58 protein-coding genes and 1 riboswitch (1 of these 59 running past the window's edge) are annotated in these 57,671 nt (G+C 34.2%); of the genes, 51 read left to right on the forward strand and 7 right to left on the reverse strand.

The window, feature by feature from the left end; all coding sequences use genetic code 11:
• On the forward strand, positions 1 to 1,106 hold a 1,106-nt coding region (locus ACTQ5K_RS08115), incomplete at its 5' end, for a transposase (protein WP_441993817.1).
• Between the two features lie 231 nt (positions 1,107 to 1,337).
• On the opposite strand, the gene ACTQ5K_RS08120 is transcribed toward ACTQ5K_RS08115, so the two are convergent.
• Complete coding sequence (locus ACTQ5K_RS08120) at positions 1,338 to 2,204, reverse strand: DUF1002 domain-containing protein (protein WP_235249782.1); 867 nt, start codon at positions 2,202 to 2,204, stop codon at positions 1,338 to 1,340.
• 617 nt (positions 2,205 to 2,821) lie between these two features.
• Here ACTQ5K_RS08120 and ACTQ5K_RS08125 point away from each other — a divergent pair.
• Complete coding sequence (locus ACTQ5K_RS08125) at positions 2,822 to 3,187, forward strand: GNAT family N-acetyltransferase (RefSeq protein WP_031537349.1); 366 nt, start codon at positions 2,822 to 2,824, stop codon at positions 3,185 to 3,187.
• Between the two features lie 86 nt (positions 3,188 to 3,273).
• On the opposite strand, the gene ACTQ5K_RS08130 is transcribed toward ACTQ5K_RS08125, so the two are convergent.
• Positions 3,274 to 3,789: a DUF309 domain-containing protein gene (locus ACTQ5K_RS08130; RefSeq protein ID WP_235249793.1), complete on the reverse strand. Its 516-nt coding sequence runs from the start codon at positions 3,787 to 3,789 to the stop codon at positions 3,274 to 3,276.
• 255 nt (positions 3,790 to 4,044) lie between these two features.
• On the opposite strand from ACTQ5K_RS08130, the gene ACTQ5K_RS08135 reads away from it, so the two are divergent.
• From ACTQ5K_RS08135 to ACTQ5K_RS08195, 13 genes are all read left to right on the forward strand, one after another.
• Positions 4,045 to 4,797: a segregation/condensation protein A gene (locus ACTQ5K_RS08135; protein ID WP_031537351.1), complete on the forward strand. Its 753-nt coding sequence runs from the start codon at positions 4,045 to 4,047 to the stop codon at positions 4,795 to 4,797.
• A gap of 4 nt (positions 4,798 to 4,801) precedes the next feature.
• The gene (scpB, locus tag ACTQ5K_RS08140; RefSeq protein WP_251628030.1) at positions 4,802 to 5,383 is read left to right on the forward strand and encodes an SMC-Scp complex subunit ScpB; all 582 of its coding nucleotides are present in this window, start codon (positions 4,802 to 4,804) and stop codon (positions 5,381 to 5,383) included.
• Between the two features lie 266 nt (positions 5,384 to 5,649).
• Complete coding sequence (locus tag ACTQ5K_RS08145) at positions 5,650 to 6,543, forward strand: superoxide dismutase (RefSeq protein ID WP_031537354.1); 894 nt, start codon at positions 5,650 to 5,652, stop codon at positions 6,541 to 6,543.
• Between the two features lie 180 nt (positions 6,544 to 6,723).
• A complete protein-coding gene (locus tag ACTQ5K_RS08150) occupies positions 6,724 to 7,875 on the forward strand; it encodes a D-alanyl-D-alanine carboxypeptidase family protein (RefSeq protein ID WP_251628016.1) in 1,152 nt (383 codons plus the stop codon).
• Entirely contained in the window at positions 7,868 to 8,455 is a 588-nt protein-coding gene (locus ACTQ5K_RS08155; protein ID WP_031537356.1) for a nucleoside recognition domain-containing protein, read from the forward strand. Before ACTQ5K_RS08150 ends, ACTQ5K_RS08155 begins: the two co-directional genes overlap by 8 nt.
• Positions 8,456 to 8,461: 6 nt before the next feature.
• Entirely contained in the window at positions 8,462 to 8,995 is a 534-nt protein-coding gene (locus ACTQ5K_RS08160) for a spore maturation protein (protein ID WP_031537357.1), read from the forward strand.
• A 339-nt stretch (positions 8,996 to 9,334) separates the two neighbouring features.
• Positions 9,335 to 10,063: a 23S rRNA pseudouridine(2605) synthase RluB gene (rluB, locus tag ACTQ5K_RS08165; RefSeq protein WP_235249822.1), complete on the forward strand. Its 729-nt coding sequence runs from the start codon at positions 9,335 to 9,337 to the stop codon at positions 10,061 to 10,063.
• A 366-nt stretch (positions 10,064 to 10,429) separates the two neighbouring features.
• Positions 10,430 to 11,146, forward strand: a complete 717-nt coding sequence (locus ACTQ5K_RS08170; RefSeq protein ID WP_235249831.1) for a response regulator transcription factor — start codon at positions 10,430 to 10,432, stop codon at positions 11,144 to 11,146.
• Positions 11,143 to 12,915 (forward strand): ATP-binding protein, encoded by a 1,773-nt coding sequence (locus ACTQ5K_RS08175; RefSeq protein ID WP_251628014.1) that lies wholly within the window; start codon positions 11,143 to 11,145, stop codon positions 12,913 to 12,915. Before ACTQ5K_RS08170 ends, ACTQ5K_RS08175 begins: the two co-directional genes overlap by 4 nt.
• A 398-nt stretch (positions 12,916 to 13,313) precedes the next feature.
• Positions 13,314 to 13,880 (forward strand): RNA polymerase sigma factor SigX, encoded by a 567-nt coding sequence (gene sigX / locus ACTQ5K_RS08180; RefSeq protein WP_268817824.1) that lies wholly within the window; start codon positions 13,314 to 13,316, stop codon positions 13,878 to 13,880.
• Positions 13,858 to 15,033, forward strand: a complete 1,176-nt coding sequence (locus tag ACTQ5K_RS08185; protein ID WP_031537365.1) for a GerMN domain-containing protein — start codon at positions 13,858 to 13,860, stop codon at positions 15,031 to 15,033. Before sigX ends, ACTQ5K_RS08185 begins: the two co-directional genes overlap by 23 nt.
• Before the next feature lie 787 nt (positions 15,034 to 15,820).
• The gene (locus tag ACTQ5K_RS08190; RefSeq protein ID WP_251628013.1) at positions 15,821 to 16,588 is read left to right on the forward strand and encodes a M23 family metallopeptidase; all 768 of its coding nucleotides are present in this window, start codon (positions 15,821 to 15,823) and stop codon (positions 16,586 to 16,588) included.
• 267 nt (positions 16,589 to 16,855) lie between these two features.
• A riboswitch (FMN riboswitch) is annotated at positions 16,856 to 16,991 on the forward strand.
• A 170-nt stretch (positions 16,992 to 17,161) separates the two neighbouring features.
• Positions 17,162 to 17,743 (forward strand): ECF transporter S component, encoded by a 582-nt coding sequence (locus ACTQ5K_RS08195; protein ID WP_031537367.1) that lies wholly within the window; start codon positions 17,162 to 17,164, stop codon positions 17,741 to 17,743.
• A 417-nt stretch (positions 17,744 to 18,160) separates the two neighbouring features.
• On the opposite strand, the gene ACTQ5K_RS08200 is transcribed toward ACTQ5K_RS08195, so the two are convergent.
• Entirely contained in the window at positions 18,161 to 18,409 is a 249-nt protein-coding gene (locus ACTQ5K_RS08200; RefSeq protein WP_031537368.1) for a ferredoxin, read from the reverse strand.
• A gap of 313 nt (positions 18,410 to 18,722) precedes the next feature.
• On the opposite strand from ACTQ5K_RS08200, the gene ACTQ5K_RS08205 reads away from it, so the two are divergent.
• The 5 genes from ACTQ5K_RS08205 (at position 18,723) to ACTQ5K_RS08225 (ending at position 23,233) form a co-directional block, all read left to right on the forward strand.
• Positions 18,723 to 19,769: a helix-turn-helix domain-containing protein gene (locus tag ACTQ5K_RS08205; protein ID WP_441993818.1), complete on the forward strand. Its 1,047-nt coding sequence runs from the start codon at positions 18,723 to 18,725 to the stop codon at positions 19,767 to 19,769.
• A complete protein-coding gene (locus ACTQ5K_RS08210) occupies positions 19,766 to 21,262 on the forward strand; it encodes a RecQ family ATP-dependent DNA helicase (RefSeq protein ID WP_231512550.1) in 1,497 nt (498 codons plus the stop codon). The genes ACTQ5K_RS08205 and ACTQ5K_RS08210 overlap by 4 nt, the downstream gene beginning before the upstream one ends.
• Before the next feature lie 9 nt (positions 21,263 to 21,271).
• Entirely contained in the window at positions 21,272 to 21,871 is a 600-nt protein-coding gene (locus ACTQ5K_RS08215) for a CPBP family intramembrane glutamic endopeptidase (protein WP_251628009.1), read from the forward strand.
• A 54-nt stretch (positions 21,872 to 21,925) separates the two neighbouring features.
• Positions 21,926 to 22,642, forward strand: coding sequence for a LysM peptidoglycan-binding domain-containing protein (locus tag ACTQ5K_RS08220; RefSeq protein ID WP_251628007.1), 717 nt, complete (start codon positions 21,926 to 21,928; stop codon positions 22,640 to 22,642).
• A gap of 132 nt (positions 22,643 to 22,774) precedes the next feature.
• Positions 22,775 to 23,233 carry a DUF2663 family protein gene (locus ACTQ5K_RS08225; RefSeq protein ID WP_031537375.1) on the forward strand — a complete coding sequence of 153 codons (459 nt, stop codon included), beginning with the start codon at positions 22,775 to 22,777 and terminating at the stop codon, positions 23,231 to 23,233.
• Between the two features lie 85 nt (positions 23,234 to 23,318).
• On the opposite strand, the gene ACTQ5K_RS08230 is transcribed toward ACTQ5K_RS08225, so the two are convergent.
• The 3 genes from ACTQ5K_RS08230 to ACTQ5K_RS08240 are packed head-to-tail and all read right to left on the reverse strand — an operon-like array spanning position 23,319 to position 24,424.
• Positions 23,319 to 23,888: a manganese catalase family protein gene (locus ACTQ5K_RS08230; RefSeq protein WP_031537377.1), complete on the reverse strand. Its 570-nt coding sequence runs from the start codon at positions 23,886 to 23,888 to the stop codon at positions 23,319 to 23,321.
• A gap of 46 nt (positions 23,889 to 23,934) precedes the next feature.
• Entirely contained in the window at positions 23,935 to 24,195 is a 261-nt protein-coding gene (locus tag ACTQ5K_RS08235; RefSeq protein ID WP_235249931.1) for a spore coat protein CotJB, read from the reverse strand.
• Between the two features lie 7 nt (positions 24,196 to 24,202).
• Positions 24,203 to 24,424 carry a spore coat associated protein CotJA gene (locus ACTQ5K_RS08240; protein ID WP_031537380.1) on the reverse strand — a complete coding sequence of 74 codons (222 nt, stop codon included), beginning with the start codon at positions 24,422 to 24,424 and terminating at the stop codon, positions 24,203 to 24,205.
• A gap of 251 nt (positions 24,425 to 24,675) precedes the next feature.
• Between ACTQ5K_RS08240 and ACTQ5K_RS08245 the strand changes: the two genes are divergently transcribed.
• From ACTQ5K_RS08245 to rpsA, 11 genes are all read left to right on the forward strand, one after another.
• Positions 24,676 to 25,470, forward strand: a complete 795-nt coding sequence (locus tag ACTQ5K_RS08245) for a metallophosphoesterase (RefSeq protein WP_235249944.1) — start codon at positions 24,676 to 24,678, stop codon at positions 25,468 to 25,470.
• Positions 25,471 to 25,602: 132 nt separating this feature from the next.
• On the forward strand, positions 25,603 to 26,184 hold the full coding sequence (locus ACTQ5K_RS08250; protein ID WP_031538283.1) for an adaptor protein MecA: 582 nt from the start codon (positions 25,603 to 25,605) through the stop codon (positions 26,182 to 26,184).
• Positions 26,185 to 26,927: 743 nt separating this feature from the next.
• On the forward strand, positions 26,928 to 28,205 hold the full coding sequence (locus tag ACTQ5K_RS08255) for a Glu/Leu/Phe/Val family dehydrogenase (RefSeq protein WP_235249946.1): 1,278 nt from the start codon (positions 26,928 to 26,930) through the stop codon (positions 28,203 to 28,205).
• A gap of 176 nt (positions 28,206 to 28,381) precedes the next feature.
• Positions 28,382 to 29,350, forward strand: a complete 969-nt coding sequence (locus ACTQ5K_RS08260; protein WP_031538285.1) for a YpdA family putative bacillithiol disulfide reductase — start codon at positions 28,382 to 28,384, stop codon at positions 29,348 to 29,350.
• A gap of 39 nt (positions 29,351 to 29,389) precedes the next feature.
• Complete coding sequence (prsW, locus tag ACTQ5K_RS08265) at positions 29,390 to 30,058, forward strand: glutamic-type intramembrane protease PrsW (protein WP_235249986.1); 669 nt, start codon at positions 29,390 to 29,392, stop codon at positions 30,056 to 30,058.
• 200 nt (positions 30,059 to 30,258) lie between these two features.
• Positions 30,259 to 31,317 carry a spore cortex-lytic enzyme gene (gene sleB / locus ACTQ5K_RS08270; RefSeq protein WP_251628005.1) on the forward strand — a complete coding sequence of 353 codons (1,059 nt, stop codon included), beginning with the start codon at positions 30,259 to 30,261 and terminating at the stop codon, positions 31,315 to 31,317.
• Between the two features lie 13 nt (positions 31,318 to 31,330).
• Positions 31,331 to 32,677: a germination protein YpeB gene (gene ypeB / locus ACTQ5K_RS08275; RefSeq protein WP_031538289.1), complete on the forward strand. Its 1,347-nt coding sequence runs from the start codon at positions 31,331 to 31,333 to the stop codon at positions 32,675 to 32,677.
• A 275-nt stretch (positions 32,678 to 32,952) separates the two neighbouring features.
• Positions 32,953 to 33,624 (forward strand): flagellar brake protein, encoded by a 672-nt coding sequence (locus ACTQ5K_RS08280; RefSeq protein ID WP_031538290.1) that lies wholly within the window; start codon positions 32,953 to 32,955, stop codon positions 33,622 to 33,624.
• 120 nt (positions 33,625 to 33,744) lie between these two features.
• Complete coding sequence (locus ACTQ5K_RS08285) at positions 33,745 to 33,921, forward strand: DUF5359 family protein (RefSeq protein ID WP_031538291.1); 177 nt, start codon at positions 33,745 to 33,747, stop codon at positions 33,919 to 33,921.
• A 258-nt stretch (positions 33,922 to 34,179) separates the two neighbouring features.
• Positions 34,180 to 34,857, forward strand: coding sequence for a (d)CMP kinase (gene cmk, locus ACTQ5K_RS08290; protein ID WP_031538292.1), 678 nt, complete (start codon positions 34,180 to 34,182; stop codon positions 34,855 to 34,857).
• Between the two features lie 187 nt (positions 34,858 to 35,044).
• Positions 35,045 to 36,184 carry a 30S ribosomal protein S1 gene (gene rpsA, locus ACTQ5K_RS08295; RefSeq protein WP_031538293.1) on the forward strand — a complete coding sequence of 380 codons (1,140 nt, stop codon included), beginning with the start codon at positions 35,045 to 35,047 and terminating at the stop codon, positions 36,182 to 36,184.
• 73 nt (positions 36,185 to 36,257) lie between these two features.
• On the opposite strand, the gene ACTQ5K_RS08300 is transcribed toward rpsA, so the two are convergent.
• Positions 36,258 to 36,395 carry a YpzI family protein gene (locus tag ACTQ5K_RS08300; RefSeq protein WP_065429089.1) on the reverse strand — a complete coding sequence of 46 codons (138 nt, stop codon included), beginning with the start codon at positions 36,393 to 36,395 and terminating at the stop codon, positions 36,258 to 36,260.
• 217 nt (positions 36,396 to 36,612) lie between these two features.
• Here ACTQ5K_RS08300 and ACTQ5K_RS08305 point away from each other — a divergent pair, with 217 nt between their 5' ends.
• The 20 genes from ACTQ5K_RS08305 to ACTQ5K_RS08400 form a co-directional block, all read left to right on the forward strand.
• Positions 36,613 to 37,221, forward strand: a complete 609-nt coding sequence (locus tag ACTQ5K_RS08305) for a YphA family membrane protein (protein ID WP_031538294.1) — start codon at positions 36,613 to 36,615, stop codon at positions 37,219 to 37,221.
• A complete protein-coding gene (locus ACTQ5K_RS08310; RefSeq protein ID WP_031538295.1) occupies positions 37,218 to 38,108 on the forward strand; it encodes a YIEGIA family protein in 891 nt (296 codons plus the stop codon). Before ACTQ5K_RS08305 ends, ACTQ5K_RS08310 begins: the two co-directional genes overlap by 4 nt.
• Entirely contained in the window at positions 38,105 to 38,290 is a 186-nt protein-coding gene (locus ACTQ5K_RS08315; RefSeq protein ID WP_031538296.1) for a capping complex subunit for YIEGIA, read from the forward strand. The genes ACTQ5K_RS08310 and ACTQ5K_RS08315 overlap by 4 nt, the downstream gene beginning before the upstream one ends.
• 579 nt (positions 38,291 to 38,869) lie before the next feature.
• Entirely contained in the window at positions 38,870 to 40,180 is a 1,311-nt protein-coding gene (gene der / locus ACTQ5K_RS08320) for a ribosome biogenesis GTPase Der (protein WP_031538297.1), read from the forward strand.
• A gap of 16 nt (positions 40,181 to 40,196) precedes the next feature.
• Positions 40,197 to 41,246, forward strand: a complete 1,050-nt coding sequence (locus ACTQ5K_RS08325; protein ID WP_031538298.1) for an NAD(P)H-dependent glycerol-3-phosphate dehydrogenase — start codon at positions 40,197 to 40,199, stop codon at positions 41,244 to 41,246.
• A gap of 800 nt (positions 41,247 to 42,046) precedes the next feature.
• A complete protein-coding gene (gene spoIVA / locus ACTQ5K_RS08330) occupies positions 42,047 to 43,525 on the forward strand; it encodes a stage IV sporulation protein A (protein ID WP_031538299.1) in 1,479 nt (492 codons plus the stop codon).
• A gap of 477 nt (positions 43,526 to 44,002) precedes the next feature.
• The gene (locus ACTQ5K_RS08335; RefSeq protein WP_016203034.1) at positions 44,003 to 44,275 is read left to right on the forward strand and encodes an HU family DNA-binding protein; all 273 of its coding nucleotides are present in this window, start codon (positions 44,003 to 44,005) and stop codon (positions 44,273 to 44,275) included.
• A gap of 431 nt (positions 44,276 to 44,706) precedes the next feature.
• On the forward strand, positions 44,707 to 45,525 hold the full coding sequence (locus ACTQ5K_RS08340) for a heptaprenyl diphosphate synthase component 1 (RefSeq protein WP_048717802.1): 819 nt from the start codon (positions 44,707 to 44,709) through the stop codon (positions 45,523 to 45,525).
• A gap of 6 nt (positions 45,526 to 45,531) precedes the next feature.
• Positions 45,532 to 46,233, forward strand: a complete 702-nt coding sequence (locus ACTQ5K_RS08345) for a demethylmenaquinone methyltransferase (RefSeq protein WP_031538301.1) — start codon at positions 45,532 to 45,534, stop codon at positions 46,231 to 46,233.
• Positions 46,234 to 46,480: 247 nt separating this feature from the next.
• The gene (gene hepT, locus ACTQ5K_RS08350) at positions 46,481 to 47,443 is read left to right on the forward strand and encodes a heptaprenyl diphosphate synthase component II (protein ID WP_031538302.1); all 963 of its coding nucleotides are present in this window, start codon (positions 46,481 to 46,483) and stop codon (positions 47,441 to 47,443) included.
• A 129-nt stretch (positions 47,444 to 47,572) separates the two neighbouring features.
• A complete protein-coding gene (ndk, locus tag ACTQ5K_RS08355; protein ID WP_031538303.1) occupies positions 47,573 to 48,019 on the forward strand; it encodes a nucleoside-diphosphate kinase in 447 nt (148 codons plus the stop codon).
• 247 nt (positions 48,020 to 48,266) lie between these two features.
• Positions 48,267 to 49,040, forward strand: coding sequence for a CheR family methyltransferase (locus tag ACTQ5K_RS08360; protein WP_031538304.1), 774 nt, complete (start codon positions 48,267 to 48,269; stop codon positions 49,038 to 49,040).
• A 198-nt stretch (positions 49,041 to 49,238) separates the two neighbouring features.
• Positions 49,239 to 50,411, forward strand: coding sequence for a chorismate synthase (gene aroC, locus ACTQ5K_RS08365; protein WP_251628003.1), 1,173 nt, complete (start codon positions 49,239 to 49,241; stop codon positions 50,409 to 50,411).
• The gene (gene aroB, locus ACTQ5K_RS08370) at positions 50,411 to 51,493 is read left to right on the forward strand and encodes a 3-dehydroquinate synthase (protein WP_251628001.1); all 1,083 of its coding nucleotides are present in this window, start codon (positions 50,411 to 50,413) and stop codon (positions 51,491 to 51,493) included. Before aroC ends, aroB begins: the two co-directional genes overlap by 1 nt.
• Positions 51,494 to 51,859, forward strand: a complete 366-nt coding sequence (gene aroH, locus ACTQ5K_RS08375; RefSeq protein ID WP_251627999.1) for a chorismate mutase — start codon at positions 51,494 to 51,496, stop codon at positions 51,857 to 51,859.
• Between the two features lie 22 nt (positions 51,860 to 51,881).
• The gene (gene hisC, locus ACTQ5K_RS08380) at positions 51,882 to 52,985 is read left to right on the forward strand and encodes a histidinol-phosphate transaminase (protein WP_251627997.1); all 1,104 of its coding nucleotides are present in this window, start codon (positions 51,882 to 51,884) and stop codon (positions 52,983 to 52,985) included.
• A 26-nt stretch (positions 52,986 to 53,011) separates the two neighbouring features.
• Positions 53,012 to 54,115: a prephenate dehydrogenase gene (locus ACTQ5K_RS08385; protein ID WP_251628029.1), complete on the forward strand. Its 1,104-nt coding sequence runs from the start codon at positions 53,012 to 53,014 to the stop codon at positions 54,113 to 54,115.
• 16 nt (positions 54,116 to 54,131) lie between these two features.
• On the forward strand, positions 54,132 to 55,421 hold the full coding sequence (aroA, locus tag ACTQ5K_RS08390) for a 3-phosphoshikimate 1-carboxyvinyltransferase (protein ID WP_441993819.1): 1,290 nt from the start codon (positions 54,132 to 54,134) through the stop codon (positions 55,419 to 55,421).
• Between the two features lie 137 nt (positions 55,422 to 55,558).
• On the forward strand, positions 55,559 to 56,458 hold the full coding sequence (locus ACTQ5K_RS08395) for a hypothetical protein (RefSeq protein WP_251627993.1): 900 nt from the start codon (positions 55,559 to 55,561) through the stop codon (positions 56,456 to 56,458).
• A gap of 24 nt (positions 56,459 to 56,482) precedes the next feature.
• Positions 56,483 to 57,671 carry the 5' portion of a tetratricopeptide repeat protein gene (locus tag ACTQ5K_RS08400; RefSeq protein WP_031538312.1) on the forward strand. The gene runs 74 nt beyond the window's last position, so 1,189 of the gene's 1,263 nt are visible here — the first part of the coding sequence; it begins with the start codon at positions 56,483 to 56,485; the stop codon falls past the right edge of the window.

Genomic DNA, 57,671 nt, shown 5'->3' on the forward strand with positions numbered 1-57,671 from the left:
TCTTCCGCCTCGACTGTGGGTTTTTAGTTTCCGACTCTATCCCTTCAGAAGCAGCTTATTCTAGAATGATTACTATTCTTTGTGAATCCGATGTTCTTGAAAATGTGCAAGGAACACTGCTCCATCAAGCCATTTCAGAAGGCTTTGTCGAGGATGACACGGTTGCCATTGATGCCACTCATGTTCTAGCCAAAGATGCAGCACCTCCAAAGGAAGAACAGCTGAAACAAGAACCGAAAAAACGTGGACGTAAATCAAAAGAAGAGCGTGAACAATGGCTTATGGAAAAAGCGGAACAAGAAGCTAATCTTCCACTTTATGACAAGAAAATAGAAGAACAACTAGATATTCCTCTGGATGAACTTCGAGCTAAAATTCCTCAAGATCCTCAGTGGGGAATCAAGAAAAACAGCCAAGGAAAAAATGTTTTTTGGTATGGCTACAAAGCTCATTTAGCTGTAGGGACAAAGAGCCAGTATATCTTTCAATCTCTTCTATCCTCCGCTAATTTAAATGATGGAAAAGCTGCGATTCCTTTATTAAAAGGACTTCACGAACACGTTTTGTTTCCTTCATTACGTTATCAAACAATGGATGCAGGCTATGATTTTGAGGCGATTTATACCCAAATTTATCGAATGGGCCATCAATCTGTGATTGCTTATAATAAGCGGAATGAACCCGAACCTATTGGATTTGATAAGCACTTCGCCCCTACATGTGTTCGAGAGCATTCTTACCGTTACGATAGCTTTGATCATAAGTATGAAACATTAAAATATATACGTCCAAAAGAGTGTAAAGACTGTCCGTTAGCGAATGATGGTCTTTGCCAGAAAGTATACAAAGTAAAAATCACAACCGATCTTAGAAGATATACCGCACCAGCCCGTGGATCAAAAACTTGGAAAACCATCTTTAAACAACGTACAGCGGTTGAGCGAATAAATGCCTATCTTAAAGGTTATTTCCAGCTCAACAATGTTCGTTATCGTACTGGGAAAAGAGCGAAAGTCCATTTTGATCTCGTAACGCTTGTTTACAATGCTTCCAAGTTAGGAGCAGATAGAATTAACCGTAAGTTAAGTAAGCAACAAGCAGCTTAAAAATTTTATAGGAGATAAAATTCTGTAAGTCTGTGTTTCTTTAAAAGATTGAATTATGAAATTAACTCGGTTATCTAAGTTTTTTAAAATAGTCAGGCAGAAAAATGAAGTCGCTCCATTGGCTACCGGTGTGTAATGGAACAATACCGAAGCAGCCTTTTATCAAGCAAATAAAAGATCCGGACAACTATACAGAAATTTCGTATGGTTGTCCGGATTTTTTGTGGCTCATTAAGAAAAGAAAGACTTAATTGCATCCACTATGCTTGCAAAGACTTCTTTAATCTTTGATAAGAAGCTTTTTCCTTCTTCGCTTTCTAAATATCCAGTGAGTTTATCTTTCGCTTCACTTAGTTGATTTCCTACTTGATTCCAGTCTATGTTAAGCTCTTTTAGTTTATTAAAGAAAGAAATAAGGCTCTGTAACTGCTCATCTGTTAAAGTGATATTTAATTCTTTCGCAGAATCTTGTATGATTGTTTGTACCTCTTCAACCGTTTGTGGTTTTTCCTCCGCTATCTGTTCTTTAATTTTTGCCATTAGAGCAGTAGCTTCTTCTTGTCCAATATCTTCTCCTAAATTAGCTGTTTCTACCATTTCTTCATTTGCTGCCTGTTTTACGTCTTCGGGGATTACGGTATCGGTTGACACTTCATATGCTTTAATAATACCTGTTAAGGCAGCAGTACCTGAAACCTCAATAGGAGCGGTAATATAAATTTTTGCATCTTTTACACCTGCAGTTATTAATGCATTAATATACATCTCATCAGTAACCCAGTTTATATTTTTCGTTGTTACTTGAATACCAGTATCTTTGTCCCCAATTGTAATCGCAGAAGAGGAAATCGCTCTAGTACCAATTAACGATTTTGAGATATAATTTCCTAAATATTGATGTTCTTCTTGATTGGAAACTGTTATGATTTCGGCATCTTCAGGAGCATTCATTTCGGTTAATAAAAGCTGCTTCTGCTCTGTTGTTAAATTCTCACCTAGTGTAACAATCATATCGCCTACTGCAACATCTGCGTAAGCTGGTATTGGTAACACTAGTAAGAATGCAAGTATCAATAGTAGTATTTTATTTTTTTTCATTTAATTCCCTCCTGTATTTCCTTCTGATGTACTAGTTTTAAGTAGACTATATGCCCATCTCTTAGAAATAGCATATAGTTACTTAATATCAAGTGACTATATCTAATAGACGTATATAAATAGTAATAAGTTTCCTATTTATAGTCATATTGTTTTTTCTTTCCCTTTATTATTCTCCATAATGCTTGAAAAAATAAAGTTTTTTGTAGCTTTTTTGTAGATGCGTGCATATTTTATATAGTATTAACTAGAGTTTTAACATCGAGTTTTTACGTTTACATTACTTGTTAAAAAGGAAGCTTATTGGTGTAAGAATTAGAAAGAATGTTAAAAGAAATTAGGTAATTGGGCATATGTGGTAATGAATCCTAATGCTTATAAGATTTTCATTGAAGAATATCACTAATTTATGTATGATAGAACCAATAACATATATAATTTTTTTTGGCCGGTCCTAGATAATTCTTGCAAAAGAGGGAAGAAGATGATAATAAATTCGTGGCAACTTCGGTGCAGATGAATATTTTTTTGATTTTAGATCAGGAAAGATTGATTGAATCTTATTCTTGATGGGAAAACTGTTAATGACTATGTTTTAAAAATAATGAGGGATATTAATGATTATTCGATATAAAAAGGCATTTGAAAAGATTGCAATGGGATTATTATCTTTTATGCCTACAGAAAAAGATTTAAAAGTATTACAACAAACAATTAAACAATATGAGACGGATGAAAACTGGCAATTATTTCTGTGGAAAGATGAAGAAGATATTATTGGTTTAATCGGTGTTATTTTTGAAGACGAAGCTTCTATTACGATTCATCATATATCTGTAAATCCATCTCATAGACACCAAGGTGTTGGGAAATCCATGGTACAGGCTGTTAAAGGGCTTTATCCTAATCGTACAATGAAATCAAATGAATTAATTGTGAATTTTTTATCTAAGTGTAGCGATGGTGTTCAAGTAGATAAATAGTAGAAGAGACTGTTTCAGTTGTGGAAAAAACATCTAACGTTTTTCCTGTCTGAAATAGTCTCTTTTTAATTGGCTAAAAATAGTGCCTATTCTCTTTGACGCTTCTGAATAGCCTCTTCGCGCTCCTGGATAACGAGGCTTCTATCACGTTTTAAATGGCGATGTATAATTTCTATGGGGATATCTTTTTGGTTATTCCAGCTGATTTCCATGGAGTGTGCCAACTTTCTACATTGTTTTTCTAGGTGGGAATCAGAAATAGGTAACGGATAAGGACGAAATAAAAGGGTTTGCGCGATATTTTTTTCTTGTTGCCTTAATAAATAGAGTAAGCCTTCCCCATCAAGTCCTAACGCATGTAAGCCTTCTTTGTGTTTTTCTAAAAGCTTCCTGCTTTTCATGATTGTTTTATGTGCCCCTTTGAAATTTTCCCTTCGATGATGATAGGCAGAGACGGCCATGAGGATGAATCCTACCCAAATGGATTCCTTATTCCGACAATCGACCTTTTTCCAGTATTCTTCTAATATTTCATGACACTCAAAAAAATCTTGATCCCCATGAAAATGAACAAGAAATTGCAGATATTCTTTTGGATACATAATCGTCTCCTTTATTATTAGCTGGGCTTAAAGATAAAAGCCAACTTTGTACATAACTTTCATTATATTAATAACTAAGCTTAGAAAATGCTATCTTTCTGGTTGTTATTATATCGATAAATGAAAAAAAATGTAATGATAAGCTATAAAATAGTGAATTGGATGATTTTTCTGTTGGATAACTATTGTGTTTCCTCTATACTAATACTATCATTATTAAGTTAAGGGTATTCTATTAGGATTTTGGTGAGAATGATGCAGTATAATGTGAAAATTGATAGTTTTGAAGGACCGCTAGATTTGCTTCTTCATTTAATCAATAAATTGGAAATTGATATTTATGATATTAACGTAGCAGAAATTACCGAACAATATTTAGATTATGTTCATGCTATGCAGGTTTTACAATTAGATGTAGCAAGTGAATTCTTGGTGATGGCAGCAACGCTTCTAGCAATTAAAAGCAAAATGCTCTTGCCAAAGCACGAGGAAGATTTACTTGATGACGATATGATCTATGAACCGGAAGAGGATTCACGAGAAGACTTAATTGAAAGGTTAGTAGAATATCGGAAATTTAAAGAGGCAGCCGACGATTTAAAAGAGATGGAATTAGAAAGAGGGCTTATATTTACAAAACCTCCGAGTGATTTATCAGATTTCAGCTTAAAGACCGAGGAAATGGCAAAGCAAGAATTAGATGTTTCTTTATATGATATGCTAGCTGCCTTTCAAAAATTGCTTAAACGAAAAAAGTTGCAGGCGCCACTTGCAACAAAAATCACGAGGCAAGAAATACCGATTGAAAGTCGAATGGATGAAATTGTTGGTTTCTTACGTAATAGAAAAGGGAGAACATCTTTTGATGAACTTTTTCCAGTTGCGACAAAATCACATATTGTAGTGACTTTTTTGGCTATACTAGAACTTTTAAAGCGAAGACAAATATTTGTGGAACAAGAAGGAAACTTCGCAGATATTTTTGTAATGGGAAAGGAAGTTGAATAAAAGGTTGAAAGTGAATGACTGGAAAGCGATTGTTGAGAGTCTTTTATTTGCTGCCGGAGATGAAGGATTAACGATCAAGCAATTAATGCATGTCCTAGATTTGGAGCAATTAGAGGTCGAACAATTAGTAGATGAGTTAATTAAAAATTATCGTAAAGATAAATCCAGAGGAATTTCCATTATTGAAATAGCTGGTACTTATCAATTCGCCACAAAGAAGGAGCATTCGGATTATTTAAAGAAGTTAGTGGAATCTCCCCATGCTTCCACTTTATCGCAGGCTGCATTAGAAACGTTAGCAATCGTAGCCTATAAACAGCCAATTACAAGGGCGGAAATTGAGGATATACGAGGGGTTAAAACAGAAAGACCACTTCATACACTGGCTGCTAAAGCGCTAATTAAAGAAGTTGGTAGGGCAGATGGGGCAGGAAGAGCAATCCTTTATGGAACAACAAAGGAATTTTTAGATCATTTTGGCTTGAAGAATTTAGGAGAACTTCCTCCATTAACAGAAAAAGAAGAAGAGTTTAATCAAGAAGAAGCAGATTTGTTTTTTGAATCTTTTCAGCAAATAGAAGATTAAAAAACGCTGGTACTTAAGTATTCCGACCAAATATAAACCCAAACAATTATACGAGATGTTAACAAAAATTTCGTATAATTGTTTGGGTTTTTTATTTTTTCGAATAGACGCTTTTGGTTATCACCCGCAGAAAGCGTGTATTATGTTTTTTAATAGAATTACTGTCCTAGAAGATATGCGCTGACTGCATTTTAAAGACATGATGCCACCTTTATTGTCATACCTTTTATAAGAACGATTTTCGAAGGAATGGAGTTGACATATAGATGAGTAGTTATAATGAATATGTAAGAAATGTGTTGATTTGGAACCAGCAATTAAAAAGCTTATTAGAGGCAGAAGAAGTACAAAAGGAAGAAAGTATATGGAAAAGGCTTGATAAGTTTTCGTATTTAATGGAAGGGGTTCAAAGAAGACCCATTGAAACAGAAGAATTAATTAAAATACAACACGAGGCAGAGGAGCTCCATGATCAGATGGAAAGCTATTTTGCACAAAGACAACAGCTTGGAACAATATTTATGAAGGAGCCAAACATAGCCGTTGGGAAACATCAATTGCCAAGACTACCTTATGCTTATGATGCACTAGAGCCTTATATTTCAAAAGAAATAATGGAGTTGCATCATCAGAAACATCATCAATCCTATGTGGATGGGCTAAACAAGGCAGAGGAAAAGTTGAAAGAAGCAAGAAAGGATAATGATTTTACACTTGTGAAACATTGGTCTAGAGAGCTTGCTTTTCATGGTTCAGGACATTATCTCCATACGATTTTTTGGAGTAATATGAGTCCCAATGGCGGTGGGGAGCCAAAAGGGGCGTTATTGGAAGAGATAAAGGATTATTTCGGTAGTTACAAAGCATTTAAGCTGCACTTTACAGAAGCAGCGAAAGCGGTAGAGGGTGTTGGCTGGGCGCTTTTAGTATGGTCTCCAAGAGCAAGGCATTTAGAAGTTCTTCAATCTGAGCGTCATATGCTTTTAACACAATGGGATACCATTCCATTATTAGTAATAGATGTTTGGGAACACGCTTACTATTTACAGTATAAAAATAATAGAGGAAAGTATGTAGAAAATTGGTGGAATATCGTTAATTGGAAAGATGTTGAAAACAGATTTTTAAAAGCAAGTGAATTAAAGTGGAGACCTTATTAACTGGAAAGCCTAGTAAATTTGCAAAAAGATGTAAAAAAATATAAAGCTATCTTTGGTATGTAGCGCAGTATACTGGGCTGCATATTTTTTATTTCCTAGTAAAGCATGAATTATAGTCATATGCCTGTCTTTCTTTTCATAAACTTGTACAAATCATAAAAGGAGACGAGGTTGTGTTAAATGAAATCACGTAAAATTATTATTTTTACTATCATTACCTCCATTCTGTTCCTTGCTATTCCACAAAAAAGCAGTGCACAAATGTACGTGAGCGCTCAAAGTGCTATTTTAATGGAACAAGATTCTGGACGAGTTATTTTTGAAAAGGATGCATATACGCAAAGAAGAATTGCCAGTATAACAAAAATAATGACAGCCATTCTTGCAATTGAGTCTGGAAAATTGGATAAGACTGTGACTGTCAGTAGTACGGCCATAAAAACAGAAGGATCGTCTATCTATCTACAAGAAGGGGAAAAAATTAAATTAGAGGATTTAGTATATGGCTTAATGCTTCGTTCAGGAAATGATGCTGCAGTTGCAATTGCGGAAACTGTTGGTGGAAGTTTAGATGGATTTGTCTATTTAATGAACCAAAAGGCAGAAGAAATCGGAATGAAAAACACGCATTTTGCTAACCCTCATGGACTTGATGATCATGAAGACCACTATTCTTCAGCATATGATATGGCATTACTTACCCGCTATGCAATGAACAATGATACATATAAAAAAATTGCTGGAACAGAAAGCTATCGTTCTGAAAGCTCCAATGATAAATGGGATCGTGTCTGGAAAAATAAAAATAAACTATTAACAAGTCTTTATGAATATTCAACTGGAGGAAAAACTGGTTATACAAAGAGAGCAAAAAGAACGTTAGTTAGTACGGCTGAAAAGGATGGAGTGTCATATATTGCTGTCACTTTAAATGATCCTGATGACTGGGACGATCATATCAATCTGTTTGAAACGGCTTTTAAGCAATATAAAATGGTACAGGTATTAGAGGAAGGGGAAATAAAAGCAGTTAAAGATAAGTTCTATAAAAATAAAATTTATTTAAAATCAGCTGTTGAATTCCCTGTGACAAAGAAAGAGGAAGATTTATTTAAGGTAGAGTATAAACTAACAAAACTAAAGGAAGACTGGCAAAGAAATCAGGAGGATGTACCTGAAATAGTTGGTGAAGCAAAAATATATTTAGATGATAAGCTTGTTGATAGTGTCCCTATTCATTTTAAACATGATAAGAACAAAGAAACCAAAAGCTTTTTAGATTATTTCAAGAATATGTTTATGGCAATGACTGGGGTTGGCAAGGATGGTTAATTATATTTGGGCTGCCCTTGCTATAATTGGCATTGTTTTTGCAGCTATTAATGGGACAATGGATGAGGTTAATAAAGCAATTTTTTCTGGGGCAAAAGAAGCAGTGACAATATGTATTGGCCTGATTAGTGTACTTGTTTTCTGGCTTGGAATGATGAAAATAGCGGAGCAGGCAGGCTTGCTCCGAAAACTTACAAACCTATTTAGGCCAATTGTAGCAAAGCTATTTCCAGAGGTTCCAAAGAATCACCCTGCAATGGGGTATATATTATCGAATATGATTGCAAATATATTTGGATTAGGGAATGCGGCAACACCATTAGGAATTAAAGCAATGGAAGAGTTGAAAAGATTAAATGGTGGCAAGAATACAGCCAGTAACAGTATGATTACCTTTCTTGCCCTAAACACATCATGTATAACTTTAATTCCGACAACGGTTATTGCAATTAGAATGAACTATCATTCTGCGTCTCCAACAGATATAGTAGGACCAACCATTATCGCAACCATTTTCTCTTGTATTGGTGGGATTTTGATTGACCGCTATTTTTACCATAAGAGAATGCGGAAAGGGTGATGAGTGATGGAAATAATTTCTTTAATCTCATTGTGGATGATTCCTTCCCTCATTGGGTTTATTTTACTGTATGGGACATTTAAAAAAGTTCCAACTTATGAAAGCTTTGTAGAAGGTGGAAAAGAAGGAATTCAGATTGCTTTCTCCATTATTCCATATTTAGTAGGAATGCTCGTTTCAATCTCTATTTTTCGTGCATCTGGGGCATTAGAGTATTTTATGAGCTTTCTCAAGCCGGTATTAGACTTTATCGGGGTTCCATCTGAAGTAGCACCACTTGCCATTATTAGACCGATTTCAGGAAATGCGGCATTAGGAATGACAAGCGATTTAATTTCTACCTATGGACCTGATTCATTTATTGGAAGGCTTGCTTCTGTCATACAAGGAAGCACAGATACAACCCTCTATGTATTAACCGTTTATTTCGGTGCTGTAGGGATAAAGAAGATGGGGGACGCCCTAAAAGTCGGATTACTAGCAGATCTTGTTGGATTTATCGCTGCTATTGTTGTGGTAACTTTAATGTTTGGAAAATAACAACAAAATGTCTTAGGTGAAGTTTTTGTTTAGGAACTTTGTCTTAAGGCATTTTTTTTGTTTTTTAGTTTACCAGATTCTCTCTAAGTGAGTTCTAAAAATGGTTTTTAATTTTGGTAGTATTTAATGAGTAGCACCCCCTAATTTCAAAGATTTCTTTGAAATTTCATCAATTTATGTCATAATTCATAGGAATGGCAAAAAAAGAACGATCAAGCGTTTTGAATTAGTCTATTTTCTAATAAATTGACACTATAAAAATAGGATAAACATTTAGAAATACTTTATAAAAACGATCAATCATTTTTTACTGTTGAGAAATTGGATGAGGTGATAGAGTTGGAAAGACTACAAAAAGTAATTGCACATGCAGGAATTGCATCAAGAAGAAAAGCAGAGGAATTAATCCTTGAAGGAAAAGTAAGGGTTAATGGAAAAACAGTTAAAGAGTTAGGCGTAAAAGTCGGTTCTAACGATAAAATTGAAGTAAGTGGCATCCCTGTAGAAAGAGAAGAACCTGTTTATTTCATACTATATAAACCAAGAGGAGTAATCTCTAGTGTTAATGATGATAAAGGGAGAAAAGTCGTCACAGATTATTTCACTGAAATAGAAGCAAGAATTTATCCAATTGGACGCCTAGACTATGATACATCTGGCATTATTTTGTTAACGAACGATGGAGAATTTGCTAATTTAATGATGCATCCAAAGGGTGAAATTGAAAAAGTCTATGTTGCTAAAGTGAAGGGAATACCAGCGCGGGAAAAAGTAAAGCAATTGGAAAGAGGCATTATGCTAGAGGATGGAAAAACTGCTCCAGCAAGAGCAAAAATCCTGTCTGTCGATAAGAAAAAAGGAACAAGTATCGTTGAGTTGAAAATCCATGAGGGAAGAAATCGTCAAGTAAGAAGAATGTTTGAGGCGATTGGAACACCTGTTATGAAATTAAAAAGAGAAAGATATTCTTTCTTAAATTTAAATGGTTTACAACCTGGAGATGCTCGGGAACTTACTGCACATGAAGTGAAGTTATTGAGAGCAGAAGCACAGAAAAAGAAGGGGTAATTATACTATATATATGATTTCAGCTGGAGAGAGTTTATTTAATACAATGACTTTCCTCTGCTGCTTCTATTTATTCACTGAATATCAGAAAAAGCTTTCTCATTTGTTCTGTTATAAATAGGTAAATCAACAAAAGTTCATAAAAGTGTCACATATGACAATGGGATGATAACAATATCTGCATGATAATAATGCTATAATAAATGTGACAAATAAGAGAAATCATCTAAATAATTTACTATTTAATTGGAAAACTGCAGTATAAATAATAGTCCATAACATACATTGCATTTATTTATACATGTAACATACGAAACATAATAGGACAATATATCGTTTCGTGTATTTTGTTAGGAGGTATGAACGATGGAGAAGGAAATTAAAATCCTAGTGGTAGATGACGAAGAAAGAATTAGACGTCTTTTAAAAATGTACTTAGAAAGAGAAGAGTTTACTGTAGAGGAAGCGGAAGATGGAGTGAGCGCTCTTTCTAAGGCATTAAACACTGATTATGATGTTATCTTACTCGATCTGATGATGCCTGGAAAAGATGGTATGGAGGTATGCAAGGAGTTAAGAGAGAAAAAAACTACTCCTGTTATCATGCTTACTGCTAAAGGGGAAGAAGTAAATAGAGTTCAAGGATTTGAAGTTGGTACAGATGATTATATTGTAAAGCCATTTAGTCCTAGAGAGGTAGTTTTAAGAGTAAAAGCACTCTTGAGACGTTCAACCACCACTACATTTGAACAAAGTGACAGCTCATCAAAGGACGTCATCATATTTCCAGCATTAACCATTGATCATGATGCACATCGTGTATTAGCTAGCGGTAAAGAAGTAAGCTTAACTCCAAAGGAATATGAACTATTATATTTCCTAGCTAAGTCTCCAGATAAGGTATTTGATCGAGAATTACTATTAAAAGAAGTATGGCATTACGAATTTTTTGGTGATTTAAGAACAGTGGATACACATGTTAAAAGATTAAGAGAAAAGCTTAATCGCGTTTCGGAAGAGGCAGCTAGCATGATTGTTACTGTTTGGGGAGTAGGCTATAAGTTTGAGGTTAACAATGGATGAAGTTTTGGCGAAGCGTAGTATTTAAGCTTTGGATAACCTTTTTATTGCTGGTTTCCGTTGTTTTAACGATTCTTACAATCATGCTACTGGAGTATTTTGAGCAATATTATACAGAGCAAACGGAAACTGAATTAACCAATACAGCAACTAAAATATCAGAAATAATGAAAGAACATAATAATCAGACTGGATTAGAAATTGTAGGGGAACTTTTAGATCATTCGACTGGAGCATTCATCATTTCTTCTCCTGACCAAATTTATTATTATCCAGAGAGTCGTCTACAGGAACTCTCCGTTTCTTACATTGAAGAAAATGAAGCATTAAAAAACGTGGCATCAAGTAATGAGCCAACCGTTGTGATGACAAGATGGAAGAATAAGGATGATACACCTGAGCAGGTAGCAATCGTAGGTTCTCCCCTACATGTTAATGGGAATGATGGGGCTGTTTTTATTTATCAGTCTTTACAATCGATGAATGAATCTAAGCAGTCAACAGCTAAATTTATCGTATTAGCTGCTGTTATTGCCGTTATTTTAACGACGATATTTGCGTTTTTCTTATTAACAAGAATTACTGCGCCTTTAAGAAAGATGAGAGAAGCTGCCTTTGAAGTATCTCAAGGGAATTTTTCGACAAAGGTACCTATAATGGCGCAAGATGAAATCGGTGAACTTTCGATTGCGTTCAATGAAATGGCAAGAAGATTACATTTTAATATGAACGCCTTAAGCCAAGAAAAAGAACAGTTGGATAATATTTTAAGTGGAATGGCAGATGGGGTACTAACACTTAATCGAAATGGGAGCTTGCTCCTTACCAATCCACCAGCAGAAAAATTCTTGCAACACTGGTATTATGAAAAAGGCGAATTAAGTGATATGCATGCGCAAATTCCTAATGAACTGAAGAAATTATTTCAGCTTGCCGTCCATACTGGTAACGAACAAATAGATGAAATCACTTTACAAGGCAGAAACTGGGTTATGATTGTTAGTCCCCTTTATAATAAAAAGGATATTAGGGGAGCAATTGTGGTTATTCGCGATATGACAGAGGAACGGAAATTAGATAAGTTGCGGATTGATTTTATTGCGAATATTTCTCATGAACTTAGAACTCCGATAAGTATGTTACAAGGATATAGTGAAGCAATTGTAGATAATATTGCTGAATCAGAGGAAGAAAAGAGAGAAATGGCACGGATAATCTACGATGAGTCATTAAGAATGGGGCGCTTAGTAAATGAATTTCTAGATTTAGCCCGAATGGAAACTGGCTACTTAGAACTAAGAAAAGAACAAGTTGATTTAAATAGCTTTATAAACCGCGTTGCAAGAAAGTTTAAAACAATTGCGAAAGAGAAGGAAATAGTTTTTACTGTTTTTATTTCAGAAGATATCGGTGAATATGAGCTGGATCCAGATCGTATCGAGCAAGTTTTAACCAATATAATGGATAATAGTTTACGACATACGCCGAGTGAGGGTACTGTTTCTTTACGTGCTCGTTCTGATGATTACGGAGTATATATAGAAGTGGAGGATACAGGGGCAGGTATTCCTGAGGAAGATTTGCCATATGTTTTTGAACGTTTTTATAAAGCAGATAAAGCAAGAACAAGAGGGAATGCAGGGACTGGCCTAGGATTAGCTATTGTAAAAAATATCATTGACGCCCATGGTGGCGATATTTCTGTTTACAGTAAATATGGTCGAGGGACGACATTTTTTATCTTTTTACCTCGAAATAAAGAAGAAAATTAGAGAAAGTGCCGATTCTTCTTGATTCATGAGAAACAATTTAACATAATAGAACATATGGGGGTGTCATGGAAGGATTTTGACCCTACAAGCTATTTTTCCATTTTGTATGTAGGAATGTTACTACATGCAAGTATAACTTGTAAGGGTAAACTTTTCTTGACCCCCTTTTATTATATTTATTCCACTATTAAACTTCTGTAAGACGGAACGCTTGCTAAGTAATTTCATGAAAAATAGGCGGGAGATCAACTGTATGTGAGTGCTCAAAATGTTTCAACTATCAGTATGGGATGAAGAAAAAGTACTGATGATAGTTGCACATTATAAGGAATAAGTAAAAGAAACTAGAATTAATTATAAAATACTGAAACTAATGACACTAAATTACGACTAATATATTGAACGGGGGAGGGGAAAAGATGAACTCCGTTTTTGATGAAATCTATACTAAGTATCATCATGACGTTTTTCAATTTTTATTTTATATGGTAAATCACAAGGAGACGGCAGAAGATTTAGTACAAGAAGTTTATATTCGTGTTCTAAATTCCTATCATCGCTTTGAGGGTAAGAGTACGGAGAAAACCTGGTTATTTAGTATTGCTAGAAATGTTGCCATCGACCATTTTCGTAAACAAAAGAATTGGAAAGAGCGTATTATTGATAAGTTTGACTGGTCCAAACAGCAAATAAAAGCAGATGGATTTCTTCCAGAAGAAATTACCATGCAATCGGAAGAAATGAAGAGTGTTTACAATGCGTTACAATATTGTACAGTAGACCAGAAAATGGTTATTGTGTTTCGATATATTCAAGAACTTTCCATATCAGAGACAGCGAAAACACTTGGATGGACAGAAAGTAAAGTGAAAACAACACAGCACAGAGCATTAAAGGCACTACGGACCTTTTTAGAGGAAAACGGGGGGAAGGAGGATTCTTATGCCGAAACAAAAGTGGAATGATGAAAAAATCAAGCAAACCCTTAAGCAATTGCCATCTATTAAAGATGAACGGAGCCCGGAATTTATTTATCATACTATCCAAATGAGAAAGAAATCTGTTCACAAAACAAGAGTATTCATGCCAATATTGGCGACAGTATGCACAATGATGATTCTATTTATTATTAGTCAAAGTTTTTTGGACAGCAATGAATCATTGGAGAGCGAAAGTAAAGTTGCTGATAATTCTGCTTTAATGAAAAATAGTGTGTCCGAAAAGGTAGAAGAAAATGAAATACAAAATTCTGAAATTACGGATCGGCAAACGAAAATGGCCTCACCGGCTCTTACAAAAGTTGCTATATATCATGAAGACGTAGGTGATTCTGAGGTAATAACCTATCCAATTCCTGATCAAAATATCCAAGTGATTGTTCCTGTTAGCATTTTAGTTGAAAATCCGAATCATTTATCTAGGTTTGATTTATATGTTCAAAATATAGATAAAATGATTGGTGTTAATAAACAGTTAAGTGACTATTTTCCAATTAGTCCAGAGCTGTTTACTTATCATTTAAGTAATAATACCATCGAAGTAGACACGAAACAAAAATTGACGAACATTGGTTCACATTCTGAGGACTTTTTTAATACACTAATTCAGCAGCAATTGCAGACAATTGGTGCAAAGAAAATGATGTTTTATACAGACGGAAAACTAGGAGTTGAGCTCGGTAATCGAAAAGAAACGACTATTGAATATAGTCCGCTGGAAAAACGTGCTTACTTCCTTTTGCAAGATGAATCAACAGAGAAACCATTATATGTACCTTGGGAAAAACCTTATGATACAATTGAAAATGCTTTTGATGCAATGGAAGATGATATGGAAACACATGGATTAACAGCATCAATCCCTGATACAATTGATATTGATAAGGTTTCAAAGGACGAAGGGAAAAGGCAGTTAATTGTCCATTTGTCAAATGAAAGTAAAATGGAAGAGGATCAGAAGACGTTATATGCAATCGAATCTATCCTTTTAACTGCAAAGGACTTTAAATACTCAACAGTTAAGTTTGAGAATACGAAAGTTGAAGCAGTTGGTGAATTTCAATTAACGAAAGAATTAGCTGTTCCAGTTGCTGCAAATAGAGTGGATATAAAAGAATAAAGGGAAAAGAAGCGTAGTTATTGGACGCTTCTTTTTTATGTTTTTGGTCAAATTAATTTTATGAAAATGGTGCTACCCCATGAAATTAATGAGGTCTCTGAAAAACTACAATTTAATGATAATTGTTGGTGGACGACTTTTAAATTTAGGTATTTCATTTGTTTTCCGAGGCGACAGCTCGCTTTCCATGGGGCGAGCGCCGAGCCGCTTCGTCACTGCGTTCCTGCAGGGTCTCGGACTTTCTCGCAGTTCCCATAGGAGTCGAGCTATCGCCTCTCCAAACCAACTTAATATTCGCTTTCAAATCAATAAACCCTTATTTAACTTGGAGAAACTATACTTTTTCAGTGCCCATGAAATTAATAAAGGAAGCTATTTTGAGAAAATATATTCATCCTTTTATCAAAGCTTGGAACAAAATAGGATAAAAAAAGAATAAATGAATAAAATAATTTTTGTTGCCTTTTTAAACAACTATAAGTGACAGAAGGGAAAGATTTTACAGCTGCCTATTCTATAGTTCTAACAATTAACATGTACTCATAAGTTGAAAGAGTAGAAACAGTAGGGACTGTTAGTTAAAAGAAAGAATTGCTAATACATTTTAATAGGAGCAAACAGATACAATGCATGTTTAGTAAAAAAATTGATTTTATTGTATATCTGTATATGAAGAGTAGGAATCTATGTAAATGTCAATTGCAATAGGTGAATTTTAAATGGACCTCTTCATGCAAATTTTCCATACAAGACTGTCTTTTGATACGAAAGGAAAAGGAGGATACTAATGGGAGACTATATTAGGCGAATACTTATAGCCGCTATTATGCTATTATTTATAAGTTTACTGTTTTTAGGGGGCAAGCATTCACAAGCAAAAGCATTTTCCCTCGCTGACCGCACAAAAGCATGGACTTGGCCAAGTGAAGGAATAATAACAGATACCTTTAATACAAGAAATGGGACACATAAAGGAATAGATATTGCAGGAGATCTTGGAGACAAAGTGTATGTGGTAGATGAAGGGGTCGTAACAAAATCCTATTATTCTCAATCCTATGGCAATGTTATTTTTGTTAAACATGAAAATGACTTAGAAACGGTCTATGCTCATCTAAATAAACTGCATGTAAAGGAAAAACAATTGGTAAAAAAAGGGGAATTGATTGGTGAAATGGGGAATACAGGATATTCCTCTGGTGTACATTTACATTTTGAAATACATAATAAAGAGTGGACCATTACAAAAGAAAATGCAATAAATCCAATTTTAGTATTAGGAAATGTACAAGTAGGTCAGACTGTAAAAATAGCTGTGCAAGAAGAGGTAGAGGATGTAGTAACAGAACCCATTCACTCTCCTAAAAAAAATTTGCTTCTAGAGGAAGAAAAAAAGTTGGAAGAAGAGTATATAAAGAGAAGCATGCAGAAAATGGAGCTGGAATTGGAGAAAGAAGATGACTCAGAATATACAACGATACCATATAAGAAGGCAAGTATATATCTAAAAAGCAGTGAGTATCTTATAGAAGATAAAAATGAGGAATTTACTTAGAATGTATAGGAATAGGTAAAGTGAGTTAGTTTCTTTCATGAGAGGAATCAACCGAATCCTTTTATTAAAAAAGGCTAACGGCAAAAAGCGTTCACAAGATACTATCCCGAAGTTAAAGAATAATAGTATTTTGTGAACTCTTTTTGAGTGAAAATAAGTCTTTTATATGTGAAATTGTGAACAATAAATGAAGTTCTAAGCAAACTTCTTCACAAATATTGTTTGTTTCATGTATAATAACAATTGTAAAACAACAAATTAATATTGGTCTATCTTCGGGGCAGGGTGAAATTCCCGACCGACGGTGATGAGTCTTGCACTCAAAGTCCGTGACCCTACTTCGGTAGGTTGATTTGGTGAAATTCCAAAACCGACAGTAAAGTCTGGATGGGAGAAGATGGAGGTTCTGCAATCGTTCAAAATAGCTTTTTAGAACGTTTATTAAGAATGCAACCTTTAAACTACTCCCTCAAGTATATCTTTAGCTTGAGGGTTTTTATTTGCAGTATTCTTAATAAATTGCTGAATCTTTCTTCTTAGGTAGATGGATCCTAAAAAGAAGGAGAGAAGAAAATGAAGAAAAAAATGAATGTAAGAAAGTATGTTTTGATTGGGATGATGAGTAGTTTAGCTTATGTGTTAATGATGCTTAAATTTCCAATTCCACCATTTCCAAGCTACTTAAAAGTTGACTTTAGTGATATTCCAGCTTTAGTTGCAGCACTTATTTTAGGACCTGTAGCAGGAATATTAGTTGAATTGATAAAAAATATATTGGATTATTTAATAACAGGAAGTGAAACAGGAATTCCAGTTGGTCATTTTGCTAATTTTATCGCTGGAATCTCATTTATACTGCCAACCTATTTTATTTATAATAAAATTAAGTCAAAAAAAGGGATGGCTATCGGTTTAACATTAAGTATTTTAATCATGACTGCTTTATTAAGTCTATTTAATTACTTTATCATGCTACCTTTCTATAATGCGTTAATGAAAATTCCGAATGATACTACTATATTAAGACAAACAATTATTTCCGCAATTATTCCATTCAATTTATTAAAAGGGATAATTATTTCAATAATATTTACGTTAGTATTTTCAAAAATGGGTGTATGGATTAATAAACAAATTCCATCACGAAATGTTTAATCTTAAGGGACAGGGAAAAAAGCATGTCAGCTAGCGATAAACACGAATGGTTATGCGGTAATATACGTATAACCATTCGTGTTTTAAGTTTTATCAAGAAGGTTTCAAAACAGTCTGTTGCTATTACTCGCAGTTTGAATACACTGCGCTTTCCGTGAGGCTGCACGAAAAGTATAGTTTCTCCCAATTAAATATGGGGTGATTTATTTGAAAAAGAATGAAATACCCAAATTTAAAAGTCGGCCACCAACAATTATGGTTAAATTGCAGTTTTTCAGTGCCCTCTTTTCGCCTAGTAGGTCACCTTTTTTTCGCTAATCCTATAGGGAGTATCATCTATTACACTTTATACGGCTTAATAAATAAAAAGCAGAAAGGATACATAATTCCTTTCTGCTTTGTTTATGATAAAGAAAACTATTCGAATTTTAGTGGATCTCCATCAAAAGATTCATCCGCAACTTTGATAGAATCAGTCGGACAACCTTCAAAAGCATCTAACATATCATCAAGTAATACCTCAGGGACTTCAACTGTTCCTTCATTATCATCTAACATAACGAATGCAATACCTTCGTCATCGTAATCATAAATATCAGGCGCCGCAGCTCCGCAAGCTCCACATGCAATACATGTGTCTTTATCAACAATTGTATATTTTGCCATGAGTAAAAAAACCTCCAGTGTTATTCATACGGAGTATATACATGACTAGCATACTCCTTACTATTATCTTATTGTAAGACTGAATCTTTAACTTTTCAATAAAAAAGAGACAGAAAAAGTAGAAAGTCAGAATAACTTTTCTTAAAATAGTCAAAAATTCAAGCAGTTTTTAGAAAGATTAATGCTCGCTTCACTAAAAATATTATATGTTGGGAGATCAAAGTTCACTTAATAATTGAATTCATGTTAAAATAAAAGAAATATTACAAACAAATTTCAACAAAATTTGTCGAATATAGAGGAAGATGAATGTATGTCCTTTTTGAAAATAATTATTCTTAACTGTTTATATAAAATGAATGGAGAAAGGACCATATACTCCATCCTTCATATATTAAATGGCAAAAAATCATCCCAAACAATCCAAGATATTCATATCTTTCAGTTAACCTCCTTATATCAGTCCTTTCCTATGTTAGCAAGAGAGCAATTAGAGGAAGTTATTCAAACATTATATAAGGAAAAATGGCTTGTACAGTCTTTAGATAATCATTATTTTATTAATGATACTAGAAAGGGAGAGTTGGAGAATTTGTTAAAGGATAATCCACTTCCAAATTATTTAAATGGTTGGAAATTTCATGCCATTACAGAGCCTTTTTGGCAGAGATTGTCTTTATTTATACAAGTTGCTTCCCATTTGTCTGGAAACAGTATTCGATATATACCAGTACAAAGAAATCCTGTGACCCAATTATGGCTGAAAGAGACTCTCCATTCAATAGCTATAGATAGAAGTAACATTAATAAGTACCTTTATAAAGATTTAGTAAAATGTCTTGAGGAGATTGAAATAAATCCAGCAATCCTGATTAACAGATTAACAGGTTTAAAAAAAATAGGTCTTACGTCAGATCAAGCTGCATTAGAAATGAAAATGGATCCCTCCTTATATCAGTTATCTTTTCTTGCTATTCTTCATTTTATGATAGAAAGAATCCTTTCTAATAAGGAGGACTATTCCTTATTATGTTATATGATTGAAGATAATAAAAAAAATTATACGTTAACGGCTTCAACAGCAAAAACATATGATCTTATTCAAAAAGGCCATAATATAGAGGAAATTGTTCATTTAAGAAATTTAAAACAAAGTACAATTGAAGACCATATTATTGAAGTATTATTAAATGTTCCTGCATTTCCAGTTCATAGTCTGGTGAGCGAGGAAAAAATGACGAGAATTAAAGATAGCATCGAGCAATCATCGTCTAAATCATTAAAGGTAATAAAGCAACAATTACCAGATGTCTCTTATTTTGAGATACGTGTGGTGATGGCAAGGTATGGTGATTCATGATGAAATTAGAAGACAAACTAAAAGAGTACTTTCAATTAACCCAATTTCGTGGAGGACAGAAAGAAACGATTGCGTCGGTTCTTAATCATAGAGATACGCTGGCGATGCTGCCAACTGGAACAGGAAAGTCGTTATGTTATCAGTTTGCCGGAATGCTTCTCGAAGGTACCGTCATCATAATATCTCCACTTTTATCTTTAATGCAGGATCAAGTAGAACAAATGAAGATGAAAGGGGAAAAAAGAGTAGTTGCTTTAAATTCCTTTCTAACACCAGGAGAAAAGCAACGGGTACTTAAACGAATTAACCAATACAAGTATATTTTTATTTCCCCAGAAATGATTTCTATGACTCATATCCTTGAAATTTTTCAACGAATGAAGATTTGCTTATTTGTAATTGATGAAGCACATTGTATTTCACAATGGGGATATGATTTTCGACCAGATTATCAAAAATTAGGAAAAATTCGACAAAAATTGAATAATCCTTTGACATTAGCTTTGACAGCGACAGCTACAGAAGAAATTCGCAAGGATATTAAGAGGTCGTTAAATCTAGAAAATGTTGAGGAGATTATTTATTCTGTTGATCGACCTAATATTGCTATTAATATTGAAGAATTAGCACATACCCAAGAAAAAATGGAGAAGCTTCTTGCAAATATTCAAGCGCTTGATGGGCAGGGAATCGTCTATTTCTCTAGTAAAAAGTTGGCTGAACAGACTGTTGCTTTCTTAAAAGAAAGAGCTTCGAAACGAATAATGGCCTATCATGGAGGAATGTCACAGGAAGACCGAATCCTCGTGCAACAACAATTTCAAGCTGGTCAGCTAGACGTTATTTGTGCTACAAGTGCATTTGGAATGGGGATTAATAAGGAAGACATCCGCTTTATTATCCACTTTCATATGCCTACACAATTAGAATCTTATCTTCAGGAAATTGGAAGAGCAGGAAGGGATGGGAACCAGAGTGTGTCGATGGTTCTTTATACACCAGGCGATGAATGGATTGCTTATCAGTTAATTGAATCGGAGTTGCCAGATGAGCTTCAGATTAATAAATGGAAAGCACTTTTAAGGAAATACCGAACATTTGATGATTGGATGAAAAATGAAAGTTATCAGTTACAAATGCTTTTTTCTGAAATACAGTGGCGAGTTTTGGAATCATATATTGAGCCAAAAAATAAATCAATGGAAGAATTGTGGCATTCTCTAGAATTATATTGTAAGTTCCGTGAAGAAAGAGTGAAAGTAAAAAAACAGAAAATACAAGAACTGATAGCTTGGTTACATTCTGAAACATGTAGAAGAAAGTATATTATGGAATATTTCGGAGAAAAGTACAAAAGCAAAAGAAAAGAAAAATGCTGTGACAGATGTGGATTGGAGTTATCTGATTTCTTTCAAAGTAAGAACAATAGACAGGATATGCCACAAGTTGATTGGAAAGAGCAGTTAGCTTTTATTTTAAATATAAAAAAGTAGGGTATGAAAATGAATAAAGCAAAATATATGGAGTTAATTAACCAATTGACAGATCGTGATCTATTGAAAAATGTATATATGACCCAAGTTATCCTATTAATTATAGCTTTCTTTCTACATATGATTATATTTAGATGGAATCCTCCAATTACCGAGTTATTTAAGTATGAATGGACAGATTTTATAATTGGAATCATTGCGGCACTTGTGGTTGTAATATTGGATATTTGGTTGATGAATCGGTTTACTACTCATTATCATGATGATAGTGGTGTGAACAAACGAATTTTTCAAGATAGACATCCTTTTCATATTGCGTTCATAGCATTAGTAGTAGCATTTAGTGAAGAATTACTTTTTCGTGGTGTCATCCAGTCTAATTTAGGGCTAGTTCTAAGTTGTCTTCTTTTTGCTATTATGCATTATCGGTATTTATTCAATCCTTTTTTATTTGCTAATGTTGTATTAGTAAGTATTGTTATTGGAGTCTTATATGAAGTGACAGAAAATCTTTGGGTTACAGTGATTATGCATTTTCTTATTGATTTCCTGCTCGGCTGTATTATTCGGTTTAATTTGTTTCAAAAGGAAATTTGCGTATCAAAGTGAATGTTCGGTGGAGGAAAAGCTCACTTATTGGGGAACTGTTAGGATGGGATGTAAATGAAAAAAGAAGATCCATATAGGGTTCAAGCTGAATTACAGAAACAACGTTTAGTAAAGGTGACAAAGGAAGAGGAAAAATCCGAGGAACGAGCGGAAGAATCGTCATTGCCTTCAAGAAGCGCTGTTCATAAAAATAAAAAGAAAAAATTTAAAGTTCCAATAATTAGTTTATTAGCATTTATATTTGTGCTCTTGCCAGTTGTCTTATTATTAATAAATAGTTTATTAAATGGAAAAGATTTTTCTAATCTTTTATCAACAGAAAATACTTCTAGTTTATTTGAAAATGTAAATATACAAAAAGAAAATCCATCCAATAATAAATCAAATCAGGACAAAACGGAAGAAGGAGAACAAGAAGAATTAGTGATAGATAGTAATACAACCGAAACAGAAGAAGAGGAAGATGTACCTACAGATAATTCAAAAGAAAAAACGGTAGAAGAAGAGGATAAAGCAACAAAGGAAACGACTGAATCGGAACAAACAAGTGAGAATCCGCCAAAAAATGAAGAAACGGAAGAGGTCATGGAGCAAGCAAATGCAAATGAGAAGATAGTATATCATACTGTCGAAAAAGGAGAAAATTTATATCGAATCGCTTTAAAATATTTCCCTAATGGGGATGGAATCGAAAAAATAAAATCCGCTAATAATATGACAAATGACCAAGTTCAGTTAGGACAAACGTTAAAAATTGTACTTGAACAATAATTAATTAATTCTAACTTGTCCACTAACTACATATATATTTATAAAGCGATTGATAAGTTATGTTGCTTACACATGAGGTCTATGTGAAGAACAGATACTTTAAAATTGTGCTATTTAAAGGAGGGAGCGACTTTGGAAAGTCCAATCTTCCCTGAAGACTATGTGTTAGATGGAACAACTAAAAAAGTTATCCTAAAAATAATCGAGAAAAAGAAAAAATTTGATCTGTTAAAAAGACGTCACATACTCATTATGTGGTGTACTATCTTTACGACCTTTTGTTATTTTCTTTGGCTTTATAAGCAAATTGCTATACCCTATTCCCATTCATTTGCTGTTATGTTTTCCGTGTATGTGGAAGAAAGCATTAATCTTTATATTCTTCTGTTTATAATCGGAGTATTTGGATATATGAATGTATTGAGACAAAAGAGGGATAAAGCAGAAAAAGAGTTCCATGACTTGCGTTGCGAGTTTATTGATAAAAGTAAAGATTTATTTGGGAATAGTGAAACGTGGAACAGACGACATGAAATGTATAATAAATTAAAAGATTTCTACGACATAAATTTATTTCATCAAGCAAAGTAAAAAGGTGTAAGATATGAAGAGGGCTATAAAGAACAAAAGATACCTACGAGGGAGGTATCTTTTTGAATATAAACAGAAAATAACCTTAAAAAATCTTTTTCTGCTGCCGATCATCTTTAATAATTTCTACTGCCTCTCTAAAACGCTGGGAATGTACGATTTCTCTTTGTCTAAGAAAACGGAGGCTATCATTTAAATCTGGGTCATCACTCATATTGATGATCCATTGGTATGTGGCCCTAGCCTTTTCCTCTGCAGCTATATCTTCATATAGATCAGCAATTGGATCTCCCTTTGCCTGTATATAGGTTGCTGTCCAAGGATTGCCTGCAGCATCATGGTAAAATAAGGCGTGGTCATGATTAACATAGTGATCACCAAGACCTGCAGCCTTCAGTTGATCTGGAGTAGCATCTTTCGTTAATTTATATATCATCGTAGCAATCATTTCTAAATGAGCAAATTCTTCTGTTCCTATGTCTGTTAATAATCCAATAACACGATCAGGGATGGAATATCTCTGATTTAAGTATCTTAATGCAGCTGCAAGTTCACCATCTGCACCTCCATATTGTTCAATTAAAAATTTTGCAAGCATTGGATTGCAGGTACTCACTTTAACGGGGTATTGTAACTTTTTCTCATATAACCACATAATATTCTTTTCTCCTTTATCGCAAAATTAAATATTTGAAGTATGTTTACACTTGCCAAGGCCAAGGGGGTGAATCCCAATCCCATGGTGAACCAGATGGGCTATTTCCAAATTGCAATAAAGGTCCATATTTGCTTTCATATAACTTTTTGAATTTTTCTCGTTCTTTTACATAATGGTTAAATTGATTAATAGCATCTTGATCGTGATGATGGGTATCTAAGTATAGGGTTAGTTCGACTAGTACAAAGTCGACGGCTTGGAGCTGTTCTAATAATTGATAATATTCAGGTGGAAGCTGCTTCATAATTTTTTCACTCCCTTATTTTTTTCTCATATGGACTGTAGTAAGGGTCGTAAAGAGCTTTCCATAGAGTGCCTGCTTTTAAAGCTTCCATTGGACTAAACTGAGGAAGGTGTGGTGGCTGAAAACCAAGAAATAAATTGGGCGGCGTTGAGTACACTTTTGTTTTTATCGGTGGACAGGGATCAAACTGACTGATAAAAGGATGATATTCTCTGTAAAATGAAGGCATAATAATTTCCCTCCTTTATAATTGGTATACTTTACATCTTATGTCTAGAAATTAATTTACATGCTTTCTTTTATAGAAGCTCAACTTTTCCTTCTTGCTTTTTTTACAAGTGAAATCTAAAAAATAGGAATATTTTGTTTCCATTTAGCTAATCGAAATAAAAGGAAATGGTATTCTTAAAATTAGTAAAACAAGCTGAAATTGTATTAAAATAAAGGAATCAGCATAAAGGGTAATACGGGGAGGTTTTTATGGTATTTTTATTGGGCGGCTTTATTTTGCTTGTAATTTTTTGTATTGCATTCCTTATCTATATGAAAAATATCGCGAATGAGAATAATGTGAAATATGAGCTATTCTACTTTCCTAACTTTCCTTCATCGATCCATGAAATAACGCTATTTTTTATTTCGGATATACACCGAAGAACCATTGACGATACTATAATCAATGAGGTGATTGATGTAGCAGAGCTGGTAATAATAGGTGGAGACCTTTTAGAAAAGGGGGTAAACTTGGAGCAAACAAGGGAAAATTTACGCAAGCTGAAACAAATTGGACCCGTTTATTTTGTCTGGGGAAATAATGATTATGAAATAGATCGGGATGCATTAGAGAGTTTGTTGAATGAAGAAGACATCGTTTTGTTGGATAATAAAGCAGTATCTTTTATGTCATCAAATGGAGAAGGCTGGTCTTTAATTGGAATAGAAGATTATTCGTTAGAGTATGATGATTTAGAAACGGCACTTCAACAGGTAGAGAACAATAGCTTTAAAATATTAATTAGTCATAATCCAAAAATAATCGAAGAATTAGATGAAGAAAATCAAATTTCTTTAGTATTAAGTGGTCACACTCATGGTGGCCAAATTCGGATATTTGGTTTTGGACCATATGAATTAGGTGGAACAAAGCTAATCGGAAAGACTACTTTGTTTGTTAGTAATGGATACGGCACAACAAGTATTCCTTTAAGATTAGGGGCAAAGCCAGAAACACATATTATTAGAATTCAACACAAACAGAATGAGGAAGAAATATAATTTTTTAAGCCAACAGTTTGAATAGTTGGCTTTTTCATTTTAAATAATCTCACTTAATAATATTACTCACCGATTACTCCTTCTTTTCATAAACTGCATTAAGAGTTTTTTCAAGGAGCAGGAGGCGTAGTCATGCGTTTGGAGAGATTAAATAGTAATAGAATTAAAATCCATCTGACCACCGATGATCTGTATGAACGTGGATTGACCAAGGAAGATATATGGAAAGACTCGATAAAGTGGCAGTATTTTTTTCATGAAATGCTTGAAGAAGCAAATGATTTATTTGATATGGAGATACATGGATCAGTAGCTGTTGAAATATTTTCAATGAAAGCTCAAGGTATGGTAATGATTTTAACCATAACAGAAAATGAATTGGATACAGAAGAAATCTTATCAGAAGGTTTTTTAGAGATGCAAGTAACTGTAGAAGAAACAGTGGATATATTATATGAATTCATAGATATAGAGGATGTTATTGACGCAGGGAAACAATTAGTGCAAAATAATTTTACTGGCGGTTCATTATATAATCTAAATGAAATATATTATTTATGCTTTACAGATATTTCTTCGTACAAAGAAGAACAAATGATTGCTATTCTAAGTGAGTATGGGGAAAGTAGTTTAAAGAGTATATACATTATTGAAGAATATGGAAATACGATAATAAGCGATAATGCTATTGAGACGCTAGTACAGTATTTCTAATTTGTTAGAAATACTAAAGCAGCCTGTATACGTAGAATCATACGAGGATGGGCGGTTAGACAGGTGACACTCGTTTGAAGATATGTGTATTCAGGCTGTGGCTAATAGCAACCAACATATACGAAAATTCCTTTACATATAAATGAGATAGAATGATTTTCCTTTTTATTCTTATGTTTTTTAGAATAAAGTTGCTTTAAAAGCAAATAAAATCATCTATCTTTTTTTGTGATTTTAGAAAATATTCTACATAAAAATTTACAAGTTGATGATTGGTAAAACCTGTTGAAAGTGTTAAAATGAAATGGGGATATCCTTCCCATCATTTTTGTTTGGCCTCAAGTAATTTTATCGAGTAAAGAAATTAGTTTATAGACAAATGAATTAATGATAATTAAATGAGGGTGGGGTAGGACAAAGAATCGTTTAATTGAATATACTGATAGTAGTAGAATATGAAATAAAAAACAGTTATCCACAGTAAAAAATGGATTTATTGATGGAGAATATGCCTGAAGCTGGCAAAATCAGATAGCTTATGTGTTAGTTGATTCTGTATCAAGTTTTCTGACGAATTTTCTTGCATCTTGCAGGTAAAAGAGTATACTATGCTTTGAATTAGCAAATAAACAAGAAATAATAAAATCATTTATGTTTTCGATTCTATAAAAGAAGCTAAATAATTATTCTTATAAAGAAGAACTACAGTTTATAAACTGGTAGTTTTTTAGGAGGATTTATTAATGGTAGCCAACAAATCTAACGAGAAGAATCATGTAGAAGAGCAACACGATGTTTTGAAATCAACACAAACAATAATTCATAAAGCTTTAAACAAGCTTGGTTACTCAGATGAAGTGTATGAATTATTAAAAGAGCCGATTCGAATGATGACAGTTAAAATTCCTGTGAGAATGGATGATGGAACTGTAAAAATCTTCACAGGCTACCGCGCTCAGCATAATGACGCAGTTGGACCTACAAAGGGTGGTATTCGTTTTCATCCGAATGTTACAGAAACAGAAGTGAAAGCACTCTCCATTTGGATGAGTTTAAAATGTGGAATTGTGGACCTTCCTTACGGTGGTGGGAAAGGTGGAATTGTCTGTGATCCTCGTGATATGTCATTTAGGGAATTGGAACGATTAAGCAGAGGTTATGTACGTGCAATTAGTCAAATTGTTGGTCCGACGAAAGATATTCCTGCTCCAGATGTTTTTACTAATTCACAGATTATGGCATGGATGATGGACGAGTATAGCCGAATTGATGAATTTAATTCACCTGGATTTATTACAGGGAAACCACTTGTATTAGGTGGATCACAAGGACGAGAGACTGCTACTGCTAAAGGTGTTACCATTTGTATTCGGGAGGCCGCAAAAAGAAGAGGCATATCTATTGAAGGTGCACGAGTTGTTGTACAAGGATTTGGAAATGCGGGCAGCTTTTTGGCTAAGTTTATGCATGATGCTGGTGCAAAAGTAATTGGTATTTCAGATGCATATGGAGCATTGCATGATCCAGAAGGTTTGGATATTGACTATTTATTAGATAGAAGAGATAGTTTTGGGACTGTTACTAATTTATTTAATAATACAATTTCAAATAAAGATTTACTGGAATTAGATTGTGATATTTTAGTTCCTGCAGCGATTGAAAACCAGATTACAGAACAAAATGCTCATAATATAAAAGCTAGTATTGTGGTGGAAGCGGCAAATGGACCTACAACATTGGAAGCTACCCGTATTTTAACGGAAAGAGGAATATTATTGGTTCCTGATGTATTAGCTTCAGCTGGAGGAGTTACTGTCTCTTATTTTGAATGGGTTCAAAATAATCAAGGGTACTACTGGACAGAAGAAGAAGTAGAAGAAAGATTAGAAAAAGTAATGAGCAAATCCTTTAAAAACATCTATGATACTGCCGAAATGCGTCGTGTAGATATGAGATTGGCAGCATATATGGTGGGGGTTAGAAAAATGGCGGAAGCATCTAGATTCCGCGGTTGGATATAAAATTGGCTAAATCTATTGCTCAATTTACAAAAATCTCCTATCCTTATAGGTAGGAGATTTTTTATTTTGGCACTTTTTAGGGTAAATTTCTTCCACATAGCGATTCCATATTCATTAATAGAAAAGGATTTCTTAAGGAAGTTTACCCTTATGGTAAAATGTTAGGAGTGAACGATTTGAAAAGAGAAGAGGCTATTATCATTGGTGCTGGTCCATGCGGTCTGGCAGCAGCAATCGCTTTAAAGAAAATAAATATAAATCCACTAATTATTGAAAAAGGAAATATTGTAAATGCCATCCATGGTTATCCTACTCATCAGACATTTTTCAGTACAAGTGAGAAGCTGGAAATAGGTGAAGTAGCTTTTATAACAGAACAATATAAGCCTAATAGAAATCAGGCGTTAGTATATTATCGAGAAGTAGCAAAAAGAAAAGAGCTTCGCATTAATGCATTCGAAGAAGTTCTGGAAGTTAATAAAACAGAAGAGCAATCATTTATTGTAAAAACGGAAAAAGCAACATATATTGCTCCCTATATTATCGTTGCAACTGGATATTATGATCATCCAAATTATATGAATGTTCCAGGAGAAGAGTTAGAAAAGGTAATGCATTATTTTAAAGAGGCACACCCTTATTTCAATCATGATGTAACGGTCATAGGCGGGAAAAACTCAAGCGTAGATGCAGCAATTGAATTGGTGAAAGCTGGCGCAAGAGTAACAGTTTTATACAGAGGCAGTGAATATTCTTCCAGTATCAAGCCATGGATTTTGCCCGAATTTGAATCGTTAGTGAGAAAAGGGATTATCAAAATGGAATTTGAAGCAAATGTCGTAGAAATTAAAGAAACGACACTTCTTTATGAAGTGAATGACCAAATTCATGAAATAAAAAATGATTTTGTGTTTGCGATGACTGGATATCATCCTGATCATGAATTTTTAAAAAAAATGGGTGTAGAAATCGAGAAAGAAACAGGGAGACCTATATTTGACCCAGAAACGATGGAAACGAATAGGAATGGAATATTTATTGCTGGGGTAATTGCGGCAGGAAATGATGCAAATGAAATCTTTATCGAAAATGGAAGATTTCACGGTGAGCAAATTGCCAAAGCGATCCTAGAAAAAAATAGATAGGTCCGAATACTCCTTAAACAGAGGAAAAGGGGAATTGACATGTTGGCGATTTTTTCAGCCGGAATAGCGCCTGGATTAGCATTATTAAGCTATTTTTATTTAAAAGATCAATATGGTTCAGAACCAATATCACTCGTCTTGCGGTCTTTTATTTCAGGCGCACTACTTGTTTTTCCAATCATGTTTATACAATATGTGTTACAAACAGAGAATGTTATTCCAGAAGGTATTTGGAGTGCACTGTTTACCACCAGCCTATTAGAAGAATTTTTTAAATGGTTTATTCTTTTTTATACAGCAGTTAAGCATGCTGATTTTGATGAACCTTATGATGGAATCGTGTATGGAGTTGCCGTTTCATTAGGATTTGCGACCATGGAAAATATTCTTTATCTAGTGGCAAACGGACTAGAATATGCTATTGGAAGAGCATTGCTCCCTGTTTCCAGTCATGCACTATTTGGAGTCATTATGGGCTATTATTTTGGTAAAGGAAAATTCATTGTGCCAAGAGGGAAATGGTTGGTATATTCTTTACTTGTTCCTTTCATCCTTCATGGTGTTTATGATTATATATTATCCTGGGAGAAAATTTGGCTGATTTTTATTACCCCATTTATGCTCTATTTATGGTGGCTAGGACTTCGAAAGGTAAAGAGTGCTCGAGAGTTAAGTAATGAACCTATACAAAAAATGACAGGAACATGAATGTATAAAGGAATAGAGGGGAAAATTTACCATTATGCGAAAAATGGTTTCATAAACCTCTATGGAATAGGGATGAGTGGCAATATAAAAAGGCAACAAAGTAGAGTGAATAACTTCACTCTACTTTTTTTGTATAAAAAACCATTTGCTACAAAAAATACTGTTAATGTTAATAGTATTTAGTTATGGGGGTAATAAGCATGAATAAAAAGTTTTTACTCACAAAAATATCGGTCATCCTTTTTGTTTTGTTAGAACTACTAGCATTCCCTTTTCATGATCAAAAAGTGCATGCATTTTCTGAACAAGTTATACAGCATGGTGCTGTAGGGGATGATGTTATTGAATTACAGGCTAGACTGCAATACGTAGGCTATTATAATGGAAAGATTGATGGTGTTTTTGGTTGGCAAACATATTGGGCATTAAGAAACTTTCAGTATGAATTCGGATTGCCAATTGATGGTTTAGCTGGCACTAAGACGAAAGATAAGCTACTTCGTGCAACCAAATATAATGAACAGTTTGTAAAAGAACAAATTAACCGTGGAAAAAAGTTCTCCCATTATGGTGGAGTTGATTTAGAAAAGCAAAAGACTCCGTCTGCTAAGAAAGAGACAACGCAAAAGCAAACAAAAAAACCTAATACTAAAACGGAGAAAAAGCCAAGTAATAATACAGCTAAGAAGCAAAGTGATACACAGAAGAAAGCAAGTAATGGTGGCCAAGCAACCCCGAAAAATAATACTTCTGGAAACCAGAATGGTACGGGGACAAGTGCTGGTGAGGGAGGTACTGCAACAGAGAATAATAACACTCCAGCACCACAAAATACAGCTAATACAAATGGTGGCGAAAATACTACAGGGAAAGAACCAACTGCAGCAAACGTACCAAGTGGATTTTCACAAAATGATATTCAATTAATGGCTAATGCAGTATATGGTGAAGCAAGAGGTGAGCCATATGTCGGCCAAGTAGCTGTTGCAGCAGTAATTCTAAACAGAGTTAATAGTGCTACATTTCCTAATACCGTTTCTGGTGTCATTTTTGAACCACGTGCGTTTACAGCGGTTGCTGACGGACAAATATGGCTAACTCCTAATGAAAGAGCAAAAGAAGCAGTATTAGATGCGATAAATGGATGGGATCCAACGGGTCATGCTTTGTATTATTTTAATCCGGATACAGCAACTAGTGCATGGATTTGGGGTCGACCACAAATTAAACAAATAGGTAAGCACATATTTTGTAAATAGTGGGGTGAGATGAATGTTAAGAGGAATATTAATAGGAGTATTAACACTTGGGATAGCAGGAGTAGCCTACTGGGGCTATCAAGAACACAAAGAGAAAAATGCAGTATTATTAAATGCAGAGAATAACTATCAAAGGGCTTTCCATGATTTAACGTATCAAGTAGATTTACTTCATGACCAAATTGGTACAACATTAGCAATGAATTCACAAGAATCTCTTTCTCCTGCATTGGCAGAAGTATGGAGAATTACATCTGAAGCACATTCAGATGTGGGACAGTTGCCATTAACATTGCTACCATTTAATAAAACAGAAGAATTCCTAGCAAACATTGGTGACTTTAGTTACCGTACTGCTGTAAGAGATTTAAATTCAGAACCATTATCTGATGATGAATATAAGAAATTAGATGAATTGTATAAAGAAGCAGCAGATATCCAAGATGAATTACGAAATGTTCAGCATCTAGTTCTGGAAAATAATCTCCGCTGGATGGATGTTGAAATGGCATTAGCCACAGATAAGCAGTTAGATAATACCATTATTGATGGTTTGAAAACCGTAGAAAATAAAGTGGAAGGTTATCAGGAAACAAGTTTTGGAGTAACAAATGTTAATATGGAAAAAAAGGACGAAAACTTCAAACATTTAAAAGGAAAGAAGATTTCTGAAAAAGAAGCAGAAAATATTGCAAAAGAATTTGCTGAATTTAAAAATCCTGTAGATGTGAAAGTCACTGAAAGTGGAGAAGGTTCAAATTATGGATTCTATAGTGTAACATTAAAGGAAAAAGGTACAGATATAGAAGCCAATATGGATATAACAAAACAAGGTGGATATCCAATATGGTCGATTGTTTCTCGAGATGTAAAAAAAGATAAAATTAGCCTTAATGAAGCGAATAATAATGCTGTGAAATTTTTAAAGGATCATAACTTTAAAAACTTAGCTTTATTTGAAAGTATGCAGTATGAAAACATTGGTGTGTTTAATTTTGTAACAGAAGTCGATGGAGTAAAAATATATCCAGATAGCATAAAAATGAAAGTTGCATTAGATAATGGAAATATCATTGGCTTTGCAGCAGAGGATTATTTAATGGCAAATACAGAAAGAGAAATAAAAGATCCGGTGATATCTAAACAAGATGCATTAAAGAAAATCAACAAACAGGTTAATATTATGGATGATGGATTAGCAATAATCCTTAATGATCTTAATGAAGAAGTGTTATGTTATGAATTTATTGGAACATTAGGAGAAGATACTTATCGGATTTATATTAACGCCGATAATGGAACAGAAGAAAAAGTTGAAAAATTAAAGAATGCTGAACCAGTTTATGAAGAAGTAGTATAATAAAAATAAAAAAGCTGTCAACAGGCTCTAAAAAGGAGAAGGTTGACAGTTTTTTTCTCTTATTCTTAAACTCCAGTAAGACGCTCCATAAGGTGGTATTGCCAAATATAATTTAATCATGCAATAATGATACATGAAAGTAGGTATATAGTTCGGTGTATAGAGTATATTTATGAGTCCTAAGAACTATTTACGGATAGAAGTGCTACAATTAAATAAAAATAAAGTACATAATAAAGGTAGATATAATCCAAAAAAAGGAAAGTGTGAGATAAGTGATTTCAATTGGAGATACATTAATTATTGAACCGATTCATGGAGAAAAAAAAGTTGATCAATATAAAAGCCGTGTTTTAGGAATGGAGGAAAAATCCCTTTATATTGAATATCCCATTCATCTTGAAACAAATAAGCTGATTTTTCTAATGAATGGTGCTCAATTAAGAGTGAATTTTGTTACAAATGAAGGAATCGCTTATTTATTTCATTCAGAAGTAATCGGAAGAAAAAAAGATAATAATGTACCGGTGTTAATTCTTTCATTACCTAGCATAGATCAAATGATTAAAATTCAGCGAAGACAATTCGTACGGATTGAAACAAGTATTGATATGGCTATTCATCCAATGGAAGTAGAGAACTCCTTTCAGCCATTCACAACGGTATCTTTAGATTTTAGTGCAGGGGGAGCTGCGGTTATTGTTCCTAAAAAAATATACTTAGAGGAAAATAGTAAGATAAAAGTTTCATTAGTCTTACCCTTACAGAACGGAGAGTATAATTATTTGCATCTAGATGCGGAGATTAAAAAAATCATTGATTACAATGAAAATAGCAATAAAATGTCTATTGAATTTTTAGATATTGAGCCAGTGGATCGTCAGTCGATGTTAAGATTTAGTTTTGACCGCCAATTATCCTTAAAAAAGAAAGGGCTTGAAATCTGAATAAAGGAATACTAAAACTCCGATACTAACTTTATAGGATGAATTCGTATTGATGATCGCTAGGAAGTTTTACTTTCTTCTCTACGATTGTAGTAGTGGCTAGTAAAAGGAGTGCTTCGAATGAAAACGGTAGAAAGAATTATAATAAAGATAATCCTGCTTCAAATCGTCTTTTTTTTAGTTGGTCAAATATTTCATATGTGGGATATTATCCCGGAAATAAGAACCATTACCCAATATGAAGGAGTTATGGATTCCAATTTTATATCCTTTCTTGAGACTTTTGGAAGAAAATAAAACATGAATGAAGAAATTTGTCTTTTTTTCTTATAATTGTTATATACAAAAATGCTACATAAATAAGCCGATATTAGTGATAAAAAATGAAAAGAAATATGTTAAAATAAAAGATAGTTAAGCCAAATTAAGGCTAGCTCTCCTAATGATGAGATGCTGCTTTTAAGAAGGATTGTATATTCTTTAGAAGCCAACAACGGTTATGGAGAATTTTAATAAGATAATTGGTATATTTGAGCCAGTAGTTCAGGAGGATTTATGGAAAAGAAAATTAGCATTGCAATTGATGGCCCCGCAGCTGCAGGGAAAAGTACGGTTGCAAAGATTGTCGCAGAACAATTAGGATATATTTATATCGATACAGGTGCGATGTATAGAGCATTAACCTATAAGGCAATAAATCATAAATTGAATTTAGAAGAAGAAGAGAATTTAATAAATATGTTAAATGAGACTGTGATTGAATTATTCCCAGGTGAGCAAGGACAATTAATTTTCTTAGATAGCAAAGACGTAACAAAGGAAATTCGTTCAAGTGAAGTAACGAACTCTGTTTCTATCGTTTCGAAGCATAAGCTTGTAAGGGAAGAAATGGTAAGAAGGCAGCAAATGTTTGCAGTAAATGGTGGAGTGGTAATGGATGGTAGAGATATCGGCACCCATGTGATTCCTACTGCTGAGGTGAAAGTATTCCTTTTAGCGTCTGTTGATGAAAGAGCTTTTAGAAGACATAAAGAGAACATAGAAAAAGGATATGAATCTGACTTAGAACAATTAAAACAGGAAATTGCTGCAAGGGATAAATTAGATTCAGAACGTGAAGTTGCCCCCCTTAAGAAGGCGGATGATGCGATTGAAATCGACACAACTTCTTTATCTATTTATAATGTAGTAGATAAAATCATGGAATTAACAAGAGAAAAAATAAGCAATTAATTTTAACAGATAGAAGATCCACTTAATCTTAAAAACTAGTCTAGTGTTTCTTGCTTGACAAAAAAACAAGTTTGTAAGAAGTTTAAAGAGAAGAATTCTTAAAATTCGTATGCATGATAAATTTATTTAAGCTGCAGGATGTTTTTAAACAAATATTTATGCAGGTAGAGTCGAAGGAGGAGTACATATGTCTGAGGAATTAAATGATGTAGTTGTAAATAATTATTCTGTTGGAGACGTAGTAAATGGTCAGATTACGAAGGTAGAAGAAAAACAGGTAATTGTTGCAATCAGTGATAGTAAACTTGATGGGATACTTCCAATAAGTGAATTATCAAGCTTGCACATTGAAAAAGCAAGTGATGTTGTGTCAGAAGGAGACAAGCTTGAATTAGAAGTTATTAAAGTGGAAGAGGATGCCCTTGTTTTATCAAAAAGAAAAGTCGATGCCAAAAAGGCGTGGGATCAACTTGAAGAGAAGTTTAATTCAGGTGAAGTTTTCGAAGCAGAAGTAAAAGACGTTGTTAAAGGCGGACTTGTTGTTGATCTTGGTGTAAGAGGCTTTGTACCTGCATCCTTAGTAGAAGCTCATTATGTAGAAGACTTTTCTGATTACAAAGGTAAGACAATTTCTTTTAAAATTGTCGAACTAGAAAAAGATAAAAGCCGCCTTATTCTATCCCATCGCGCTGTAGTAGAGGAAGAGAAAAGTAAGCAAAAGCAAAATCTTCTTGACTCGATTGAAGCTGGCCAAACACTAACAGGTACTGTACAAAGAATTACTGATTTTGGTGCGTTTGTTGACTTGGGAGGCATTGATGGATTAGTTCATATTTCTCAATTGTCCCATGAACATATTTCTAGCCCAACAGATGTAGTTCAAGAAGGTCAGGAAGTAAATGTGAAGGTACTAAGTGTAGATCGTAATAATGACCGTATCTCTTTATCTATTAAAGAAACACAGCCAGGACCATGGGCGAACATTGCAGATCGTGCTGAAAAAGGTAGTGTACTAGATGGAACAGTTAAGCGTATTGTTTCATATGGCGCGTTTGTTGAAGTGTTCCCAGGGGTAGAAGGACTTGTGCATATTTCACAAATCGCCCATAAACATATTGGAACACCACATGAAGTGCTAAAAGAAGGTCAAGAAGTTCAAGTGAAAGTTTTAGATGTTAACGAAGAAGACCAACGCCTTTCACTAAGTATTAAAGAACTTACAGAGAAAGAAGTGGATGAGGAAGAAGTGTATGAGCTTCCTGAAGAATCAAAAGGTTTCCAATTAGGTGATATGATTGGAGAACAATTGAAAAAGTTGAAAAACTAATTTCTTTGTTTCGTTAAATAGAAAGAAGATATAATAGGGTGGCCATTTTTTTAGGTCACCCTTTTTGCAATGCCTACTTATTATCGTTTAATAATCTGCCTTCTTCAGGACTTTGTAATCGAGTTGAACCATTATAATGAAGTGCTTGGTCACGGTCAGACTCTACTCGGTTACTTTGTTTTAATTTTTTTTCCTGTCTATCCTTAGCCATAGAATTTACCTCCCAAAATAATTAATTGATTCCATTCATGACATGGTCCGTTCACTTCCTTAATGGAAGTTTCTTTTTAGTATTCTACAGAATAGTCGAAACTACATGATGAAAAAAATTCCTTTTGCATAGCAACATATTTCCTTTGTTTACTTGTATCTTTTTCGTTTAAATTACATCCTGCCGAGACATAATGGGAATTAGGAGAGTGAGTATAATGGAGGGATCAATCTTTTTATTTTGTGCATGGTTTATCTGGATTGTTACGACGTTTTTTTTACAAAAAGATAATCCGAAGCGAACTAAATATTCCATTTATGTATTAATAGCAATTGTTTTAAGCCCCTTTAAATGGGAGTGGCATGAAATAAGTAGTTCTGTTTTACTTTTGAGTATATTAATTATCTCGTTTTATTCTACTGGTCGTTTACGATGGAAAACGACTATTTATATTATCATAGCGTCCTTTTTTACGATGTTAGCTTATGCCACATATGAACTGATGGCAATCATTGATCCTATCTGGGTATTTATTCCAGGACCTTGGCTTAAAGTAAGTATATTGTTTGTCCTAGTTATCCTTTTACATAAAAATATAGTCTGTCAAATACTTATTTTGCTAATTGGAAGTAGCACTGGAGAAATATTATTGAGTAGCATTTTAAGAAATTATCAGATGGAATATTATATTGGTTCTTTGAGCTTTTTTGACTATTTAATGCCTGGTGTAGTTGGATTCTTATCCCTATTTTATATAAGAATGACACTAGTAAAATGGGAACAGCATGTATTTATGCTTGAAAAGGAGAGACAAAAAAATATATGAGTAACTTTACTTATCCAATTTTACTTGGAGTAATTGTTGGGACAATATTAAGAATGTATATGCTAAGAACAGATTATCGCCAATATCCTACTTATTTGCATGGGAAAATTATTCATATCGCGCTAGGCTTCATAGCAGCAGGGCTGGGTTCCGTGGCCATTCCTGCAATCTTAAACAAAGATTATACAGCAGTAACTTTCTTAACTGTTGCAGCTTCTCAATTTCGAGAGGTTAGAAATATGGAACGAAATACGCTTACGGAGTTGGATAGTTTCGAAATGGTTCCAAGAGGAAAAACGTATATTGAAGGAATTGCTATTGCTTTTGAAAGCAGGAACTATTTGGTAATGTTTGCAGGTCTTTTAAGCACCTTTGGCTATATTATTTATAATATATGGACAGGTATTCTTGCAGCAATCATCTCTGTAATCATAGCGAAAAAATTGATGTCTGGTGGTCAATTAAAGGATATTGTAGATATTTCATATGCAAAGCCAATGTTTGATGATTCGGGTCTATATGTAGATACCATTTATATTATGAATATTGGTTTGCCAGAGCGGCAGAAGGAAGTCTTAAAGTATGGAATGGGCTTTATCTTGACTCCTAAAAATTTTAATGCCAGAACTACCATTGCAAATTTAGGACAGAGGCAGGCAATTCTATATGATGTGACTACTGCTCTTGGTGTCTATCGAGACTCTGGAACACCCGCATTAGTACCATTAGCTAAACGGGATTTAGAGGATGGAAGGGTGGCTGTATTCGTGCTACCTCAAATACAAAATGAAAAAAAGGCGATTAGTATTATTGGAGCCGTGCCAACGTTAGAAAATGCCATTCGGATGCCCAGTAAACGCTTAGAAAGAGAGGGAGAGATAGAATGAATTTAGAAAAATACATTTTAGCCTCCATTACAACTAATCCAAGCAAAGTCGCACCAGGAAACGGTGTGTATTATTGTGAAAATACGACTGAGATGGAGAATGTTGCCACTAATCTAGAAGCTATATTAGATGGGATTGCTCATAAAATTGGGGAGGAAGTTTATATTATAGTAAAGCATTAAATGCAAATTAGATAAAGTTTTCCAATGAAGAAGGAAGTTTTCAATAGGATTTAGTTTATAAAAGATTAGGGTGTAAGGGAGCGTATATATTTTATAAAAACCAATATATACGAATTAGCGCATACATTGTGAAAAAGTTATAAAAATGATGATTATTGTAAAGAAATGTAGTTTTCTGTTGCTTGGATAACATCTCTTTGATAAACTGTTTTAGTTAGGGGTCTACTTCTCTATTTTAGGGTTAGCCCCTATTTTTACTATTTTTTGTTAAAGGGTATTACTTGAGCAATCGATTATTGGTTTCATTATGTTTAGAATCTTAGGAATAAGTTTTTCATTTTGTTTTTAATCTTGCTTATAAGAGTGTGATTTCAGCCTAAAAAACAACAAATTCGAATGATAAAGAATTCTAATATCCACGAAACTAAAAAGCGGAAGTACTATATTTTCATGTACTTATGTTATAAAGGTAATAAATAATTTAAGAATGTTCTTTAACACTGTGATTACTTAGTTACTATTTTTTTAAGGAATCATGTGGCATGGATAGAATGATTATGTGTGAAGGGAATGATAGCGATGGCTAAACCAGTTATTGCGATAGTTGGAAGACCGAATGTAGGAAAATCGACTATCTTTAATCGGATAGTGGGAGAACGTATTTCAATTGTGGAAGATATACCAGGAGTAACGAGAGATCGTATTTATAGCTCTGCAGAATGGTTAAACCATGATTTTAATCTTATTGATACAGGTGGAATCGATATTGGGGATGAACCATTTTTAGATCAAATACGTATGCAAGCGGAGATAGCAATAGAAGAGGCAGATGTTATTATCTTTATAACAAATGGTCGTGAAGGGGTTACTTCTGCCGATGAAGAAGTTGCAAAAATATTGTATAAAGCTAAAAAGCCAGTTGTTCTTGCCGTTAATAAAGTAGATAATCCGGATATGAGAGAACAAATCTATGATTTTTATGCATTAGGATTTGGCGAACCATTTCCAATTTCAGGATCTCATGGTTTAGGTCTCGGTGATTTATTGGATGAAGCTGCAAAGCATTTTCCTAAGCATGATACAAAGGATTACGGTGATGATATTATTAAATTTTCTCTTATTGGGAGACCAAATGTAGGGAAATCATCCTTAGTTAATGCAATGTTAGGAGAAGATCGAGTAATCGTTAGTAATGTAGCTGGTACTACTCGAGATGCAATTGATTCTGAGGTAACGGTTAACGGAGAAAAGTTTGTTATTATCGATACAGCAGGAATGAGAAAAAAAGGAAAAGTATACGAATCTACAGAGAAATATAGTGTATTACGAGCATTGCGAGCAATTGAAAGATCGGATGTTGTTTTAGTTGTTATTGATGGAGAAGAAGGAATTATTGAACAGGATAAAAAAATTGCTGGATATGCACATGAAGCTGGAAGAGCAGTGATTATTGTCGTGAATAAATGGGATGCAGTAGAAAAAGATGAGAAAACAATGAAAACATTTGAACAAAATATTAGGGAACATTTCTTATTCCTTGATTATGCTCCAATTGTTTTCCTTTCAGCAAAAACGAAGAAACGGATTCATACATTAATACCGATGATTAAAGTTGCTAGCGAAAATCATACTCGTAGAGTGGAAACAAGTGTGTTGAACGATGTTATAATGGATGCTGTAGCGATGAATCCTACTCCAACCGATAAAGGTAAACGATTGAAAATATACTACACTACCCAGGTTGCGGTTGGACCACCAACTTTTGTCGTTTTTGTCAATGATCCAGAATTACTTCACTTTTCTTATGAGCGATTTTTAGAAAATCGTATTAGAGATGCATTTGGTTTTGAGGGAACACCGATTAAAATCTTTGCAAGAGAAAGAAAATAATAGAGGTGTAAAGAAGATGAAAATTCAAAAAACTGTAGCGATGATTGGTGCTGGCAGTTGGGGAACAGCACTTTCATTAGTACTTGGCGATAATGGTCATACTGTTCGTATTTGGGGTAAAGATGAGAAAAATATTGCAGAGATCAATAATTTGCATCAAAATAATAAATATTTACCAGGTATAACCTTACCTAAAGAAGTAGTCGGAACTACATCTTTAGAAGAAAGTGTTCGCAATGTTGATTTTATTATTTTAGCTATACCAACAAAAGCGATGCGAGAGGTTATTCCGCAATTGCTTCCATATATAAACGAACCAAAAACAATCATTCATGTTAGTAAAGGAATTGAGCCTGAAACGTTAATGCGTATTTCTGAAATTATCGAGGAAGAGATACCAGAAAGTAAACGAAAAAGCATTGTTGTATTATCAGGTCCTAGTCATGCAGAGGAAGTGAGTCTTCGACATCCGACGACCGTTACAGTATCATCCAAGAATATGACCGAAGCAGAACTTGTTCAAGATTTATTTATTAATCATAATTTCAGGGTTTATACAAATCCAGATCTTATAGGTGTTGAAATTGGCGGAGCATTAAAAAATATCATTGCAGTTTGTGCAGGTATTGCAGATGGTTTAGGATTTGGTGATAATGCCAAGGCAGCTTTAATAACAAGAGGACTTGCTGAAATGGCTAGGCTGGGAACAAGAATGGGAGCAAATCCCCTTACGTTTGCAGGTTTGACTGGGATTGGAGATTTAATTGTTACATGTACAAGTGTCCATTCTAGAAACTGGAGAGCTGGTAACATGCTTGGAAAAGGCCAAGTGTTAGATGAAGTTCTTGCTCAAATGGGTATGGTTGTGGAAGGAATTCGGACTACAAAAGCTGCACATCAGCTGTCAGAAAAATATGGTGTTACGATGCCTATTACGAATGCTTTATTCCAGATTTTATTTAATGATCAAGATGCAAAAGCTGCCGTAGAGAGCTTAATGGCAAGAGGAAAAACGAATGAAATGGAAGATTTAATAAACATCCTTGCCTCTCAGTACATAGAATAAGAAAAAGATGTGTATTTTTCATCCTTTCTTATAAAAGGATGAAAAAGGAATCTTTTTAAGCAAATATAGGCGTTTTAATGGTTCGAAAATGGATGTAATAACATAAAATGTTTTGAAGCAACCTAGTGGAATGAACAGGGTATGGGTCAAATAGTTGATGGATAATCAAAGTGAAAAGTTTCCCCTACTTTTTACTTTGATTTTTTTATTTTTCCCATTTTTAAACTTCAGGAAGAAGCAACAGAAAGCTTAGGATAATTTGAGGAAGAAAGTGGAAGATAAAACTATCCGTGAAGGTTAAATTGCCTCAACTACCCATTAGGTGTCAGGAAAGAAAGCATCCACAAATGGAAGTTCGCTTAAATCATAGTGATGATTTAGTTTAAATGCTTTATTATAGAGATGTGTGAAAACCTTGAAACATGTTGGTTAACTAGAAAGACTGGCTGATTAATATTATTTTCCCTTCCTTGTCTCTTTTCTATCTTTTTTCCAAACAAAAATGTCATATCCCTTCTCTTCATGTATATATTGAAGAGAAGGTTTTTTATTTTATCTATGAGTGTTTTTTATGAATTAGGTAAATTTCAGAATCAAATAAAAAACGTATGGATGGGTACCATTTTTACGTTCATAAACAACTAACTTGCTAAGTAAATATAAAAACTAGCAAAAAAAAGGAGGGGAAAATAAAAAATAAGTCATAAAGAGATAGGACAACATCATAAATATATATTGTCTAATAGTATTAAAAGGATAATTCTATCCCATGTACTAGGAAAAGTTCAGGAGGGGATCACTTGGAAAAGGTAAATATTTTTAAAGATATTGCCGAAAGAACGGGCGGTGATATTTACTTAGGTGTAGTAGGTGCAGTACGTACTGGAAAATCAACTTTTATAAAAAAATTCATGGAATTGGTCGTAATTCCGAATATGGAAAATGAAGGGGAAAGAACAAGAACAAAAGATGAGCTTCCTCAAAGTGCAGCAGGAAAAACGATTATGACAACAGAACCGAAGTTCGTTCCAAATCAAGCGGCCTCTATTAAAGTAGATGAAGGGTTAGAAGTAAATATTAGGCTTGTTGATTGTGTTGGCTATACAGTGCCTGGAGCACAAGGATATGAGGATGAAAATGGGCCTAGAATGATAAATACACCATGGTATGAAGAACCAATTCCATTCCATGAAGCTGCTGAAATAGGAACTAGAAAGGTAATTCAAGAGCACAGTACAATTGGAGTAGTTATTACAACAGATGGTACTATTGGCGATATTCCAAGAAGTAACTATCTAGAAGCTGAAAATAGAGTAATTGAGGAATTAAAAGAGGTTGGGAAGCCGTTTATTATGATTATAAACAGTGCACAGCCATATCATCCCAATACGGAAGCATTAAAGGATGAGCTTTCTGAAAAATACGATATCCCAGTAATTGCGATGAGTGTAGAAAGTATGCGTGAAGCAGATGTTTTAAATGTAATGCGTGAAGCATTATTCGAGTTCCCGGTATTGGAAGTAAATGTGAATTTACCGAGCTGGGTAATGGTATTAAGAGAAAATCATTGGTTAAGAGATAATTACCAAGAAGCAGTAAAAGAAACAGTAAAAGACATTAAGAGATTAAGAGATGTAGATAGAGTTGTCTCTCAATTTAGTGAATATGAATTTATTGAAAATGCTGGTCTAGCTGGCATTGAAATGGGCCAAGGGATTGCCGAAATTGATCTATTTGCACCAGATGAGTTATATGATGACATTTTAAAAGAAATTGTCGGGGTAGAAATTAGAGGAAAAGACCACTTACTAGAATTAATGCAAGATTTTGCCCATGCAAAAACGGAATATGATCAAATTTCAGACGCATTAAAAATGGTGAAGCAAACAGGTTATGGGATTGCTGCTCCATCCTTAGTTGATATGAGCTTAGATGAACCTGAAATCATCCGTCAGGGATCTAGATTCGGCGTTAGACTAAAAGCTGTAGCGCCTTCTATCCATATGATTAAAGTAGATGTTGAAAGTGAATTTGCTCCAATTATTGGATCGGAAAAACAAAGTGAAGAATTAGTCAGATATTTAATGCAGGATTTTGAGGATGATCCATTATCAATTTGGAATTCAGATATTTTTGGAAGAAGCTTAAGTTCAATCGTCCGAGAAGGCATTCAAGCTAAACTCTCCCTTATGCCAGAAAATGCTCGCTATAAATTAAAAGAAACATTAGAAAGAATTATCAATGAAGGTTCTGGTGGACTAATAGCAATTATTTTGTAAGAACTCTATTTTAGGGTTCTTTTTTTTTATTTTATTTCGAGAAGAAAGCGAAATTTGGTATAAAAAAAGCCTAATAGAGGCATTTTATTTATTCTTATACCCACCATTTACTTAAGTGAAACAATGGAGTTATAGTTCTTTTTACGTTTTAATTTTGGTTGTAAATGGAAATTTTATGGTTTTAATGTTACGCTTTTATTTCAAAATAAGAAAATATCGCTATCAATACATAAAATTTCTTGATATGCATAAACGATTATGATAATCTTTTAAAGGAATTAGCGTTATATAAGGTTTCTTATTCTTTATGTAAGGGTTAAGTTACTTTATACTTGAATACTTCTTTGAGTGAACAAATGTATGTCATTTAAGAAAAAATTCGGTAGGACGTATATAATTCCGTTAATTTGTTTACAAATAAAGATATGAAACTAATTTTAGGCTTTTATTTGAAACACTCGGGAGGAGGTGAAAGGCATGAACAAGACAGAATTAATCAATGCAGTTGCTGAAGCAAGTGAACTATCAAAAAAGGACGCTACTAAAGCAGTTGACGCTGTTTTCGATACAATCTTGAATGCTTTAAAAGATGGTGATAAGGTTCAACTTATCGGTTTTGGTAACTTCGAGGTACGTGAACGTGCGGCTCGTAAAGGTCGTAACCCACAAACTGGTGAAGAAATTGAAATCGCAGCAAGCAAAGTTCCTGCTTTTAAACCAGGTAAAGCACTTAAAGACGCAGTGAAATAATTACATATAATAGTATTTCACTAAAACCGCGAAATTATCGCGGTTTTTTTTTATGAGTTTTTTTATAAAATAATGATGATTGAAATGAAAGGAGAAAAAGGAATAAGAGAGAATCTTTCCAAAGTAGCTATTGTACCCCTTTACTTTCTCTTGTGATATAATAAATAAAATATGTGATTGAAATGGAAAAGTTCTGTTTAGTGCTGTTTTCTAAAAGATTGGTGTGTTTCCAATAGAAAAAACCAATAAATTCAATAACTAATAAATCTGAATACACGTAGACTCCTATGGTAGCGGCTCGGCACTCGACCAATGGAAAGCGAAGTGTATTTAGGCTGCGGGTCATAGCAACAACTTTACATATAATAAAGAATAATATTTCGACAGTTTTTAGAGATTGGCATGAATAGATAATAGCGAAAGAGGAATAAATGGGGAACAAGGGTGATATTATGGCTATACAAGAATTAATAGAGAGTGTAAAAATCAAAGTAGTTGAAAAAACCTCCAATCATTATTTACAAAAACATATACCAAATCCAATTTTGGATGAACATAAGCTTTTACTAACAATAACAGTCTTATTACAGGCAAATGTAAAAAAACAGGATATTATTACCTATGCAACAACAATTACACTTATTCAGATTGCCCTTGATACCCATGAGCTCGTTACAAATGATAAGATGCATAAGGGAAATGAACGAAGTAGACAATTAACGGTATTAGCAGGGGATTTATACAGTGGGCAATACTATAAAATATTAGCTGAAATAGAAGACTTTAAAATGCTTAAGTTTTTAGCAGAAGGCATTAAAGTGATTAATGAGAATAAAATATTCTTCTACCATCATAGCGCAAAGGGAATAGAGCAATTAATAAAAAGTCTAAAAGATATTGAAGGAGCATTAATCCAAAAGCTAGTCGACTACTATCAAATGGATGGATGGAAAGCTTTTGTGGAAGAATTTTTGTTTCTTCATCGAATTTGCAAAGAAAAAGAGTTGTTTGATCAAACGAATAGTTCAATGGTAGTAGATGCTTTTTTTAAGTATGAGAATAAAAATAAATTAAATTCAATAACTAAAAATAATAAAGATGCAATGATGGATAAATATATAAAAGAGGCAAGTTTACGTGTAGAAGAGTTGTTAAATAGTCTTCCAGCATTGCAAGAAGAATTTAGAGAAACCGCCTATCGATTTTTGAATAAACTAAGCAAACAACAATTGTACGTAGAGGAAGGGTAAATAATAATGCAAGAGCAGCAGTCTAAAGAAGAAAAGGTACATAATGTATTTGAAAAGATTTATGGGAATTATGATAGAATGAATTCGTTAATTAGCTTTCAGCAGCATAAATTATGGCGAAAAGACACGATGAAGCGAATGAATGTGCCTAAAGGTTCAGCATGTTTGGATGTATGCTGCGGAACAGCTGATTGGACAATTAGCCTAGCAGAGCAAGTTGGCCCTAACGGGGAAGTGATTGGTCTTGATTTCAGTGAAAATATGCTAAGCATAGGAAAGCAAAAAACAGCTGAGTATAAAAATATACAGCTAATTCACGGCAACGCCATGGAGTTACCCTTTGCAGACAATCATTTTGATTTTGTAACAATCGGCTTTGGTTTGCGTAATGTTCCAGACTACTTAACTGTTTTAAAAGAAATGAGAAGAGTAGTAAAGCCTGGAGGGATGGTTGTTTGTTTAGAAACATCGCAACCAACAATGCCAATTTTTAGACAAGGCTACTATATGTATTTTAGATATATTATGCCGATTTTTGGTAAACTTTTTGCTAAAAGCTATAAGGAATATTCATGGCTACAGGAATCAGCGCGAGATTTCCCAGGTATGAAAGAACTAGCTATGATGTTTGAAGAAGCAGGATTAAAGAGAGTAGGATATAAAGCTTATTTTGGCGGTGTTGCTGCAGTTCATTTTGGTTATAAGTAATAATCTCAATAGTGATGAAAGTCCTGTAAGGGAGAAAAGCTTTTTAGCTGTTTAAAAATTTTATTTAGATATGGGAATAGCTGGAGTAGTCTAAATAGAAGTGGAGAAAATGTTTAACAAGGTTCGCCGCTGTTTTAGCAAAAATGGAAAGTATATTAAAGGCTACTATAAGAAAAAAGAACTAGAAATAATGTCAAGGAAATACATAATTATTTTAAAATATGGATACAAGTTGGGTGAGTAGTTGGTGAAATTAAAAATGATGTACTCATTTTTGAATTCGGATATTGAAAAAATTGAGAGAGAATTAGAAGAAACCGTACAGGCAAACTCTATTATATTACGTGAGTCTTCCTTGCATTTACTACAAGCAGGTGGAAAAAGAATACGTCCGATATTTGTATTGCTTGCAGGGCAATTTGGAAATTATGATATCCATAAAATAAAAAAAGCAGCAGTTTCGTTGGAATTAATTCATATGGCATCATTAGTTCATGATGATGTAATAGATGATTCTGATTTAAGAAGAGGTCAGCCTACTATTAAAGCAAAATGGGATAATAAAGTAGCGATGTATACAGGGGATTACATTTTTGCTCGGTCAATGGAAATTATGAGTGATATTAATAAGCCTGATGCCCACAGAGTACTTGCTAATACAATTGTGGAAGTCTGTATCGGCGAAATTCAGCAAATAAAAGACAAATATCGATTTGATCAAAATATTAGAGATTATTTTCGGAGAATAAAAAGAAAAACGGCTTTATTAATTTCAGCAAGTTCTTTAGTAGGTGCGATTGTTTCGGATGTTGAAGAAGAATTCCAGCAAAAGTTGCATCAATTCGGGTACTATGTTGGTATGTCTTATCAAATCATAGATGATGTACTAGATTTTGTTGGGACAGAAAAAGAATTAGGAAAGCCAGCAGGCGGGGATTTACTTCAAGGAAATATTACATTGCCTGTTTTATTTGCAATGGAAAATGAAGAGGTTCGCAAAAAAATAATCACTGTCCATGAAGCAATGTCAAAACAGGAATTAACGGAGGTTATTACAAGCATTAAAAATACAGATGCAATCGATCGTTCTCTTCAAGTAAGTGACCTGTATTTAAATAAGGCCCTCTTAACTATTCGTGATTTGCCGAATGGAAAAGCCAAATCGGCACTAGCTAATATAGCAAAATATTTGGGTAAACGTAAATTTTAGCAATTGTAACAGTACCTATTACATATGAAAGCGTTTAAAGATTCTTTTGCAAAATTCGAATTTTTGTGTTAAGTTCTTTTCATGAATAACCATTTTTGCTAGTCTAATACATATGGTAGGAGTGAGCTTATGGAAAGAACATTTCTAATGGTAAAGCCAGATGGTGTACAAAGAAATTTAATGGGGAAAATAATAGCCCGGTTTGAAGAAAAAGGTTTCCAACTCGTTGGAGCAAAGCTTATGCATATTTCGGAAGATTTAGCAGAACAGCATTATGCAGAACATAAAGGTAAGCCGTTTTTTACACAATTAGTAGATTTTATCACTTCTGGTCCTGTATTTGCAATGGTTTGGCAAGGAGAGGAAGTTATCGCAAAATCGAGAATAATGATGGGGAAAACAGACCCTCTAGAAGCTTTGCCAGGTACCATTCGTGGCGATTTTGGAGTAGTAAAACATAAAAATATAATTCATGGATCTGATGGAAAAGAAAGTGCGCAAAGAGAAATATCCCTATTTTTCGATGAGGAAGAATTAGTAGAGTATCATAAATTATTAGATAATTGGGTTTACTAACTTTTGGTTATAATAGCTGTCCTGTTCATCAGGACAGCTATTTATATGTGGATAAACGATATTATCAGGTAGCGTTCCCCGTGTTTCCTTTATCTCAGTCAGAGCCCTCCAGTTTGTACGACGATAAACAGGCGCCTCCACATTTCGATTAATTATATGAATTATCGGAATAAAATTTGGCCCTTTTTGAGGAAAATCGTATATACTAAAAAAGAAGTTGATTTTATGATGGTTGTGAGGAAATTACATGGAGAAGGATTTTCAAGATTTTATTAAGAATTTCTATAGATTATCAGGAATAGATTTGTCTTTATATAAAGAGGCACAAATGAAAAGAAGGTTGACATCTCTTTATGAAAAAAGGGGTTTTACTTCTTTTGCAGATTATTTTAAAGCAATACATACGAATAAGAATTTATTGGACGAGTTATTAGATCGGATGACAATTAATGTTTCTGAATTTTATCGTAATTATAAACGGTGGGAGGTTTTAGAGAAAAATATATTGCCCGATCTCCTTAAAGCTAAAGCGCAGATGAAGGTATGGAGTGCTGCTTGCTCGACAGGGGAAGAGCCATATACATTATCAATGCTTCTTTCCAATGAAATGAAGGCAAAGGATTTTCAAATCCTTGCAACAGATATTGATGTTAATGCATTGGAACGTGCGAAAAATGGTGTGTATTTAGAGAGAGCATTAAATGAAGTGCCAGTGGCGCAAAAGAATAAGTATTTTGAACAGCAAGGCTCGATGTATAAAATAATGGACGAAGTGAAAAAAAACGTCACATTTAAAAAACAGAATTTATTGGCGGATTCATTTGGTGGCCCATTCGATTTAATCGTTTGTCGAAATGTTTTAATATACTTTACAGAGGATGCAAAAGATTTGCTTTATCACAAATTCGCTCAAGCCTTAAGACCTGGTGGGATTTTCTTTGTCGGTAGTACAGAACAAATTTTTACCCCCGCAAAGTATGGCTTAGAAACAGCAGATACTTTCTTCTATCGTAAAATATAAGCAATGGCAAAACAACCACAAGAATATCCCGTTGTTTTGCCATTGTTTAAATAATTACTGTATGGTCATCCTTTGAATTTACAAGAGATTTAGATGATTTTGCAAAGATTTTTAGGTTTTTCTCTATTCATAACTGGATAGGTATGTTATATTGAAACATAATTACTTTAAAGCGTTGAAGGGAGAAAGGATTTATATATGAGATACTTAACATCTGGGGAATCGCATGGTCCCAAACTAATTACTATTATAGAGGGTCTTCCTGCTGGAATGCCTTTATTAGCGGAAGATATAAATGAAGAATTAGCTAGAAGACAAAAAGGCCATGGTCGAGGAAGAAGAATGCAAATAGAAACAGATACCGTGGAAATCGGTGGTGGAATTAGACATGGTTATACGTTAGGTTCACCTGTTTCTTTAATTGTAGAAAATAATGATTGGAAACATTGGACTAAAATTATGGGTCAACAGCCAATCGATGAAGCAGAAGCAAATGAAATTAAGCGGAAAATTAGCCGTCCAAGACCAGGCCATGCTGATTTAAACGGTGCTATTAAATATGGTCATCGAGATATGAGAAACGTATTAGAGCGTTCGTCCGCACGTGAAACGACCGTTCGGGTGGCAGCTGGTGCAGTTGCGAAAAAGCTGCTCTCTTTATTGGGGATTAAAATTGCTTCCCATGTTGTGGAAATAGGCGGAGTGAAATCCAATGTTACGAATTATGCATCAATCGAGAAGCTTAGGGAAATAACAGAGAATTCCCCTGTCCGTTGTTTAGATGAACAAGCAGGCGCTGAAATGATGAAGGCGATTGATGATGCGAAAGCAAGTGGTGATTCTATTGGAGGCGTAGTAGAAGTAGTTGTGGAAGGTATGCCAATTGGCGTCGGCAGCTATGTTCATTACGATAGAAAGTTAGATGCGAAGCTTGCTAGTGCCATAATGAGTATTAATGCATTTAAGGGTGTCGAGATTGGTATTGGTTTTGAAGCGGCGAGAAAGCCAGGAAGTGAAGTCCATGATGAGATTATCTGGGATAAAGAAACAGGATATTCTAGAAGAACGAATCGTTTAGGTGGTTTAGAAGGTGGAATGACAAATGGCATGCCAATTGTTGTTAGAGGGGTTATGAAGCCGATTCCGACACTTTATAAACCATTAAAGAGTGTTGATATTGATACGAAAGAAGAGTTTACAGCAAGTATTGAACGGAGTGATAGTTGTGCAGTGCCAGCAGCTTCAGTTGTTGCAGAGCATGTTATTGCATGGGAGCTTGCTTCAGCTATCGTTGATCAATTTTATTCTGATCGTTTCGAAGGACTTGTTGCTAATATTAGAGAGCATAACAAACATGCGAGGGAATTCTAATGCCCACTGTTTCAATTCAAACTTCGTCGAAACAATATGATATGTGGATTGGGGAACATGTCATTAAACAACTACATTCGTTTATTCAAAGTAAATTTGAAGACGTAACGAAAATATTGATTATTACTGATGAATCCGTAAAGAAGCTACATTTAGCAACAGTAGAAAAAGAACTTTCCTCTCTCCCTGTTATAACATATACAGTACCTGCAGGGGAAAAGGCAAAATCATTCGATGTTTTTTATGCTTGCCTTACCTATATGCTAGAACAACATTTAGATAGAAAATCACTAGTTTTGGCATTAGGTGGTGGAGCAGTTGGGGATTTAGCTGGCTATGTAGCTGCATCCTTCATGAGAGGTATTCCCTTTATTCAAATACCTACAACTGTTTTAGCTCATGATAGTGCAGTTGGTGGAAAAGTTGCGATAAATCATCCTCTTGGAAAAAATATGATTGGTGTTTTTAATCAGCCAGAAGCGGTTTTTTATGATACAACCTTTTTGTCTACTCTGCCAATTCAGGAGCTGCGTTCAGGGTTTGGTGAAGTGATCAAGCATGCATTAATAAGTGATTCACAGTTTTATCAAGATTTGACTACTAATATAAATAACTTATCAAAAGTAGACATAGCTTATTGGTCTGAAATACTAGAAAAGGGAATTCTAGTTAAACGATCTATTGTAGAGAAAGATGAAAGAGAATCAAATATACGAGCTTTTTTGAATTTTGGTCATACGCTTGGGCATGCAATTGAAGCGGAGATGGGCTATGGTAAATTTACGCATGGGGAAGCTGTCGTAATCGGAATGATTTTTGCATTAAGGTTAAGCAAGAAGAAATATGATATAGCCTTTTCAATGGAGGAATACATAAAGTGGCTCCAATTACTTGGTTATACCTGTGATATTCCAGTGAATTTAGAAATAAACAATTTAATTAATCGAATGAAGCAAGATAAGAAATCGATTAATGGAACAATCCGTTTTGTCTTACTAAAAGAATTAGGTAAACCTGTTTTAGTAGAAATAGGTGAAGCGGAAATTAGAGAAGAATTAGCTATATTTAAAGGTGGGAAGTAGATGATTAGAGGAGTTAGGGGAGCTATTACGGTTGAAAATAATGTAGAGGCAGAGATATTATCAGCTACAGAAAGCCTTTTTAAAGAAATGATAAACTCCAATCAAATTAAAGCGAGCGATGTTGCCTCTGTATTTTTATCAGTAACGGATGACATTAATGCAGCTTTTCCTGCAAAAGTGATTCGTATGCAAGAAGATTGGATATTTGTTCCGGTAATGTGTATGAAGGAAATAGCAGTTCCCAATTCATTAGAGAAGTGTATTCGTATTATGATGCATTGGAATACAGAACTTTATCAGGATGAGATTCAACATATTTATTTAGAAAAGGCAATTCAATTAAGACCAGATTTAACAAAACAATAAATAACTTTTGGGGTGAAAGAAAATGAAGTGGAAAGAGCAGCTTTTAAATTTAAAAGCTTATCAACCAGGTAGAACGATTGAAGAAGTAAAAAAACAATTTAATTTAGACCGAATTGTAAAACTTGCCTCCAACGAAAACCCTTTTGGAAGCTCTCCGAAAGTTTTAGAGGCATTGAAAAAAGTAGATGGCTCGTATGCTTTATATCCAGATGGATATGCTACAAACTTACGCTATGCGCTTGCTGATTTTCTAAAAGTAACACCAGAAGAGTTAGTGCTTGGTAATGGATCGGATGAAATTATATTAATGATTTCAAGAGCTCTACTTAGACCGGGATTAAATACTGTAATGGCTAGTCATACATTTGGTCAATATAAGCATAATGCAATTGTGGATGGTGCAGAGGTTAGAGAAGTGCCCCTAACAGAAAAAGCAGAGCATGATTTACCTGCGATGCTTGCTGAAATAGATGAAAATACTAGTGTAGTGTGGTTATGTAGTCCTAATAATCCAACTGGTACATATATTCCAGAAAATGAATTAGTTTCTTTCTTAGAAAAGGTACCAGAAGATGTCTTAGTGGTATTAGATGAAGCGTATTTCGAATATGTAGTTGCGGATGATTATTATGATTCTATTTCACTGACAAGAAAATTCAGCAATCTTATTGTGCTACGAACATTTTCAAAAATATATGGTCTTGCAAGCTTCCGTGTTGGATATGGAGTAGCAAATGCCACTCTATTAAACACTTTAGATCCAATTAGAGAACCTTTTAACGTTAATACATTAGGGCAAATTGCGACTGAAGAAGCATTAAAGGATCAGGAGTTTGTAGAAACTTGTAGACGGAAAAACAGAGAAGGATTAGAGCAATTATACCGTTTTTGTGAAGAAAATAATTTAACATACTTTCCATCCCAAACGAATTTTCTCTTAGTTGATTTTAAAATCGATGGAAATGAAGTGTTCCAATATTTAATGAGTAAAGGATATATAGTTCGTTCGGGTGTTCCTTTGAATTTCCCTACCTCAGTTCGTATAACAATTGGTTCGAAAGAAGAGAACGAAGGATTGATTCAAGTCATGACGGAGTTTCTTGCTGAACAGAAAGTCGCGAAATAATGATGGGAAAAGAAGGCGGTGATAGGATGAATGGTCGCGTCTTCATAATAGGTTTAGGACTTATAGGTGGATCGTTGGCTTTATGTATAAAAAAAGAACATCCAGAAAGTACTATTTTTGGATATGATATTTCCCGAGATAATTTAAAATTAGCCAAAATGCTAGGGGTTATTGATGAAATAGCATCAACGATTGAGGCAGGAGCACAAACTGCTGATCTCATTATTATTTCAACACCTGTAAAAGAAACAGAAAAAATCATCGATTTGCTTTCGACATTAGCGTTAAAACAACATGTACTAATTACAGATGTCGGAAGCACAAAATCTGTTGTTACAAATAAATCGCAAGTGTTATTGGACAAAGGTATTACTTTTATTGGGGGCCATCCGATGGCTGGATCCCATAAAAGTGGTGTCTCTGCTTCCAAAGTTATTCTATTTGAAAATGCCTTTTATTTACTAACTCCTCACGAAAGTATTAAGGAACAAGTGGTTCAAGAGTTACTTAAATGGCTCCAAGGAACAAATGCAAAGTTTCTAATTATTTCTCCAGAGGAGCATGATTTATTGGCAGGTGCCATTAGCCATATGCCACATATAGTTGCAGCATCGTTAGTGCACCAGGCAGATCACATTAGTGAAAGACATGAGCTTGTTACAAGGTTAGCAGCAGGTGGATTCCGAGATATTACTAGGATTGCATCAAGCAGTCCTTCCATGTGGCGGGACATCTTAATACATAATAAAAACGTATTAATTCAGTTAATGAATGACTGGAAACAAGAAATGGATAAAGTGCTTTCACTGATTAAACATGAACGAGCAGATGAGTTATATGACTATTTTTCACGAGCAAAAAAAGTAAGGGACGGTTTGCCTCAAGACCAAAAAGGTGCCATACCAGCTTTTTATGATTTATTTGTGGATGTGCCTGACTATCCAGGGGTAATTTCCGAAATTACTGGCTATTTAGCAAAAGAAAATATAAGTATAACAAATATTCGAATAATGGAAACGCGGGAAGAGATTTTTGGAATACTAGCAATCAGCTTTCAAACAGAGGCAGATAGAATAAGAGCACAGAAATGCATCGCTTCTTATTCTAATTATGATACTACGATTGGATAGAACGAAGGTGAATGTATTGGAGTTATTAACATTAAGAAGTAATAGGAATGGGTTAAAAGGTGAAATTGAAGTTCCGGGTGATAAATCGATTTCTCATCGTTCGATCATGTTTGGATCCATTGCAAATGGAATGACAACAGTAACAAATTTTCTATTAGGAGAGGATTGTTTAAGTACAATCTCTTGTTTTCGAAAATTAGGGGTATTAATAGAACAAGATACCCAAAAGGTCGTTATCTATGGAAAAGGAATGAGTGAATTACAAGAACCAAAAGATATTTTGGATGTTGGGAATTCGGGTACAACGATTCGCCTATTAACGGGAATATTAGCAGGATTACATTTTCACAGTACGTTAATTGGCGATTCTTCAATAGGCAAACGACCAATGACAAGAGTGGTTACTCCTTTAAGGGAAATGGGTGCGAAAATTGACGGCAGAGAAGAAGGAAAGTATACTCCTTTATCCGTACGTGGTGGAAATCTACAAAGTATTACCTATCGATTGCCTGTAGCAAGTGCACAAGTAAAATCTGCAATATTATTTGCCGGCCTTAATGCAGATGGAATCACAACGGTGATTGAGCCAGTACCTACTAGGGATCACACCGAGAGAATGATTCAACGATTTGGCGGGAAAATTAGTAGACACGAAAATGAAATTCAAGTAGAAGGTGGCCAGAAACTTCTTGGTACAGAAATTCATGTTCCAGGAGATATATCATCTGCGGCATTTTTCCTTGTAGCTGGTTGTATTGTCTCTAACAGTAGCATTACTTTAAAAAATGTGGGACTTAATCCTACAAGAACAGGAATAATAGACGTTTTGCAAAGCATGGGAGCAAGCATCGATATTCAAATAGATGCTGCTGATGCTTTTGAACCGACTGGAACAATAAATGTGATGTCAAGTAAGCTTAAGGGAACAGTTATCGAAGGGGAGATTATCCCGAAATTAATTGATGAAATCCCAATCATTGCATTGTTAGCAACACAGGCAGAGGGAGTTACGGTTATAAAAGATGCCCATGAATTGAAGGTTAAGGAAACTAATAGAATTGATACTGTAGTAATGGAGCTAAAGAAATTAGGTGCGGATATTCAAGCAACTGATGATGGAATGATTATCACAGGTGGGACGAAGCTGACTGGAGCAAAAGTAAATTCTCATGGAGATCATCGCATCGGAATGATGCTTGCAGTTGCTTCACAGATTTGTGAAGGAGAAATGATTCTCGAAAACGTGAATGCTATTGCGGTGTCGTATCCAGCTTTCTTCGAACATCTTCATATATTGTCTAACTAATAATTGGTCGTCGATGAACATACTACGTTTGTCGACGAATTTTTTTTGGAACAGAAAACCATTAAAAATGTGGATTAATGGAATATTTGCTATTGTTTAATCATAGCCTGTCTTAAAAGAATAGGTGGTGATTTAGGATGCGATATATCATCGAAAATATACATTTATTAAAAAGGCAAAGATTGAAGAAGACATCTATCCTAATTGAGGATAATCGAATTGAATTACTTAAAGATAAATTCCACTCTTATCAATATATGCGAATGGATGGCTCTCCATATATAATGACACCCACTACAGTTATGCTTGATAACCAAGTGAAGCAAATGAACTCTAGTACACAACAAAAAAAGTATATAGAAGAGAACTTGATCAAAAAGGGATGTACAACCTTTCTCTTTTATATAGAAGTAAAGAGAGAAAGAGAATTGGCTTTGCAATTAAAAAAAATAAACAGTCAATTACTAAATTGTGCAATAGATTATGTTGCAGCCGTAAAGATTCCTTTATCATTATTATCGCCTAGTTTTGTACGAATGTGTAAAAGAGAAAAAGTACCAGTTTTATTTATTGAGATTGAAGATATTAAAGCCTTATATCAAATTCCATGGGGATGGATAAAAGAGGCTTTATTTCCATATAATGCACCACTCGTACCGATATTTTTAGCAAAAGATGAACAAGAAAAGAAAATGGCACAAAATATATGGTCAAGTTTAATGAGAGATGTTAAAATACCATCTATTCCTCATGAAATAAAAGAAGGAATGCCAGTCGACTATTCTGATTTAGCCAAAATAGGGATTTATCCATTTAAAGGAAATGTGTACCAAGGTGGCGAAGTAACGTATAATTTAGTTGCTTACGATGAATCAATCATAAATATTGAAGAAAACGATTTGTTTCTTTATCATTATGATAGAATACAAATGACTATACACAAAGGAAAATGTATTCGAGCAGGGGCAAAGGTGTATTATCGTCCAGGCTATGGTGAATTACTTGAAGTAAAAGTACCTTCCTTCCTAACAATATAGAAGGAGATTAGAGAGGATTATCATATGGAAAGAGTTAATGAAATTATATCTTTATTAGAAGATGGACAACAAGAGAAAGCGTTAAAATATTATCAAGATGTTTTAAAAATGGGCAATAATGAAGAAAGATTTGTGCTAGGCGAAGAACTATTTCAGCTAGGTTTTTTGGAAGAAGCCAAAAATCTATTTTTAGTACTACTAGAAGGGTATCCGGATGAAGGAGAATTACTTGTTCTAGTTGCAGAAGTGGAAATGGAATTGGGAAATGAGGAAATAGCGATTTCTTATTTAGAGAAAATTAACCCGAAGGATCCCTCTTTTCCTCAAGCTTTACTATTGCTTGCAGACTTATATCAAATGGATGGGTTGTATGAGGTTAGTGAACAGAAATTAAAGGAAGCAAAAAAAATCCTACCAGATGAAGTGATTATTGACTTTGCCTTAGGTGAATTATATTCGGAACAAGGAAAAATTGCTGATGCGATAAAATCCTATCAAAAGGTATTACCAATGCAGGAAAATATTGCTGGAGTTAATATCAACGGAAGGATTGCGGATAACTTAAGTGCGGGGGGAGCCTTTGAGGATGCAATTGGCTATTATGAAAAAGCACTCGAAGAAAAAATAGAGATAAATACGTTATTTAATCTTGCTTTGACTGCCTCGCAGGCGAGCCTATATACGGTTGCGATAAATCGTTTTGAAGAGGTAAAAGCTTTGGATTCATCCTACCATTCCCTCTATTTGTATTTGGCCAGAGCATATGAGCATGAAGAAATGCTTGACGATGCATACAAAACAGTTTTAGAAGGAATAAAGCAAGATGAGTTTAATAAAGATTTATATTTATATGGTGGCAAATTAGCTTTAAAACGTGGTGATGAACAAAAAGCCGAGGAACATTTTAGAGAAGCACTTGCAATAGATCCTGAGTTTATAGATGCAGTGCTTTTATTAAATAAATTATTCTTAACTCAAGATCGATTTGAGGATGTCATCGAGTTAATTGAGCTGATGGATAAACAAGAAATGGAAGAGCCGCAATTGCATTGGGATGCAGCCAAAGCATTTCATGGCATAGAAAAATATTCAGAGGCATTAAACAAATATCAATTAGCATATACTTTCTTTAAAGAACTTCCAGATTTTCTATATGATTATGGATATTTTCTTTTAGAAGAAGGAAAAAGAAGGGATGCTGCCGAAATTTTTA

This window comes from Niallia sp. Sow4_A1 (assembly GCF_052116745.1).
Taxonomy (GTDB): Bacteria; Bacillota; Bacilli; order Bacillales; family Cytobacillaceae; genus Niallia; species Niallia hominis.

What these genes read in the sequence shown, in the direction of transcription:
- ACTQ5K_RS08120 (WP_235249782.1), bottom strand. Translation starts at nt 2,204, where the DNA reads ATGAAAAAAAATAAAATACTACTATTGATACTTGCATTCTTACTAGTG.
- ACTQ5K_RS08125 (WP_031537349.1), top strand. Translation starts at nt 2,822, where the DNA reads ATGATTATTCGATATAAAAAGGCATTTGAAAAGATTGCAATGGGATTA.
- ACTQ5K_RS08130 (WP_235249793.1), bottom strand. Translation starts at nt 3,789, where the DNA reads ATGTATCCAAAAGAATATCTGCAATTTCTTGTTCATTTTCATGGGGAT.
- ACTQ5K_RS08135 (WP_031537351.1), top strand. Translation starts at nt 4,045, where the DNA reads ATGCAGTATAATGTGAAAATTGATAGTTTTGAAGGACCGCTAGATTTG.
- ACTQ5K_RS08145 (WP_031537354.1), top strand. Translation starts at nt 5,650, where the DNA reads ATGAGTAGTTATAATGAATATGTAAGAAATGTGTTGATTTGGAACCAG.
- ACTQ5K_RS08150 (WP_251628016.1), top strand. Translation starts at nt 6,724, where the DNA reads ATGAAATCACGTAAAATTATTATTTTTACTATCATTACCTCCATTCTG.
- ACTQ5K_RS08155 (WP_031537356.1), top strand. Translation starts at nt 7,868, where the DNA reads ATGGTTAATTATATTTGGGCTGCCCTTGCTATAATTGGCATTGTTTTT.
- ACTQ5K_RS08160 (WP_031537357.1), top strand. Translation starts at nt 8,462, where the DNA reads ATGGAAATAATTTCTTTAATCTCATTGTGGATGATTCCTTCCCTCATT.
- ACTQ5K_RS08170 (WP_235249831.1), top strand. Translation starts at nt 10,430, where the DNA reads ATGGAGAAGGAAATTAAAATCCTAGTGGTAGATGACGAAGAAAGAATT.
- ACTQ5K_RS08175 (WP_251628014.1), top strand. Translation starts at nt 11,143, where the DNA reads ATGAAGTTTTGGCGAAGCGTAGTATTTAAGCTTTGGATAACCTTTTTA.
- ACTQ5K_RS08185 (WP_031537365.1), top strand. Translation starts at nt 13,858, where the DNA reads ATGCCGAAACAAAAGTGGAATGATGAAAAAATCAAGCAAACCCTTAAG.
- ACTQ5K_RS08190 (WP_251628013.1), top strand. Translation starts at nt 15,821, where the DNA reads ATGGGAGACTATATTAGGCGAATACTTATAGCCGCTATTATGCTATTA.
- ACTQ5K_RS08195 (WP_031537367.1), top strand. Translation starts at nt 17,162, where the DNA reads ATGAAGAAAAAAATGAATGTAAGAAAGTATGTTTTGATTGGGATGATG.
- ACTQ5K_RS08200 (WP_031537368.1), bottom strand. Translation starts at nt 18,409, where the DNA reads ATGGCAAAATATACAATTGTTGATAAAGACACATGTATTGCATGTGGA.
- ACTQ5K_RS08205 (WP_441993818.1), top strand. Translation starts at nt 18,723, where the DNA reads ATGTCCTTTTTGAAAATAATTATTCTTAACTGTTTATATAAAATGAAT.
- ACTQ5K_RS08210 (WP_231512550.1), top strand. Translation starts at nt 19,766, where the DNA reads ATGATGAAATTAGAAGACAAACTAAAAGAGTACTTTCAATTAACCCAA.
- ACTQ5K_RS08215 (WP_251628009.1), top strand. Translation starts at nt 21,272, where the DNA reads ATGAATAAAGCAAAATATATGGAGTTAATTAACCAATTGACAGATCGT.
- ACTQ5K_RS08220 (WP_251628007.1), top strand. Translation starts at nt 21,926, where the DNA reads ATGAAAAAAGAAGATCCATATAGGGTTCAAGCTGAATTACAGAAACAA.
- ACTQ5K_RS08230 (WP_031537377.1), bottom strand. Translation starts at nt 23,888, where the DNA reads ATGTGGTTATATGAGAAAAAGTTACAATACCCCGTTAAAGTGAGTACC.
- ACTQ5K_RS08235 (WP_235249931.1), bottom strand. Translation starts at nt 24,195, where the DNA reads ATGAAGCAGCTTCCACCTGAATATTATCAATTATTAGAACAGCTCCAA.
- ACTQ5K_RS08240 (WP_031537380.1), bottom strand. Translation starts at nt 24,424, where the DNA reads ATGCCTTCATTTTACAGAGAATATCATCCTTTTATCAGTCAGTTTGAT.
- ACTQ5K_RS08245 (WP_235249944.1), top strand. Translation starts at nt 24,676, where the DNA reads ATGGTATTTTTATTGGGCGGCTTTATTTTGCTTGTAATTTTTTGTATT.
- ACTQ5K_RS08250 (WP_031538283.1), top strand. Translation starts at nt 25,603, where the DNA reads ATGCGTTTGGAGAGATTAAATAGTAATAGAATTAAAATCCATCTGACC.
- ACTQ5K_RS08255 (WP_235249946.1), top strand. Translation starts at nt 26,928, where the DNA reads ATGGTAGCCAACAAATCTAACGAGAAGAATCATGTAGAAGAGCAACAC.
- prsW (WP_235249986.1), top strand. Translation starts at nt 29,390, where the DNA reads ATGTTGGCGATTTTTTCAGCCGGAATAGCGCCTGGATTAGCATTATTA.
- sleB (WP_251628005.1), top strand. Translation starts at nt 30,259, where the DNA reads ATGAATAAAAAGTTTTTACTCACAAAAATATCGGTCATCCTTTTTGTT.
- ypeB (WP_031538289.1), top strand. Translation starts at nt 31,331, where the DNA reads ATGTTAAGAGGAATATTAATAGGAGTATTAACACTTGGGATAGCAGGA.
- ACTQ5K_RS08285 (WP_031538291.1), top strand. Translation starts at nt 33,745, where the DNA reads ATGAAAACGGTAGAAAGAATTATAATAAAGATAATCCTGCTTCAAATC.
- cmk (WP_031538292.1), top strand. Translation starts at nt 34,180, where the DNA reads ATGGAAAAGAAAATTAGCATTGCAATTGATGGCCCCGCAGCTGCAGGG.
- rpsA (WP_031538293.1), top strand. Translation starts at nt 35,045, where the DNA reads ATGTCTGAGGAATTAAATGATGTAGTTGTAAATAATTATTCTGTTGGA.
- ACTQ5K_RS08300 (WP_065429089.1), bottom strand. Translation starts at nt 36,395, where the DNA reads ATGGCTAAGGATAGACAGGAAAAAAAATTAAAACAAAGTAACCGAGTA.
- ACTQ5K_RS08305 (WP_031538294.1), top strand. Translation starts at nt 36,613, where the DNA reads ATGGAGGGATCAATCTTTTTATTTTGTGCATGGTTTATCTGGATTGTT.
- ACTQ5K_RS08310 (WP_031538295.1), top strand. Translation starts at nt 37,218, where the DNA reads ATGAGTAACTTTACTTATCCAATTTTACTTGGAGTAATTGTTGGGACA.
- ACTQ5K_RS08315 (WP_031538296.1), top strand. Translation starts at nt 38,105, where the DNA reads ATGAATTTAGAAAAATACATTTTAGCCTCCATTACAACTAATCCAAGC.
- der (WP_031538297.1), top strand. Translation starts at nt 38,870, where the DNA reads ATGGCTAAACCAGTTATTGCGATAGTTGGAAGACCGAATGTAGGAAAA.
- ACTQ5K_RS08325 (WP_031538298.1), top strand. Translation starts at nt 40,197, where the DNA reads ATGAAAATTCAAAAAACTGTAGCGATGATTGGTGCTGGCAGTTGGGGA.
- ACTQ5K_RS08335 (WP_016203034.1), top strand. Translation starts at nt 44,003, where the DNA reads ATGAACAAGACAGAATTAATCAATGCAGTTGCTGAAGCAAGTGAACTA.
- ACTQ5K_RS08340 (WP_048717802.1), top strand. Translation starts at nt 44,707, where the DNA reads ATGGGGAACAAGGGTGATATTATGGCTATACAAGAATTAATAGAGAGT.
- ACTQ5K_RS08345 (WP_031538301.1), top strand. Translation starts at nt 45,532, where the DNA reads ATGCAAGAGCAGCAGTCTAAAGAAGAAAAGGTACATAATGTATTTGAA.
- ndk (WP_031538303.1), top strand. Translation starts at nt 47,573, where the DNA reads ATGGAAAGAACATTTCTAATGGTAAAGCCAGATGGTGTACAAAGAAAT.
- ACTQ5K_RS08360 (WP_031538304.1), top strand. Translation starts at nt 48,267, where the DNA reads ATGGAGAAGGATTTTCAAGATTTTATTAAGAATTTCTATAGATTATCA.
- aroC (WP_251628003.1), top strand. Translation starts at nt 49,239, where the DNA reads ATGAGATACTTAACATCTGGGGAATCGCATGGTCCCAAACTAATTACT.
- aroB (WP_251628001.1), top strand. Translation starts at nt 50,411, where the DNA reads ATGCCCACTGTTTCAATTCAAACTTCGTCGAAACAATATGATATGTGG.
- aroH (WP_251627999.1), top strand. Translation starts at nt 51,494, where the DNA reads ATGATTAGAGGAGTTAGGGGAGCTATTACGGTTGAAAATAATGTAGAG.
- hisC (WP_251627997.1), top strand. Translation starts at nt 51,882, where the DNA reads ATGAAGTGGAAAGAGCAGCTTTTAAATTTAAAAGCTTATCAACCAGGT.
- ACTQ5K_RS08385 (WP_251628029.1), top strand. Translation starts at nt 53,012, where the DNA reads ATGAATGGTCGCGTCTTCATAATAGGTTTAGGACTTATAGGTGGATCG.
- ACTQ5K_RS08395 (WP_251627993.1), top strand. Translation starts at nt 55,559, where the DNA reads ATGCGATATATCATCGAAAATATACATTTATTAAAAAGGCAAAGATTG.